At 55.5% G+C, this 57,671-nt stretch carries 47 protein-coding genes and 9 pseudogenes (2 of these 56 running past the window's edge); 22 read left to right on the plus strand and 34 right to left on the minus strand.

What is annotated here, in order from left to right; genetic code table 11:
• Together ROLI_RS21720 and ROLI_RS21725 are read left to right on the plus strand one after the other, a co-directional pair.
• On the plus strand, nt 1-989 hold the 3' portion of the coding sequence (locus ROLI_RS21720) for a LuxR C-terminal-related transcriptional regulator (protein ID WP_262386374.1). Its footprint begins 4 nt before the window's first position; 989 of the gene's 993 nt are visible here — the last part of the coding sequence; its start codon lies beyond the left edge, outside the window; the stop codon is at nt 987-989.
• Between the two features lie 117 nt (nt 990-1,106).
• On the plus strand, nt 1,107-2,090 hold the full coding sequence (locus ROLI_RS21725) for an MBL fold metallo-hydrolase (RefSeq protein ID WP_187428516.1): 984 nt from the start codon (nt 1,107-1,109) through the stop codon (nt 2,088-2,090).
• 51 nt (nt 2,091-2,141) lie between these two features.
• Here the strand turns inward: ROLI_RS21725 and ROLI_RS21730 are convergent, their stop codons facing one another.
• Both ROLI_RS21730 and ROLI_RS21735 read right to left on the minus strand, forming a co-directional pair.
• On the minus strand, nt 2,142-3,416 hold the full coding sequence (locus ROLI_RS21730) for a CAP domain-containing protein (RefSeq protein WP_187428517.1): 1,275 nt from the start codon (nt 3,414-3,416) through the stop codon (nt 2,142-2,144).
• A 223-nt stretch (nt 3,417-3,639) separates the two neighbouring features.
• Complete coding sequence (locus ROLI_RS21735; protein ID WP_187428518.1) at nt 3,640-5,712, minus strand: polysaccharide biosynthesis tyrosine autokinase; 2,073 nt, start codon at nt 5,710-5,712, stop codon at nt 3,640-3,642.
• A 311-nt stretch (nt 5,713-6,023) separates the two neighbouring features.
• Between ROLI_RS21735 and ROLI_RS21740 the strand changes: the two genes are divergently transcribed.
• Genes ROLI_RS21740 through ROLI_RS21750 form a run of 3 tightly spaced genes read left to right on the plus strand, consistent with a single transcriptional unit; the run spans nt 6,024 to nt 9,467 of the window.
• Entirely contained in the window at nt 6,024-6,863 is an 840-nt protein-coding gene (locus tag ROLI_RS21740; protein ID WP_187428519.1) for a sulfotransferase, read from the plus strand.
• Nucleotides 6,860-8,131 carry an O-antigen ligase family protein gene (locus ROLI_RS21745; protein WP_316247394.1) on the plus strand — a complete coding sequence of 424 codons (1,272 nt, stop codon included), beginning with the start codon at nt 6,860-6,862 and terminating at the stop codon, nt 8,129-8,131. The genes ROLI_RS21740 and ROLI_RS21745 overlap by 4 nt, the downstream gene beginning before the upstream one ends.
• Nucleotides 8,132-8,171: 40 nt before the next feature.
• Nucleotides 8,172-9,467, plus strand: coding sequence for a lipopolysaccharide biosynthesis protein (locus tag ROLI_RS21750; protein WP_262386375.1), 1,296 nt, complete (start codon nt 8,172-8,174; stop codon nt 9,465-9,467).
• Here the strand turns inward: ROLI_RS21750 and ROLI_RS21755 are convergent.
• Nucleotides 9,464-10,438 carry a sulfotransferase gene (locus ROLI_RS21755; RefSeq protein WP_187428520.1) on the minus strand — a complete coding sequence of 325 codons (975 nt, stop codon included), beginning with the start codon at nt 10,436-10,438 and terminating at the stop codon, nt 9,464-9,466. The genes ROLI_RS21750 and ROLI_RS21755 overlap by 4 nt on opposite strands.
• 289 nt (nt 10,439-10,727) lie before the next feature.
• Here ROLI_RS21755 and ROLI_RS21760 point away from each other — a divergent pair, with 289 nt between their 5' ends.
• From ROLI_RS21760 to ROLI_RS21770, 3 genes are all read left to right on the plus strand, one after another.
• A complete protein-coding gene (locus tag ROLI_RS21760; RefSeq protein WP_187428521.1) occupies nt 10,728-11,981 on the plus strand; it encodes a polysaccharide biosynthesis/export family protein in 1,254 nt (417 codons plus the stop codon).
• A gap of 272 nt (nt 11,982-12,253) precedes the next feature.
• Entirely contained in the window at nt 12,254-13,453 is a 1,200-nt protein-coding gene (locus ROLI_RS21765; RefSeq protein WP_187428522.1) for a nucleotidyltransferase family protein, read from the plus strand.
• A 69-nt stretch (nt 13,454-13,522) separates the two neighbouring features.
• Nucleotides 13,523-14,665: a glycosyltransferase family 4 protein gene (locus tag ROLI_RS21770; protein WP_262386376.1), complete on the plus strand. Its 1,143-nt coding sequence runs from the start codon at nt 13,523-13,525 to the stop codon at nt 14,663-14,665.
• 53 nt (nt 14,666-14,718) lie between these two features.
• Here the strand turns inward: ROLI_RS21770 and ROLI_RS21775 are convergent, their stop codons facing one another.
• From ROLI_RS21775 to ROLI_RS21820, 10 genes are all read right to left on the minus strand, one after another.
• Nucleotides 14,719-17,040 (minus strand): right-handed parallel beta-helix repeat-containing protein, encoded by a 2,322-nt coding sequence (locus tag ROLI_RS21775; RefSeq protein ID WP_338469213.1) that lies wholly within the window; start codon nt 17,038-17,040, stop codon nt 14,719-14,721.
• Nucleotides 17,041-17,105: 65 nt separating this feature from the next.
• The gene (locus ROLI_RS21780; RefSeq protein ID WP_187428524.1) at nt 17,106-17,369 is read right to left on the minus strand and encodes a hypothetical protein; all 264 of its coding nucleotides are present in this window, start codon (nt 17,367-17,369) and stop codon (nt 17,106-17,108) included.
• 192 nt (nt 17,370-17,561) lie between these two features.
• Nucleotides 17,562-18,494 carry a hypothetical protein gene (locus ROLI_RS21785; RefSeq protein WP_187428525.1) on the minus strand — a complete coding sequence of 311 codons (933 nt, stop codon included), beginning with the start codon at nt 18,492-18,494 and terminating at the stop codon, nt 17,562-17,564.
• Complete coding sequence (locus ROLI_RS21790) at nt 18,494-20,377, minus strand: asparagine synthase-related protein (RefSeq protein ID WP_187428526.1); 1,884 nt, start codon at nt 20,375-20,377, stop codon at nt 18,494-18,496. Before ROLI_RS21790 ends, ROLI_RS21785 begins: the two co-directional genes overlap by 1 nt.
• Nucleotides 20,374-20,805: a lasso peptide biosynthesis B2 protein gene (locus tag ROLI_RS21795; RefSeq protein WP_187428527.1), complete on the minus strand. Its 432-nt coding sequence runs from the start codon at nt 20,803-20,805 to the stop codon at nt 20,374-20,376. The genes ROLI_RS21790 and ROLI_RS21795 overlap by 4 nt, the downstream gene beginning before the upstream one ends.
• A gap of 3 nt (nt 20,806-20,808) precedes the next feature.
• Entirely contained in the window at nt 20,809-21,096 is a 288-nt protein-coding gene (locus ROLI_RS21800) for a PqqD family protein (RefSeq protein ID WP_187428528.1), read from the minus strand.
• Between the two features lie 317 nt (nt 21,097-21,413).
• Nucleotides 21,414-21,554: a lasso RiPP family leader peptide-containing protein gene (locus ROLI_RS21805; RefSeq protein ID WP_187428529.1), complete on the minus strand. Its 141-nt coding sequence runs from the start codon at nt 21,552-21,554 to the stop codon at nt 21,414-21,416.
• A 145-nt stretch (nt 21,555-21,699) separates the two neighbouring features.
• On the minus strand, nt 21,700-23,523 hold the full coding sequence (locus ROLI_RS21810) for an ABC transporter ATP-binding protein (RefSeq protein WP_187428530.1): 1,824 nt from the start codon (nt 23,521-23,523) through the stop codon (nt 21,700-21,702).
• 159 nt (nt 23,524-23,682) lie between these two features.
• Nucleotides 23,683-24,360 carry a sugar transferase gene (locus ROLI_RS21815; RefSeq protein WP_187428531.1) on the minus strand — a complete coding sequence of 226 codons (678 nt, stop codon included), beginning with the start codon at nt 24,358-24,360 and terminating at the stop codon, nt 23,683-23,685.
• 26 nt (nt 24,361-24,386) lie between these two features.
• The gene (locus ROLI_RS21820) at nt 24,387-25,268 is read right to left on the minus strand and encodes a hypothetical protein (protein WP_187428532.1); all 882 of its coding nucleotides are present in this window, start codon (nt 25,266-25,268) and stop codon (nt 24,387-24,389) included.
• A 364-nt stretch (nt 25,269-25,632) separates the two neighbouring features.
• On the opposite strand from ROLI_RS21820, the pseudogene ROLI_RS24020 reads away from it, so the two are divergent.
• Nucleotides 25,633-26,062 (plus strand): annotated as a pseudogene (locus tag ROLI_RS24020) (transposase); the annotation flags it as partial.
• Here ROLI_RS24020 and ROLI_RS21830 read toward each other — a convergent pair.
• The 8 genes and pseudogenes from ROLI_RS21830 to ROLI_RS21865 form a co-directional block, all read right to left on the minus strand.
• Nucleotides 26,056-26,856 (minus strand): annotated as a pseudogene (locus tag ROLI_RS21830) (hypothetical protein); the annotation flags it as partial. The pseudogenes ROLI_RS24020 and ROLI_RS21830 overlap by 7 nt on opposite strands.
• A 239-nt stretch (nt 26,857-27,095) precedes the next feature.
• Entirely contained in the window at nt 27,096-27,974 is an 879-nt protein-coding gene (locus tag ROLI_RS21835) for a mechanosensitive ion channel family protein (protein WP_262386377.1), read from the minus strand.
• Nucleotides 27,975-28,013: 39 nt separating this feature from the next.
• Nucleotides 28,014-28,484: a BON domain-containing protein gene (locus ROLI_RS21840; protein ID WP_262386378.1), complete on the minus strand. Its 471-nt coding sequence runs from the start codon at nt 28,482-28,484 to the stop codon at nt 28,014-28,016.
• Nucleotides 28,472-28,975, minus strand: a complete 504-nt coding sequence (locus tag ROLI_RS21845; RefSeq protein ID WP_187428533.1) for a pyridoxamine 5'-phosphate oxidase family protein — start codon at nt 28,973-28,975, stop codon at nt 28,472-28,474. The genes ROLI_RS21840 and ROLI_RS21845 overlap by 13 nt, the downstream gene beginning before the upstream one ends.
• 156 nt (nt 28,976-29,131) lie before the next feature.
• Complete coding sequence (locus tag ROLI_RS21850) at nt 29,132-29,422, minus strand: S-adenosyl-L-homocysteine hydrolase (protein ID WP_187428534.1); 291 nt, start codon at nt 29,420-29,422, stop codon at nt 29,132-29,134.
• A gap of 237 nt (nt 29,423-29,659) precedes the next feature.
• Nucleotides 29,660-30,085 carry a CreA family protein gene (locus ROLI_RS21855; RefSeq protein WP_187428565.1) on the minus strand — a complete coding sequence of 142 codons (426 nt, stop codon included), beginning with the start codon at nt 30,083-30,085 and terminating at the stop codon, nt 29,660-29,662.
• 305 nt (nt 30,086-30,390) lie between these two features.
• The gene (locus tag ROLI_RS21860) at nt 30,391-31,572 is read right to left on the minus strand and encodes a DUF2254 domain-containing protein (RefSeq protein WP_187428535.1); all 1,182 of its coding nucleotides are present in this window, start codon (nt 31,570-31,572) and stop codon (nt 30,391-30,393) included.
• 18 nt (nt 31,573-31,590) lie between these two features.
• Nucleotides 31,591-32,319, minus strand: coding sequence for a Crp/Fnr family transcriptional regulator (locus ROLI_RS21865; protein WP_405048985.1), 729 nt, complete (start codon nt 32,317-32,319; stop codon nt 31,591-31,593).
• An 87-nt stretch (nt 32,320-32,406) separates the two neighbouring features.
• On the opposite strand from ROLI_RS21865, the gene ROLI_RS21870 reads away from it, so the two are divergent.
• Entirely contained in the window at nt 32,407-32,778 is a 372-nt protein-coding gene (locus ROLI_RS21870; RefSeq protein ID WP_187428537.1) for a hypothetical protein, read from the plus strand.
• Nucleotides 32,779-33,071: 293 nt separating this feature from the next.
• On the opposite strand, the gene ROLI_RS21875 is transcribed toward ROLI_RS21870, so the two are convergent.
• Nucleotides 33,072-33,527, minus strand: a complete 456-nt coding sequence (locus ROLI_RS21875) for a YqjD family protein (protein ID WP_222869367.1) — start codon at nt 33,525-33,527, stop codon at nt 33,072-33,074.
• Between the two features lie 33 nt (nt 33,528-33,560).
• Between ROLI_RS21875 and ROLI_RS21880 the strand changes: the two genes are divergently transcribed.
• Nucleotides 33,561-33,722, plus strand: coding sequence for a DUF1328 domain-containing protein (locus tag ROLI_RS21880; RefSeq protein ID WP_187428539.1), 162 nt, complete (start codon nt 33,561-33,563; stop codon nt 33,720-33,722).
• 51 nt (nt 33,723-33,773) lie between these two features.
• On the plus strand, nt 33,774-34,271 hold the full coding sequence (locus ROLI_RS21885) for a Dps family protein (protein ID WP_187428540.1): 498 nt from the start codon (nt 33,774-33,776) through the stop codon (nt 34,269-34,271).
• Nucleotides 34,272-34,310: 39 nt separating this feature from the next.
• Here ROLI_RS21885 and ROLI_RS21890 read toward each other — a convergent pair whose 3' ends face one another.
• Nucleotides 34,311-35,117, minus strand: coding sequence for a response regulator (locus tag ROLI_RS21890; protein WP_187428541.1), 807 nt, complete (start codon nt 35,115-35,117; stop codon nt 34,311-34,313).
• A gap of 101 nt (nt 35,118-35,218) precedes the next feature.
• On the opposite strand from ROLI_RS21890, the gene ROLI_RS21895 reads away from it, so the two are divergent.
• The 3 genes from ROLI_RS21895 to ROLI_RS21905 are packed head-to-tail and all read left to right on the plus strand — an operon-like array spanning nt 35,219 to nt 37,637.
• Nucleotides 35,219-35,383, plus strand: a complete 165-nt coding sequence (locus tag ROLI_RS21895) for a NepR family anti-sigma factor (protein WP_187428542.1) — start codon at nt 35,219-35,221, stop codon at nt 35,381-35,383.
• Complete coding sequence (locus ROLI_RS21900) at nt 35,380-35,934, plus strand: RNA polymerase sigma factor (RefSeq protein WP_187428543.1); 555 nt, start codon at nt 35,380-35,382, stop codon at nt 35,932-35,934. Before ROLI_RS21895 ends, ROLI_RS21900 begins: the two co-directional genes overlap by 4 nt.
• A 47-nt stretch (nt 35,935-35,981) precedes the next feature.
• Complete coding sequence (locus ROLI_RS21905) at nt 35,982-37,637, plus strand: sensor histidine kinase (protein ID WP_338469214.1); 1,656 nt, start codon at nt 35,982-35,984, stop codon at nt 37,635-37,637.
• A gap of 242 nt (nt 37,638-37,879) precedes the next feature.
• On the opposite strand, the pseudogene ROLI_RS21910 reads toward ROLI_RS21905, so the two are convergent.
• A pseudogene (locus tag ROLI_RS21910) lies at nt 37,880-38,063 on the minus strand (IS66 family transposase); the annotation flags it as partial.
• Nucleotides 38,064-38,142: 79 nt separating this feature from the next.
• The gene (tnpB, locus tag ROLI_RS24025; RefSeq protein ID WP_187428566.1) at nt 38,143-38,541 is read right to left on the minus strand and encodes an IS66 family insertion sequence element accessory protein TnpB; all 399 of its coding nucleotides are present in this window, start codon (nt 38,539-38,541) and stop codon (nt 38,143-38,145) included.
• A gap of 423 nt (nt 38,542-38,964) precedes the next feature.
• Between tnpB and ROLI_RS21920 the strand changes: the two are divergent.
• Nucleotides 38,965-39,167, plus strand: a pseudogene (locus ROLI_RS21920) (transposase); the annotation flags it as partial.
• Between the two features lie 94 nt (nt 39,168-39,261).
• On the opposite strand, the pseudogene ROLI_RS21925 reads toward ROLI_RS21920, so the two are convergent.
• From ROLI_RS21925 to ROLI_RS21950, 6 genes and pseudogenes are all read right to left on the minus strand, one after another.
• A pseudogene (locus ROLI_RS21925) lies at nt 39,262-39,420 on the minus strand (IS3 family transposase); the annotation flags it as partial.
• A 132-nt stretch (nt 39,421-39,552) separates the two neighbouring features.
• A complete protein-coding gene (locus ROLI_RS21930; protein WP_187432326.1) occupies nt 39,553-40,905 on the minus strand; it encodes an HlyD family efflux transporter periplasmic adaptor subunit in 1,353 nt (450 codons plus the stop codon).
• Nucleotides 40,902-43,106, minus strand: coding sequence for an ATP-binding cassette domain-containing protein (locus ROLI_RS21935; protein WP_187432327.1), 2,205 nt, complete (start codon nt 43,104-43,106; stop codon nt 40,902-40,904). The genes ROLI_RS21930 and ROLI_RS21935 overlap by 4 nt, the downstream gene beginning before the upstream one ends.
• Before the next feature lie 4 nt (nt 43,107-43,110).
• Nucleotides 43,111-44,745, minus strand: a complete 1,635-nt coding sequence (locus tag ROLI_RS21940) for an ABC transporter transmembrane domain-containing protein (protein WP_187432328.1) — start codon at nt 44,743-44,745, stop codon at nt 43,111-43,113.
• A gap of 543 nt (nt 44,746-45,288) precedes the next feature.
• A pseudogene (locus ROLI_RS21945) lies at nt 45,289-45,739 on the minus strand (transposase); the annotation flags it as partial.
• Nucleotides 45,740-45,860: 121 nt separating this feature from the next.
• Nucleotides 45,861-46,184 (minus strand): hypothetical protein, encoded by a 324-nt coding sequence (locus ROLI_RS21950; protein ID WP_338469215.1) that lies wholly within the window; start codon nt 46,182-46,184, stop codon nt 45,861-45,863.
• A gap of 1,386 nt (nt 46,185-47,570) precedes the next feature.
• On the opposite strand from ROLI_RS21950, the gene ROLI_RS21955 reads away from it, so the two are divergent.
• The 4 genes from ROLI_RS21955 to ROLI_RS21970 all read left to right on the plus strand — a co-directional run bounded on the left by ROLI_RS21955 (nt 47,571) and on the right by ROLI_RS21970 (nt 53,086).
• Nucleotides 47,571-47,915 carry a hypothetical protein gene (locus ROLI_RS21955; RefSeq protein ID WP_338469216.1) on the plus strand — a complete coding sequence of 115 codons (345 nt, stop codon included), beginning with the start codon at nt 47,571-47,573 and terminating at the stop codon, nt 47,913-47,915.
• Nucleotides 47,916-47,955: 40 nt separating this feature from the next.
• Nucleotides 47,956-48,810 carry a MipA/OmpV family protein gene (locus ROLI_RS21960; protein ID WP_262386384.1) on the plus strand — a complete coding sequence of 285 codons (855 nt, stop codon included), beginning with the start codon at nt 47,956-47,958 and terminating at the stop codon, nt 48,808-48,810.
• 83 nt (nt 48,811-48,893) lie between these two features.
• Nucleotides 48,894-49,997, plus strand: coding sequence for an efflux RND transporter periplasmic adaptor subunit (locus ROLI_RS21965; protein ID WP_187428591.1), 1,104 nt, complete (start codon nt 48,894-48,896; stop codon nt 49,995-49,997).
• The gene (locus tag ROLI_RS21970; RefSeq protein ID WP_187428590.1) at nt 49,994-53,086 is read left to right on the plus strand and encodes an efflux RND transporter permease subunit; all 3,093 of its coding nucleotides are present in this window, start codon (nt 49,994-49,996) and stop codon (nt 53,084-53,086) included. Before ROLI_RS21965 ends, ROLI_RS21970 begins: the two co-directional genes overlap by 4 nt.
• A gap of 14 nt (nt 53,087-53,100) precedes the next feature.
• On the opposite strand, the gene ROLI_RS21975 is transcribed toward ROLI_RS21970, so the two are convergent.
• A complete protein-coding gene (locus ROLI_RS21975; RefSeq protein WP_187428589.1) occupies nt 53,101-54,285 on the minus strand; it encodes an AraC family transcriptional regulator in 1,185 nt (394 codons plus the stop codon).
• 165 nt (nt 54,286-54,450) lie between these two features.
• Nucleotides 54,451-54,576, minus strand: a pseudogene (locus ROLI_RS21980) (IS6 family transposase); the annotation flags it as partial.
• A 92-nt stretch (nt 54,577-54,668) separates the two neighbouring features.
• Between ROLI_RS21980 and ROLI_RS21985 the strand changes: the two are divergent.
• Nucleotides 54,669-56,131 (plus strand): annotated as a pseudogene (locus tag ROLI_RS21985) (IS1182 family transposase).
• Between the two features lie 76 nt (nt 56,132-56,207).
• Here the strand turns inward: ROLI_RS21985 and ROLI_RS21990 are convergent.
• Nucleotides 56,208-56,750, minus strand: a pseudogene (locus ROLI_RS21990) (IS6 family transposase); the annotation flags it as partial.
• Nucleotides 56,751-57,058: 308 nt separating this feature from the next.
• Here ROLI_RS21990 and ROLI_RS21995 point away from each other — a divergent pair.
• On the plus strand, nt 57,059-57,671 hold the beginning of the coding sequence (locus tag ROLI_RS21995) for a type VI secretion protein ImpB (RefSeq protein WP_187431703.1). 743 nt of this gene lie beyond the right edge of the window; only the first 613 of its 1,356 coding nucleotides appear in the window; its start codon is at nt 57,059-57,061; its stop codon lies beyond the right edge, outside the window.

The raw sequence follows: 57,671 nt of genomic DNA on the forward strand, positions 1-57,671 counted from the left end.
GCGCCACGACCCCCATGAAGCCTGATGTCCAAACAGACAGACCGCCGGTGTCGGCGCAAACGCTGGCCAAATGGCAAAACGTGGTCGATCATATTTCGCAGATCGCGCAGGTGCCGGCCACGCTGATCATGCATACGCAGGCACAGCGCCACGACGTCTGTGTGACCAGCGGAGGGGCGGAAAACCCCTACAGCGAAGGGCAATCTTTCCAGCTTCACGACAAGCTCTATTGTTTTGGCGTCTTTGAGAATGACGGTGAGCTTTGTGTGCCGGACGCCGCGCATGATCCGCGCTGGCGTGACAATACCGATATGGAATATGGGATGAGTTTCTATGTGGGACTGCCGCTGAAATGGCCCGATGGCGGTATTTTCGGCACGATTTGCATGTTGGACCGGCGTCGCAACATTCAGGCGTTGTCATTTCGCAAGGGCCTGCGCCAATTTTGCCGTATTGTTGAAGATGATCTGGCCCTGCTGGAGGAGATCGAACGGCGCAAGAGCATCGAGGCGCGGCTGCAACAGGAGTTGGAGTCCCGTGAGGCGCTGATTGCCACACGGACGCAGGATCTGGAGGACGCCAATACCGCGCTGCGGGTGCTGCTGCAAAGCGTCGAGGCGTCCAGAAATGAGGTTGAAGACAGGATCGCCCAGCAAATCAGGGGGTTGGTCTTGCCCCACATCGGGCGTCTGCGGCAATTGAACGGGGAGGACGCGCGCGCCCTGTCCCACCTCGATGTCATTGAGGCCAACCTCAAGAACATCACCACCGCCATGACGGGTAAACTGGCGGAGGCGCTTGCGGATTTGACCCCCACGGAGGCGGAAATTGTGCAGCTGATCGTGCAGGGGCGCAGCACCAAGGAAATCGCCAATACGCTGTCTCGCGGAACCAGCACGGTCGATTTTCATCGCAACAATATCCGCCAGAAACTCGGCCTCACGCATCGCGGCAAAAACCTGCGCCAGCATCTCGCATCGCTCGCGTAATAGGGGTGATACCCCCATATTAACCCCATGATTTTCTATCAGGACAGGAAAATCGTTTCTCTCTAGGTTTTTCGGTGTCCGCCCACTTGGGCGTCACCAAAAACAGGGAAAACCAAAATGGACAAGAATGACCTGAAACCGATCAAATTGAACGGGCAAAAAGACGATCTGGCACCGGGCCTGTCGCGCCGCTCGTTTTTCATGGCGGCGGGTGCCGTTGGCGTGGGCAGTGCGGCGAGCTTGCTCGCCACCACCTCGGCACAGGCGCAATCGACCGATTGGACGCAGCCGGGCAACAACAACCACGTTATCGAATTGCAGAACGCCACCAGCCACGCGGAAGGGGCCATGACGATCGATTATTATGGTCACTGTGCGTTCAAGATCACCTCTCCGGGTGGCGCGTCCGTGGTGGTCGATCCTTGGCGAGATGATCCCTCCGGCGCCTGGGGTCTGTGGTACAAGAACAAGTTTCCCGAAACCGTGACCGACATCACCCTGTCAACGCATACGCATTTTGATCACGATGCGATTGATCGGCCTGTGTCGACCATGGTGCTGGACCGGATGGTCGGGACCTTTGAATTTGCCGATCTCAAGATCACCGGCTTCGCGGATAAACACGTTTGCAAGGCACCGGGGTATTATGACTGGACCAATGCCTTAGCCGAGTTTGGGGTTGAGGCCTGCGCGCCCAATAACGTCGGTCACATGGATATGGTTGTTTACCTGATTGAGACGGGCGGGCTTCGGACGCTGATCTGGGGGGATAATCGCGCCGATCCTGGACCGGGATTTTGGGAAACGATTGGCGCAGTGGATGTCCTGACCCTGCCGGTGGATGGCTCAGAGCACATCCTGTCTTATGAGCAGGGCAACGCGATTATCGAGCGGCTGAAACCCAAGGTGGTGATCCCGACGCATTACCTTAATGAAACCACGACTTATACGCTCTCGACGCTCCGGACGGCGGATGAGTGGGTGCAGAGCCAGAAGAGCTTCCAGATGCTGGATGGCGCGCGTTTGTCGCTGACTGCGGCGGAGGCGGGCGGCATGGACAGGGAATTCATGTATTTTGGCCATAATGTCATGACGACATAAGTCTTCGATGCGGGGACGGGGTGGCTGCACGCCACCCGGTCCCCTTTTCCGTCAGGCCATGAGCTCATAAGTTCCCAACCCGGCCGTCATCACACCGAGGGTTTCGGCGATATGCGCCACCTCGCTATCACGCGAGGTTTCCTCGTCCACCCAAACGCGCGTCTGCGCGTCTGATGCGTCATAGCGGATGTTCGCGGTATCGCTGCCGTTGAAGGTCTGCATCTGCGCAAACAGGGCATCAGGGGTGTCGTGATCAATGGATGTGGGGCGATTCGTGACCCCGCTCACTTGACCGGACATGATGTCATTCGCCGTGCCCGCCTCAATGGCGATCCAATCGATCTCTTCAAGGACGTGAAAGCCCCTTTTCTCCTCTTCCTGCACACGAAATTCGAAGCTGTCCGCGTCGACTTTGTCCAGGCGCGTGACCACCGTATCGCCGCCCTTGTTTGAGGTCACTTGCGCAAATACCAGCGGCGCGCTGTCAAAGGCATCGCCCAGATCGACCTCGGTAGCCGTGTGGTTGGCCGAGCCGGACCCGGCTGTGATGGTGCGCCCATCCGCCAGCCTATGTGTGCCTTCGCTCACCGCCATCCAGCTGATGGTTTCTGCCATATGGATCCCGTCGAGATATTCCCACTCCTCCATGCGGAACTCAAAGCCGGTGTCGGTGACGTTCTGCACCCGGATGGTGACGGGATCACTGCCCGCATGGCTCGCAGGACCCATGACGACCACCGCGTCCTTGATCTCCTGATCAAAGGAGACACTGTGCCAGATGTCGCGTGAGGGTTGCGCAACGGTTTCCGAGCCGATCTGAAGCACGCCATCCGCAGGCACCGGTGGGTCAACCGGGGTTGGCGTGCGCGAATCCAGTTCGAGCGGCGCATCGGTGCGCGCGAAATTCTGGGTTACGAACAGACCGTCCCACCCCTCATATTCACCGCGTTCGATCCCGATCCCTATGACTTCAGCGTCGGGGTCGAGGATATTGGCGCGGTGGCCGGGGCTGTTCATCAGCCCATCGTGCAGGTTTTGCACGTCATCCGCCAGGCCGGGTTGTCCACGTACGCTTTGCCAGGCGATGTTTTCCGCCGCACTCCAATTGCCCGTAAAGTTAAAGGTGGCATCCTCCATCCTAATGCGGGGAGACGAATTGCCGACCCCTGTGTGGCTGAATTGATCCGTGTCAATCATCCACTGGCTGTGATCTTCGGCGGCATCGTTAAGTCGTAATTCAAGTCGTAACGGGTCAAGCCCGGCTGAAAGCCGTTCGGCGTTGATCAGATCCAACATCTGCCACTCAAGGGGGTTTGCTTTTGACATGCTATCGTCATCCTTATTGCTGCTAGAGTGCTGCAACCGGTAGTTGGACAATGCAATATCGGAAAGGCGGCGCTTGTGATCTGGTCACAAGGGGCAAAAAGCAGCGCAATCACGGGGAAAACCGCCGAATTTTTCAGAGCTTTCTTGCGCGTCACGCGAGTGATGGCTGTGATCGGCAGAGATGTGCTGATGCGCCCATGGCGGGCAGGTTTTGCGCTCTGCGTCAGTTCCAGTATTCGGCGTAGGCCTGATCCGAGAAGCCGTATTTCTGACCGAAGGCTTTTGGCGCATTGCAGAACGCGACCACAAGATGCTCGACGTCAACCTCCTGTAGGGCCGCGACCGTGTCACGTACCGCCGCCCTCGGACTGCGGTCGTAATCGGCCACAAGAACATGTGCATTCAGATGCACCGCAATCTTTACCGCATCGGGCAAGACCAGAACCGGTGGCGTGTCAAAAAGGACCACATCGTAGCGTTCCCGCAGGGTCATGATCAGCTCTCCAAACCGGTCAGATTCCAGCAGATCGGCCGGGTTCATGTCTGATTGACCGCTGGGCAGCAGGTCAAAGCCCTGTTCGGACAGCGACACGATGGCCTTTGATAGATCGAATTTCTCGACAATGACATTCTGCAAACCGGGCTGATCCGGCGCGACACCAAGCGTTTTGGACAGGGTCCCCGCGCGCATATCGCCGTCCACAACAATAACGCGCCGGTCGATCATGGTGAAACTACTGGCGAGCCCCTGCGTAACGGTTGATTTCCCTTCTGTCGGAAGCGAAGAGAAAATGCCGGCGATCAACGGTCCGGACGTCCGCCCCGCGCGCGCAATCAGCTTATGGCGCAAAGACCGCATACCCTCCTTAAAAGGGGCAGCTTTGCGCTTGGATTGCCCAAAACCTGCCAGCATGCCCCGGCCAAGGACACCGGGATGGGCCGGGGGCAATTGCACCACACAGTCAGACCCGGTGATGTCGACCAGTTCGGATACTTTTCTGACCCGGTCATTGGCAGCTTCGCGCAAAAGCACATAGGCGATGCCAAAGAAGAGCCCGAGGAAACCGGCAATCGCAACCATGCGGCGGCGGCCCTGTGCATCGGTGCGCAGGGGGGCTTCGGCACGTGCCAGCACCTGGGCACCCGCATCACGCAATCCGGTTTGAATAGAGAGTTCCTTGAGCCGTGCGAGCGAGGATTCATAGACCTGCGACGTGGTTTCCACTTCGACTTCGAGCTGGCGCAAACCCACCGTAAAGGCGTTGACCTCGGCGATCCGAGCCTCGATTGCGGTGCGCCCATCGGTGAGTGCGTCGCGCAAACGAACAAGGCGGGCGCGCTCGTCTTGCAGGGCGCTCTCGATGGCTTGGATGTCCTGATCGAAGCTATCGGTGTTGATGCTGCGCCCTAACGTGGAGCGTTGCAGGCGCGAGAGTATTTCGTTTTGCGCGATAAGTTCGCTCAGGGTCTCGCTGCCTGCGTCATCCACGGCGGTCAGGGCGGCAATGGCCGCATCGGTCACGATCAGCGCGTTTTCAGTGCTGGCAAGGCGCGCGCGAATGTCCACCGCTTCGCCCATCAGGGCATCTGAGGAGTCCAGCACGGAACTCACCGCACCGCCGCGGAAGCTCTGCAAGCGTTGCTGGTCTTCTTCCAGTTGCAGGCGCAATTCGTTGACGCGTGTTTCCAGCGCGACCGCCGCCCGTTTCGTTTCATTCTGACCGCTGCGGACCTGATATTCGAGGTATTCATCGACATAGGCGTTGGCGATGGCGGCAGATTTGCCCGGTCCGGTTGTCGTGACCCGGATCAGGATCGCGTTACTGCCGGGCAGAATATTCGCCTGTGCGTAGGCTGCCAGCCAATCCAACGCAAGCTGGCGCACCACGTTTTCGGGGTAAAATTCCTCTGGATCGGCGTCGTCGGGCAATAACAGGTTTGGATTGATTTCGGGATCATTGGTCAGATCAACACGGTCGATCACGCCCAGCGCAATGCTGCGCGACCCCAGAATCGTCAGCGCATTGGTAATGGCTCCGGGGCTGACTTCGATGTCACCGGCACTGTCAAACTCGACGATTTCCAGATTGCCGCGCGTCAGCAGGATCTGCGCCTCGGCCGTGTAGGTGTCATCCGAGCGCAGTACCAAAAGACCTGTCAGGAACGCCAGACCAAAGGCCGGGATCAGGATGCGCTGTTTGTTGCGCCACAACAATTGCCAAAGCGCGATGATTCCAACGGGAGAATCATCATCGTCAGGACCGGCGGCAAAATTATCTCTGGAAGTTTGGTTCATCTGGCCTGCTCATTCGACAATATGTTTTTGTTCAATCACCCGGTACTGGCGCGCCGTTTACCCCGAGATCACAGCCAAGTTTTGGCGTGACCGTTTAATAGGGATGTTGGCGGGCGCATGAAAGGGTTAATCTTAACGACAGGCCGTTTGCTGGCTGATGACGCTCCGAAATGTCTCTTGGTGCTCATGTAACCAGCATCAGGGGTTTGCAAATCCTCAAAGGCTCCCGCCTTCTCTTGCGTGCCGCAGGGGTAACGATGTAGAGCAGTGCCCAGATTAACCTTTAATCCCGACGAACAGGTGATGTGCCGATGACGCTCCCGAACTATTTCTATGGTGGTCCTCCCAAGGCGGGTTCTTCCTGGATTTACACCCTGCTCAGCACGCATCCGGATGTCTTTGTCCCTGATGGTAAATACGTGCAATTCTTCACGGATTTCTACGATCGCGGGATCGATTGGTACGCCCAATGCTACGCGGGCGCGCGCGTGGATCAGGTGGCGCGGTGTGATCTGACAACGGATTATCTCTTTGTCCCCGAGGCTGCGGAACGGCTGGCACGCCATGTCCCGGATGCGCGGGTTTTCTTTTCTCTGCGCAATCCGGCGGAGCGCGATTGGTCGGCTTATCAGCATCTTTTGCGTACCGGCCAAGCGCATGGGCCGCTCGAACAGGAAGCGGATACCGCGCATCGGCTTTTGTCCACATGCAGCGCTTATTCCGATGCGATTGAGCGCTCATGGCGGCTCTTTGGAAAGGAAAATACCCACATCCTGTGGTTTGAAGACATCCGCTCGCAACCTCAGGCAGCCGCAGATTCGCTCTTTGATTTTCTGGGTGTCGTACGGCGCGAAATCCCGCAAGCCGACACGGGTGCGAAAAACGTCGCACGGGCGGCGCGAAACACCCGGCTGAACGGGGTGCTGAAACAGGGTGCCGTGGCCCTGCGCGCGGCTGGTTTGAGCACCGTTCTGGGGAAATTGAAATCCAACCCGTTGTTGGATAAGGTTCTGTTCAGCGCGGATCGTGTGCCCAAACTGCGCGACCAACCCGAGGCATGGAATTTTTTAGCGGATCGCCATACTGGCGAAATCGACCGGCTTGAAACGCTGCTGGGGCGCGACCTGACGGCTTGGCGGGCGCGCCCGTGATCGCAACCGCACAGGCGGGCAGGGCGGTGGACACCGTTGGACAGATGAGCTGGCGCATCTATATCTTCGCCATGGCGCTGAGCTTTTTTGTGGTGGTCGAACCCGCGCCAACCGATCTGGTTTTTATGGTTGCTCTGGGCGTTTTCTGTTTCTCGCGCCCGATCAAAACCGCGTTCCTGAACAGTGCCGCGATCATCGGGGTCTTCCTCTATCTGGCGTTCTCGGTGCTGTCGCTTGCTTTCGTGCAGTATTTTCCCACACTTGCATATCGTGCCGTCGCAATCGAATTCTACATGATCGCGCTCTTCGTCTTGACCGCCTATTTCATGAAAACACGCGGCGATGCGGGTTTTGCGACGGTTTTGCTTGCGCTGACCATCGGCGGTGTGATGGCCTCCTTCGTGGCCATCGTTGCGCTGCTCGATCTGATCCCGAACAGTGATATTCTGTTTCGCGGGGAAGGCGTGCGCTACCGTGTCAAGGCGACGTTCAAGGATCCGAACGTCTTTGGCCCCTTTATCGTCCCCAGCTTGTTGTTTGTGACATGGGTTGTGGTTGAATCCGCCCGTTTTCGACTTCTGGCGCTCGCGGTCATGGGGCTTTTGCTGTTGTCGCTGTTGTCTACATATTCGCGCGGGGCTTGGATCCATTCGTTCATTTCGCTCTCGTTTTTTAGCCTCGCCTTGTTGATCTATCGCCCAACCGCCCGCCCGACGATGACCGCGATTGTCTGGGTGTTCATCGTGATTTGTGGCACGATTCTGTTGTTTCTGGATCAGATCACCGCGCGGCTGGCGGATTCTTTTTTTGCAGAACGTCTCTCGCTGCAAAGCTATGATACCTCGCGCTTTGGCTATGTCGCCGAAGCCGCCACACTTATTTGGGAACACCCGCTGGGGATCGGCCCGGTTCAGGCGCGTTTTGTCTATGGGTATCTGCCGCATAACACCTTTGTTGCCTTTGCGATGCATAACGGGATTTTCGCCTCCCTGGGCCTCATGCTGATTTACGGCGCGGCGATGATGCGGTGCGGGGTGAAAATCCTCCATCAAAACCCCGGTTGGACGAAATACGCTCTGATCGTTTCGGTGCTACTGGGGCTTTTGGTGTTGATGCAGGTGGTGGGCGCGATCCACTGGCGTCATCTCTACCTGCTCTGTGGCATGGCTTTCGGCACCTATACCACGGACCGCTTGTTGCCGGATGATTTTGGTTGGAAAAAGCGGCGGCACCATCGACGCCATTCATTGGCGCAAGCCAGCAAATGACGTCATCACAGATCGGGACAGTCCTAAAATGAAACGCCTCATGCTTGGAAGTCTGCTTTCCGCCGGTCTGAAAATCATCAGTGCGGGTCTCAGCTTTTTGATGTTCATGTTCCTCGCGCGGGCATTGGGTCCGGTGGAATACGGGCTTTTTGCCTCGATGTTTGCGCTTGGCACGGTAGGGGCCATCGTGGCCCTCTTTGGACAACATACGCTCAGCATCAAAACCCTTTCGGCGCTGGGCGAAGGGCCTGGACAGGCCGCCGACCGCCGTCAGATGATGCGCCAGGGCTACCGCATTGTGCTGGCGGGGATTTCGCTCGTCATTGCCGTGCTGCTGGGCGGCGGCGCGATCGCGGGTGCCCTGGGCTTTGATTTGGACATGCGATACCTGATCGGGGCCTGCGCGCTGTTGTTACCGCTCGCGCTCGCGGATCTGGTGTCTCATCAATACCGCGCTTTCGGCTCGATCTTCTGGGCGCTGGCACCGCGGGACGTGGTGTGGCGCGGCGCGGTAGTTCTGGCCTGTCTCGCGGCGGCGTCACTTCCGTTTTTCTTTGCGAATGCGCTTGTCGCCATGATGGCCATTTCGGTCACGCTTATGATCATCGTGGCCTTACAGATCATCTCGTCGATCAAAACGCACCGACACCGATTTGCCGCTCCCCCGGACGTCCAAAACAGCCCAAAGATGCCATGGCGCATCTCGGCCTGGATGTGGCTGGCCTCTCTCGGCACGATGGGGGGGAGCCTCAACCTGTCCGCGACCTCGTTGTTTTTGCCCCCCGAACAGATTGGCGCTTATTTCGCAGCGCAGAAAACATCACAGCTGCTGCAATTGCCGATCATTGCTATCGATATCGCCGTGACCCCGGTTTTCGCACGGCTGTATAGCCAGAATGACATAGCCGGCCTGCGCAATGTCGGCCGCAATCTGGCGATGCTGGTCGCGATCCCGCTGGCCATCGGGGCGGCGGTGATCGTGGGCTTTGCACCGCAGCTTCTGGCTTTGTTCGATCCGGCATTTATTTCGGCAACACTCGCCCTGACACTGCTGGCGGGCAGCTATCTGGTGATTGGGCTGGGGGGGCCGACGCGGCAACTCATGCTCATGGCTGACGGCGAACGGCAGGTTGTGCGCATGACCCTGATTTCGGAAGCCGTTGGTCTCGCGCTCATCCCCATCCTGGTGCCGCTCTTTGGCATTTTGGGCGCGGCCATGGCGGCCTGCGTGGCGCGGGTTCTATTTACGATGATGACTGTCCTGTGGTGCCGCAAGCATCTGAGCGTGGATACATCGGTGCTGTCGCTTGTGCCGGGATTGTCTATCGCGCGCTAGCGCATGCAATACCCGTAACGCCGGGCGACCGGGCCACAGATGATTGCCGCCAGAGCGCGGTCCATGCGCGTGATCGCATCGCTCCAGGATGTATCAGGCTTCAGCGTGACCTCGCCCAGATTGAACCGGGAAGGGTTGCCGCTGATGGAATGTTGCGCGTGCACGATCGCCGCACGCGCGTCTCCGGGTGTCGCGCCATGTGATACGGGCTCGAAAAGATCACCGGCACCGGACAAAAGCGCCGTTTGCCAATTATCCACAAAATCCTCAAAACGGATCTGACAATAAAGATCGGGGGCCAGTTGGGCAAACCGCTCACAGCGTGAATTGAGCAGCGCCCATTGCAATAGGGACCGCACCGACGAGTAGCGCGGGAAAAGCTGATCCTCAGAGCTATCTGTGCGCGGTTTCGTCTTTTTCCAGGAATGCAGCACGGCGCGCGGGTCCCGCACCAGATGCAGGAATGCCACGTCGAAAGGCCGATCAGGGTGCATAAGGTTGAGGGCAAAGAACGGGCTTTTGGACGCATCCACCAAAACACGACCACCGCTTTTTTCGAAAGCGGCGGTATATAATTCCATCAGCAGATCAAGATCGGCGCGGTTACGTTCGAAATAAGCCGCGCGCGCGGCGTCGATATGCAGGCCCGGGATCTGGCTGTGGCGCGCGCCACTGCCGATGGATTTCACAAGGGCGCGGGCGCGCTCCGTATCCACTATGCCCAAATGGCTATCCCCCAAGGGGAGGGTGGGCCAGAACTCACATTCAGAAAACGCCGCACCGCACCCGCAAATGCCGTTTTCGACGACGCCACGATCCCACAGATATCGCACTTCACCCAGTGACGCGCAGCCCGGCATGGATCCCAGAATATTGGCAAGAACGGAGCTACCGCTCCGGCCCCATCCCAAAATATACACCAATAATGGCCGGGCCGTTTGTTTGAAGCCAATTGATGCGGATGTGACCATGGGCTCTCCGTGTGATGACCGGTTCATCTGCAATGCTCTTGGTCCGATGTCCTGACAAATATGCAGCCAGAGTGCCATATCCGGCAAATACCCAGCAAGCAGTGCTGGAGAGCACCGGCTGGGTCAAGCCCTTCACCGGAAATTAGCGCAGTATTCGGCGGCTTGCCCCGAAATCGAGCGTAATATGGCAAAAACTGGGGTCGTCTGGACTTTGGAGCGCGGCTGTCTCTGGACAAAACGCGCGAAACCGGGTCAGTGTCTGCGCACGAAACGAGAGGATAGTTTACGTATGAAGACGCGGTCAGTTTCAGGTATCGAGAGCATCTTTTCGCAAGGCGGACGGCTTGTTTTATGGGTTTTGGCGGTGGGCCTGCTCATCGCAACCACGCTTCCTGCCATGGCACAAACCTATCGGCTGGCACCGGGGGACAGGATCCTGGTGCAAATTATTGTGCTGAATAATCAATCTTATGTGGGAACGGTCGACACAGCTGGTGACTTACGTTTACCCTACCTTGGGACGCATCAGGCGGCGAATAAAACACTGGACGAACTGGCGCAGGAGATCGCGCTTTCGGTTGCGGGCCGCCAGATCCAATCGGTCCGCGATGGGGTCACTTCCGTGATCGTTCTGGATGAAAAAGATATCTTTCTGGATATCGAAACATATCGCCCTGTGACCGTCGTTGGGGCCGTGGCATCGCCGGGTCGTGTGGATTTTGTTCCCGGTCTGAGCGCGCGTGCGGCGATTGGATCAGCAGGCGGCACGGCTTTGGCCGGGCAAACCGAGCGGGTCGACCAACTGGCGAATTTCCGAACCCGTCAGGCTGAATTGCGTGAAACCGAAGCCTGGCTGGCGGCGGAGCTTTGGCGCATGGATGTCTTATTGTCCGGCGCATCAAGCTCTTCGCCCATCGAGGGAGATTTCCAAATCGCAGCGGACCGTCTGGATGAAAAAGACATCGAAGGCCTGCGAGAATTGATCGACGGCGCGCGGGGTGCCCTGGAGCGCGAGCAGCAGGACAATGAGGCGAAATTGGCGTTGACCCAAAAGCGGGTTACATTTCTTGAGACTGCGTTGGAGCAGTTCACCACTGCATCAGAGATCGAAGAGGAGCGGTTGCAGGATATCCTGCAATTGTCGGATCGCGGGCTGGTGACGGCCAATGCCCTCGATAATGCCCGCGAAGGGGCGTTGAATGCCTCATCGCGGTTGCTGACAACGCAGGCGGATCTGGCTGCGGCAGAGCGCGAGTTGCAATCGCTGGTTATTGAAAAGCAGGGTCTGCAAGAAGATTTCGATCAAACGCTGCGGGATGAGCGGGCCCGATTTGAGCGCGATTTTGATGAGGCCAAAGCACGCCTCAACAGCCTCAACCGCGAACTTGCCCTTGGAACGCTGACCGATGACGATGAGGTGTTGGCGGAGCTTACTTTCTTGCTGCACCGTCAGACCAGGGGTGGTGAGGTCACAATAGAGATATTGCCAAGCGAGCTTCTGAAACCGGGTGATGTTATCGAGGTGCTGGTGAGCTATAATTGAGATCGACGGAGATTGTCCCGATTTACGTCGGGGGCTTTTCAGTGGAGCGCCTGTCCAATGCCGGGCAAGATATCGGGGTGAACGGTTGACCTGAGCGGGGCCAGCGTGGTCTGCGAGAGCAAAATGGCTGCGTATTTGTCAGCGCAGGGCGGGCGGAATCGGTCTAAAACTGCACCTTGCCACTGGAAGCTTTCGTATCAGGGTCGTATCAAAGGAGAACAGATGCCGTTCTGTCTGGCATGCGTACTCGAACCGCAGGATGAAAGCAGACGATGGAGCCCAGTCTCAATACCGCGGAAATGCGACTGCATGTCGCCTTTGCCAAAACCCGTCTGACTGACGCGGAAAAGCGGGCCGCAGACGGGTTTGCACGCCAGATCACCCAGTGGGACCGGTTCATCGAAACCGCTTCGCGTAATTTCAGCCTGCCCAATATCCGGATGCATCTGGCGCAGATGGACCCTGACTGTGTGCCGGGCGATGTATTGAGCCAGGTGAATGATTTCGCCAACGCCTCTGCCATGCGCAACATGTTGCTGATTTCCGCGCAGCGCCGTTTCAAGGAGAACTGCATTGATCCGCTGGGAGAGATCGCAGTGTTCTTCAAGGGAATCAGCCTGGTCAGCCAGTATTACCCGGATCTTGGGCTGCGGCCCTGCAGGGATATTGACGTGCTGGTCCGCCCCGCCTCGCTGCGCCCCATCGTGCTGCGCGCGATCGAGCAGGGGTATAAATTTGTCGTGCCGGGTCAGGCGGATCACCCGCTCGTGGACCCGTCCGAGATTGATGCCGCCCTGCATTATCGCAATGATGCCAGCCTGCTGACGCCCGAAGGTATGGCGATTGATCTGCAGGTGAAACTCGACAAATACTCCGGTATTTTCGCCAAGGAAGACGTGTTTGCGCAGGCGGTGCCGGTCATGCTGGGTGGCAAGGAATTCCTGACCATGCCGCCGGTTTTCCTGTTCAACTACATCTGCCATCACCATGCGCGCCACGTCTGGTCGCGGCTGCATTGGCTGAGCGATCTGGATGCGATGATCACCTCGCCGGGGTTCGACGTGGACGCGGCGGTCGCCATGGCGGAGCGTCTCAATCAGCGCGGAACGGTTGAGGCAAGCCTCGAGATGCAGCGGCTCATGTCGCCAACCGCAAGCTGGGAGGAGGCCCCTGATACCTGGCGCGGTCTTAAGTTTCTGGAACTCAGCCTGCGGAATCTCTCGGGCGATCTTGACCTTGAAAAGAAGATTGGTTTTAGCATGAAGGGCGGCGAATTCATGTTCGATTGGCAAGCCAGCCCCCGCCTGATCCGCCGCGCGCGCTGGCAGCATTGGCGCAAGGTCATGCAGCCTACGATCCGTCAATACACCCGCTATCCTCTGCCGGGTGGGCTGCGGTGGCTTTATGTTTTCCCGCGTTTCGCGCATCTGATCGCCCGCACCCGAGACCGTGCGAGCAAAGAAACGGATTGAGCCGGAACCGCCTCGCCGGTGCGGGGCCGTAACGTCAATCCGCAAAACCACCTTTGATATGAACCAAGATTGACGAAAGACCTCCCGATGCCGGACCCTTTGAATATCGCGCTTGTGCTTGAAACCTCCGGCGGGGGATCGGGGCGTCATGTCCTGGATTTGGCGGAGGGCCTTGCGGAGCTGGGCCATCGCGTGACGGTGATCTGGTCGCCGGTCCGCGCCCAGGATGATTTTCGCACGCAATTGATGGCGCTGGACAAGGTTGCGAACCTGCCGCTGGAAATGCACCGCGCGGTGGGTCTGGCCGATTACTCCAGCCTGCGCGCCCTGGCGGGGTTGCTGCGAACGCAAGGGCCGTTTGATGTTCTGCATGGCCATAGTTCCAAGGCGGGTGCGCTTGTTCGGCTGTTACCACGTGCGATTCCCGGCGCGCGTATCTACACGCCCCATGCCTTTCGCACGATGGACCCGACAATGGGCGCGCGCGGGGTCAGGGTCTATGGCACCATCGAACGCCTGCTGGCCGGGCGCGCCGACCGGATCATCGCTGTCAGCGCGGCGGAAAAAACCCATGCCATCGGCCTCGGGATCAACCCGGCGAAGCTGACGACCGTGGTGAATGGTGCCAGCTTACCGCCCGGTGCAGATCGAGAAAAAGCGCGTGATGTTATGGGCTTGACCCAAGAAGATGTCGCGGTGGGTTTCATTGGTCGGCTTGATGACCAGAAAGCCCCGCTTCGGTTTGTACAAGCGGTCCATTTGGCCGCACAGACATTCCCGAACCTGCGCGGCGTCGTTATTGGGGACGGGCATCTGCGCGCCGCCTGCGAAGCGCAAAACGGTGGAGATACCGTTCGGTTTCTGGGTTGGCAGGATGGACCGGCGCTGTTCCCCGGTCTCGACGTTTTTTGCATGACAAGCCATTATGAGGCCATGCCCTATACGTTGATCGAGGCCTTGCATGCCGGTGTGCCGATTGTGACGACCAGGGTGGGCGGCGTTGAGGAAACCGTGTGTGAGGGTAAAAACGGCTTCGTGTTAAGCGCCGATTGCACAGCCGAAGACCTGGCGGAGCGTTTGGCGGGCCTGGCCGAAAACGCCAAGCTGCGCGCGGAGTTTGGCGCGGTGTCGCGGGCATTAGCGCGCGATCGGACGGTGGAAACAATGGTCAGGGAAACGATCGCGGTCTACGATGCCGCCCGCCACCCCTAAAGAAGATCGCGCAGGGTGCTGCGCGACCTTTTGATGTCAAAACTCTCCAATTGTTAGGTCGCGGTGACGGAATACGCGCCTGCTTTGGGGGCTGCGCCCCGCGCCAGCCCGCTGATGTCCGTCGCAAACGGCCCGCTCGTATGGGCGGCGTTCACCACCGCGCTCACCGGGGATCCGGGCGATAGTGACAGATCTGGTGGCGTTGCCTTTGGACCTACAAAGAGGGGATCTACGCCGATCGCGTTGCTGTGCACGCTAAAGCCCGGTTTTCCGTCAAAGGTATTAATAGTGCGCACTGCCGCCGTATCGTTCCAGACGATATTACCGGTGAAATCGAAATCGCTCACAACGCCCGCCGCTTCGAATTCGGGATCAGACCAGCCAGACAGGTTCAGGTCCCGACCGCTCTCCATCCGGTTTGCGTTATAGACGGTGTTGAAGCGGATCCGGATATTGGAGATTATCCCGTTCGGCCCGTCCTTTTGAGGGTGACGCTGGCAATAAATGCCGGCGGCTTGCGTGTCCCAGACCAGATTGTTGTAGACATCGATATTGGCCAAGGTTTGAACGAATTCGCCGATGCCTTGCTGCGCGGTGAATGTATCGTATGGCACCGAAGTAGATCCGGCTTCACGCGCGAGCACGATGCCAAGATGACAGGCCCAGACCTGGTTATTATAAATCGCCACGTCTTCGACATAACGCCGCCCGGAATCCAGATAGATGCCATATCTTTTGACGTTCCAGACCCGGTTGCCGTAAATCGCGCCGCCCTTGACGCCTGCCTTGTAGTCAATCCCGTATTGGCGCGTGTCATGCACATCGTTGAACCGGGTGATGATGTTGCTGCACCCGCTGGTGACGCTGATACATTCGTCCACGCCGCCGGGAACGCCCTGGTTATTCGTGATGTTGTTGTTGTAGCGCGTGATCACGTTGCTGGCGGAGCAGTCGTTGTTCTCAATCAGTATATCATCCGTGCGCATCTTGGTGTCGGATGTCTCCGCAAGGGGCAGAAGGGTGTCTGAATTCTGGCCGTTAATTGCGATGCTGGAAGAGCCGGTGTTGTAGATTTGGTTGTCCGCAACCACGTGGTGACCGTGTTGCTTGCCCGGTGTCCCGATCACGAAGATGCCAGCCCGCCAAACGTTACGAATTGTCAGATTGCGAATGTGGACGTGATCCTGCGCGCGCATATAGATGCCGTCGCGCGTTTCTTCGGATTGCACCTCTGGTGCGCCAAAAACAGAATTGCCATCGATTGTCCCGCTCGGCGGGGTCAGATCACCCTCGATAATAGCAAGATGCTCTTCGCCAGGTAGAGTGTTGATTGTGATGGGGTTGCTGACTGTGCCGCTGGCCGTGATTGCAAAAGGGGAATACACACCGGGACGCAGGTAGATCGTATCACCCGGCAAAGCCGCCGCAAGGGCCCCTTTCGGCGTGGCAAAAGGCGAGCCAAATGCGCCCGAACCGCTGTTGTCATCGCCCCAGGGAGCGACATAGAGAACGAGGGGATCGGCGGTATAAACGGTACGGCGGGACCGCGCGCTGCCAGAGGCCACATCCATTTGGATTTGACGTCCAGAGACACCACCCGCTTTGCGGCAGGAAAAATACCCAAAAACCGCATCCCCCACAAGACGCGCAACGGCTTTCGTGGCATCGTTCTGTGCGGTCAATGTCACCGCGTGATGCCCGACATCTGTGGGCAATCGCGTGAAGGGAAATGGCGCACCGGCGTCGGGCGGCGTGAACAGCCTCAGATCGCTGCCAGCACCCTTGATTTCATAGCGCAGCGTATAGGCGGTGCCAGTCTCCAGTGGTGAGGTAAGCGCGGAAATCGCGATCCCGTCACCGCGAATATGGCCGGGTTCACGGTTTTGAACCAATTCCGGATGTGCGGTACCGGCGGGAAGGTTCATGCCCCATTCCGCTTTGCGACATGAAATAGAGCCAAAGGTCAAATCACCGTTCACGCGCAGAATTGCGTTGGTATCAGTGTCTTCTGCTACGACGAGAATTTTGTGACGCCCCAGCGTATGCCCTGTGACGGTCGAGTATGGAAAAGGCGATCCACCGCCTTCGGGAAAGAATAAGCCCGCCGTGCCGCCATCCGCGATGATATCATAGGACACCAGATAAAGCGCGCCAACCTCGAGCGGCTCGATCAGGGCCGAGACGACTTTCCCATTGCCAGTGACGCGCCCGGGCGTTGGATTAGCCGCAAGCTGGGGGCTGCTGGCGTCCACGACATCCTCCAGGAAGGACTGCCCATCAATGCTGAGAACATTGAGGGCCAGTTCATCCATAGAGCCTGATGGAATCCGCTGCATTTTCAACTTGAACTTGGTGTCAGAAAGATATGTGCTCACCCCCAGCGACCGGGCCCGGCTCGGAGCACCGCCGGCAACTGCGCCGATTGTGAAAGCGCCCATCATCAGTAAAGCCCCACGATCCCGGAGGCCGTTGTGCCGGTTGTATGCACCTGCTTACAGCGCAGCGGATACATCATGCCCGGTTGCACGGCGGTCAATGTGACGGTCTGGCCATGGGCCATGGTGACGGTCAGGTTGCCCTCACCACCGACGTATAAAGCGCGCGTGACATGGGTCAGCGGTGCAGTGTCATCTGGGGAGATTTGAAAGGCACCGAAGGCAGGTGCGTTGAGACCGGGGCTGTGGCGTTCAAATGGATCAGACATGTTCACTCTTTTTTTCAGGAAGGTTGACGTATTCGGCGCTCAGTTATGAACAAATGAACCTTGTCAAACCGCCAAGATGTCGGGCGGCCCCTTAAGAGTTTTTTGAGATTTGAAAGGACAAAAATACCGATACCGCGCGCGTTCAGACGCTGTATTGGATCGGTTCGCCGTCAAAAGGTGGCGGTGGGTCGGTTATCCGGCGGGATCAAAGATCCGTTCAATGACCTCACAAAGCGCGTTGAGCTGCGATAAATCCGCCGGTACCATCAGATCATAGACCGGCGCATTGGCGACCACCGCGCCACAGCGTTTCAGGTGCAATCCCAGGTGTTCGCGGCCCAGACGGGTTTCGCCGTATCGCGCCATGAAAGTATAGCGCATGACCATCTGGAGCGCCTCATGGGCGGGGCGGGGGATCACGCTTGGGCTTATGACATCCGCGCTGCGCCGCAGGACAAAAAGCCCGCCCATCGGTACGGGATGCGTGGCGAGCGGTGTGGGCATGCGCTTTTGTACCTTTTGCACGCTGGGGTGGATCAGCCGATCCCCTTCATCCGCTTTGAGCGCGAGGGCTTCAACGGTGTCGGGCCAGAGTTTCATGCTGGAAAATCCCGGCCAGACCACTGGGGCGGGCACCTCGGTCAGCGTGCGATCCACCGCCACCAGATCATCCGTGATTGGCACATGCCCGCGCGCCAGGAGGGCCGCATTGGTGGTGGATTTTCCGGCACCCTTATCGCCCAAAAACAGGGCAGCGCGGTTATTCACTGAAACGGCGCTGGCGTGCAGGCAGAGGATGCCACGCCTCTCGAGTACCAGCGAGATCACCAGCCCCAGAAAAGCCTGCGACAGCAGATGATCCGACACGCCCTCCTGGGGTTCGACCAGAACCGTGTTTGGGTCCTCAATGATGAATGTGCCAACGGCTTTCCAGTGCAGGAATTGGCGTTCCGGCTGGATATCGAAATAGGGGTCAAAGGCCGGTGGCGCGTCGGGATGAATGCCTGCCCGGCGCTTGACCTTTAGGGTGTTCGCATGCGCCACAGGCGGAATCGGATCGAGCACATCGAACATAAACTCAGAGGCAAGCGTCAGCCCGAATACTGAATAATAATGCTGTGTCATCAGATCAGCACTCCTTTGGTTTGTGCATCGCGCCAGTGCTCAAAAGCGGCGACCCAGTGGAGCAGCACGGCCAGCCGCCAGAGCGCGCGGATCGCGGCCACGTCGGTTATGTCGCCTGCGATGACCTGCGCCCGTAGCTGTTCGGCCTGCGCAATATCCACGAAATCAGCGAGAGATGCGAAAACACTTGCATCTTTATCACGATAAAACGCCAGGACGGTATCCCCCAACTCCTTGCCGAACTCTGCCTTATCCGCGCGCAGGCGGATTTTATCGGGCAAAAGGCCCTGCATGGCCTCTCGCAGCGCCCACCGGCTGCGCCCGTCGCGCAGTTTCATATCCGCCGGGAAAGACAGGCAGAGCGCCAGAACACGCCGGTTCAAAAACGGGTAGCGCGGCAGAACCCCCGCGGCGGTGGCAGAGCGGTGCAGAACTTCAAAAGAGTGAATGATCAGCGGATCGGTCAGGGATTTCAAATGTGTGATGGTCGCGGCATTCTGGAAATCCGCCTTGGTCTTGAGAACCGGATCGGGCCTGTAGCGCGTTTCCGCATTTACCTGTTTGCGCAGATCGGGTGCAATGAGAGCCGTGACACTGCCGGACCAATTCGACACCAGCCTGTGCTGTGACAAGAGGCGGGCGATCTTCATCAGGACCCGGCGCAGCGGATGTCTTGGCCGCAACCCGCCATATCGCGCGATATTGCTTGCCACCAGTGCCAATAGCGGGACGCCGTGCACTTGCGCAGCACCGCGGGCTTCGCGGAACAGTGATGCGAAACGCCGCGCGGCTGCAAGTTCCACAAGACGGCCATAGCCATGCGAAATCGCTTCGTCACCGCCATGCCCATCGATCAGCACATCGATGTTCAAGCCGCGTGCTTCGGTATATATCTGCCTGCTTTTCGGCAAACCGGGGGCGAGAAAAAGATCCATCTGTTCGGTAACAACCGATCCCAAGGTCTCAAGCGGGGTTCCAGCGGTGATCGGAATTTTGTGAGGCAGCGTTTTGAACGCCGCATTTGCCACATCGATATAGGGCGTTTCATCATAGGTTTTGTCGGACCCATAGACGAAGGACAGGGTTTGAAAATCGGGCATCCGCTCTGCGGCCAACCCCGCCAGCGCGGAAGAATCAAGCCCACCGCTGAGCATCGCGCCTGATTTTACATCGGGGCGCAGACAGGCCGCCGTAGCCTCAGAGAGAGCAGCGCGCAGATCGCCCGGTGCATTTGTGCCACCATAAGCGTGTGGTATGTCCATCTGCCAGTAACGATCGACCGCTACCCCGGTGGATGTCGGTCGCAGCGCATGGGCAGGAGGCAGACGCAGGAGCGCATCAAAGGCCGTCTGCGCCAGATCAATTTCCTCACCCTGGATGAAATCCGCAATACGCAGCGGACAAGGATCAAGGTCCATGCCGGCAAGATGCATGCAAGCGCGCAGATCAGAAGCACAGCTCAAAGCCCCATTCTGCACGGAGTAATAGAGCGGATAGAGGCCGATCTGATCGCGATAGGCCTCAAAGGCACCTGTTTTCAGGTCTATAAAAACAACCGAAAAGGACCCGGCGACCGCTACGGCAAACTCTGGGCCATCGGCCAGGCGCAACTCTAGCAGAAGCTGCAAGTCCGACTGCGTGCTACCATGGGTCAACCCAAGGCGGGTTTCTACGGCACCGCGATCTTCCAGAAACACCAAACCAACGGCGCTCCAATCCGCGCTCTGGCAGGTCTCTGCGGCACCGCAGATCGCAACATCCACTCCGGGCCTTGGTGTTCGAACGTCCCAACGGTGATCGGCCATCCGTATCAGGCGCGCCGGTACGATCGGGGGCGGTGTGGCACCGGCCAGAGGTATCCGGACAGCAAAGGCGTGTGTCATGAGGGCGTTTCGGTTTTAAGCGGTGTCGGCAGGTCGAGGATTTTGTTGAAATCGGTCACCGTTCCCTCATCCCCTTCAAGAACCACGTGATCGTTCCAGCTCAACCAGGCATGGGCTTTGAGGGCGCCGTGTTGGTCTTTCTTCAAGCCCATCGTGATCGTGGATGGGATCCCTTTCCAGGACAGGATCGCCTGACAGGAAATGGTTTGCGTCAGGCAACTGGCGTCGGGAATCAAGCGTGCAATATGGGCCACGGCATGGGTAATGCGAGCCACTGTCGCGCGCCGTTCATATTGTGGATCAGCCGGGCAGGCCTGGACAAGAGCCGCGCGGATACGTTGGTATTTCGTGATCCAGAGCCCAATACGAACCACAAGGATAACGAGAAAACTGATACCATAGATTCCCGCCCATCGGATGGCCCGCATGCGCTAGTCGGTCCCGGCAGGTGCGATATCGATCACTTGCGCTTCGAGCATCTGCGCCAAAAGCCCCTCGATATCCGGGCGACACTGAGATTCCGAGACCGCGAATTTTTTGGTTACAACGGTCACAAGATCATGGAGGGTTCGGGGTTCTGAAAGAGACAGCCAAAGCGTCGAGGCGGTCGCATTCATGGTGAAATACGTGTTTGTCTGGAGGTGCATCAACGCGCGGTCACCCCCGATATCACAATCAACCACATCTGCTTGGGCGATATAACGAGGGTCAGATGACATAAACAAAAATCCACTTTCGGCTTATCCGGATCAAAGCCCTATCACTAGAGCACTTCTCGGAAAACATGAGACACAGCATATCCCCTAAATCATTGAAATCCCTGATTTCAGGCAGGCTTAAGTGATTCAGGTTTTTCCGAAAGTGCTATAATAATTAACACGATGCCACACTGGAAATACACCACTGCGACAACAAAAGTTTCAAGAGGGTTTAGGGTTTATTCCCATGGCACCATCCTGAAAATGAACCGGGGCCCGAAAAACGGACCCCGGAATAATTTATACGATTCGAACGCTCAAAGACCGTCCGTAACGTATTATGACAGAGTTATATCTGCGAATGGTGTGCCGACTGGAAATGCGGCGTCCAGGGATGTACCTGTCGAGCCACCTTTGGTTACGGCTTCTACTTTGCCGTGGGACCGCAGGACTGGCGCTTCGTAAATAGCTTTAGTCATGACTTCTCCTTTTGCGTTAACCGATAATAGTTAAAACTCGTTAACTATATCAGTTTTAGGTATGTTATCTCAAGAGTTTTCAAGAGTTTTATGCTGACTATTTTGACAAATCACGCGTTTTGCCCGGTTTTTAACATGTTTTGATCTAAGATCGGTAACCTCTTCCCTGGCGCTCAAACATTTCGGCATAACGACCATTCTGACGGATCAGCTCTTCATGCGTGCCTTCTTCGGCGATTCTACCGTTGTTCAGCACGTAAGTGTAATCCGCCTGCCGGATCGTGGAAAGCCGATGACTGATGACTAACGCCCCGCGGCCTTCCAGTTTTTCGCGGAACCCGTCGAATAATTCAGCCTCTGCGTTTGGATCAATTGCGCTCGTGGGTTCATCCAGAATGATGAATTTCGAGTCAGGAAAAATTGCACGGGACAGGGCGATTTTTTGCCATTGGCCGCCGCTGAGTTCCACACCGCCATCAAACATGCGTGACAGAACGGTATCGTATTTATGGGGCAATTCTTCCAAAACCTCATGGGCACCGGTGAGGCGCGCGGCTTTTTCCAGCCGCGCCGCGTCGCTGTCCCGACCCAGATCGGACAGGCGCATGTTGTCGCGTCCCGTATAGGCAAATTGCGCAAAGTCCTGAAAAATCACGCTGAACTGGCGACGGTAAGCGATGGGATCGAAGGATCGCACATCTTCTCCATCATAGGTGACCGCGCCCTCCTGCGGATCATAAAGACGGCAGAGAAGTTTGATCAATGTGGTCTTCCCAGATCCGTTGCCGCCGACCAGAGCGGTAAATTGACCGGGTTTGATCTTGAGGGATACATTGCGCAGCGCGGGGCGCTCTGATGCCGGATAGGAAAATGTTACATCCTCCAGAACCACACCTGCCTTTGCGACAGCCGGGAGCGGCTTTGGGGTGGTGTCCGGTTTCATCACCGGCTCCAGATCCAGAAAGGTGAACAATTGGGTCAAAAACAGCTGGTCATCATAGAGCTTGGACAGGCTGGTGACGAAATCGCGCCCCGCCGTTTCCGCCCGTACCAGCAACAGGACCACCATGATCAGATCTGAAAGCTCTGCCTGACCTGTGCTGAAACGATATAGAATGAAGGCCGCGGAAGCCAGAACAACCAAGGTGCCAACCACGGACACAAGGCTTTCGGCGATGGATTTGCGGCGTTCGATATCCAGGTAATCTTTGCGGACGACCTTGCGGATGTTCATATATTGCGCGCGCAGATAGGCACCGATGTCCCATAAGCGGATTTCCTTGGCGAAGGGTTGGGCTGTCATGACCCAATCCGCATAGGAGGCATGACGTTCTTTCTGCACCAGCCTGCGTTGCAAGTGGAACCGCTGGCGGGTGAAGCGGACCTGAACCACCAGCATCAATCCGACCGCGATCAGGCTGATCGGTAACAGGCGCCATTCGACGAAAAACAAAACGACCGCGATCCCGAGGAGCATCATCCCGCCCCTGAAAACATTCAGAGCGTTGGAAATGACCTGTGCCGGGCGTTGCGCTCCGGCCTGTCGTGCTCGCTCCAGTGTGTCATAATAGAGCGAGCTGTCATAAAAGCTCAGGTCTGCCGCTACGGCGCGTTCCTGTATCGCACGATTGACATAGTCGCTGACGATGAAGCCCTGCGCGGCGCGGAAGTAATTTGCCAGGGAGTGCATGATCCGCCCGCCCAGAAAGAGGGCCAGAACGACAACGACCGATCCCATGACGCGTGCGAGGTCGATGTCGGTCTCAACCTTGGCGGTCTGCGCAATGTCTTCGACGGCGAGTTTCACCGCGAACAGAGCGCCGAGTGTGAGCGCGATTTCGAAGAGGGAGGCCACAAAAACAAAGATGCCCAAGCGTTTATCGCTGAATTTCAACAACGCGATCACCTTGCCCCACAGGACAAAGGAGCGTGATAACTTGTCGCTTAGAGAGACCGTCTTGGATGACATGAAACTGGCCCTTTCAACGGTCTGTTTAAGGCCGCGGATCGGGCAATGCTACGAAGAAAATCAAGTCAATCTCTGCGAAAGGCTGTCGGCCCGGAAGCGCGCCATATGTCAGAGGATCATTCAGCGGGTCCAACCAAGAGAGAGCGGCCTCGTGCGGTCTCAGCGACCGGTCGCACCCAAGATCGAGAACCCCGTCATGGCGATCAGTCGGATATCGGTAAAAAGGGATAGATCGTTGGAGTAATCGACATCGAACTGTACGCGCTCGGAATATGACACGTCATTGCGCCCTGAGACCTGCCACAGACCTGTAATACCGGGCGTCATGGACAGATAAACCGGGCGGTGGATACCATATTTGTGCAACTCGACGCGCACAATCGGTCGCGGACCGACAAAGCTCATATTCCCGCAAATGACATTCCAGATCTGCGGAAGTTCATCAAGGCTGGTCTTGCGCAGGAAGTTGCCCAGGCGCGTAATCCGAGGATCATCATTCAGTTTGTGGTCTTGTGCCCATTCTGCGGCGGCTTCTGGATTATTCTCAAGATGTACGCGCAGTTTCTCTTCTGCATCCACAACCATGGTCCTCAGTTTCCAGCACCTGAAAACCTTTCCATCACGCCCGACCCGTCTGTGACCGAAGAACCCCGTGCCACCATCGCGTTTTGTCAAAACCCACAGCAGGGCTATGATCGGTACGACAAGTGGCAAAATGATGAGTGCCAAAATCAGGTCAAACACGCGCTTTCCTGCGCGTCTGTAGATTGCGACACCGCCGCCTAGTTCAGAGAACACTTTTGATTTTTCAGACTCTTCCAAATGGAATGCGGTCATAACGAGAAACTCCTAAAATCTGATTCTCAATAATCTTTACACTTTGTTAATAATAGCTCTTCAGAGTTGTGGGTCAATGAAAGGAAATTATTCACAGTTGCGGAAATAAACCGCCGACGGCGGGAAGCGTGGCTAATTTTTAGGCGTATCGGCTGAAAACCGCCGTTTTTCAGGACAAGACGCGCTGTGTCCGCAAGGCTCCAACCTGCGCATTGTCGAGGCAGCCGGGTTTTCGGAGCTAGCATTCTTATTTTGTTGTCAAAGCTTAGACGACCAAGTCCGATGAGCATAAGCGTCCCCATGAGTACGAAAGTTGGCGGAATCGGAACCGGTGTTACCGGCCCTGTAACTGGCGTGATGGATAGGATTGATGCCTCGACCGATTGGATAACGTCAAGTTCGTCCAGAAAATAGGCAGAAATATACCCTGTATCGAAAGTCGTGGGGAACCTGCTGGGCAATTCGGTGGCGCCACCGAGCCAGCCTATTGTCAGGATTTCGAATATCATATTCCATCCGTTCGGGTCCTCGGAGATGAAGCTTTGGGCGATGAAATTATCTTGATTGTTGACGCTCGAGACGACCGTAAAGCGATTGTCCAGCGTAAGAGAAAAGCCCTCCTGCGTGGAAATGCTAAGGGTTTCGAGGCCGGAGTTGTATTCGTATGAGTTGCCGGATTGTCTTGAAGGCGGGAAACTGTAGGTCATGCGACCGAATAGGGTGCCACCGATGGGCACCTTGGCATCCTGCGATGCAGGGCGCAAAAAGGCGCTATCAATTCTTGCCACCACGTCGAAATCAAATGTCGCCGCCCAAGCGGTATTAACAAAGGATAAGAGTGCTATGAGGGGCAGAAGGCAAAAACGCATCAAAATCCAATCGTAAAAACTCAGCGGAAAGATTAACATAACCTTAACATCCGATCCAATGTTTTTGCGGATTGTCGGTTTTGGTCGAAAAGTCAAGCGGTTGGAGCAAAGTAAGCAAGCTACGCCACTTGCGATACTTGGAATCAGTTTGCTCGAAACTTTCCCATTTTTTGCTGAGCTTGGCACATGGCACCAAGGCGCGCTTCACTAAATACCGACAAATTTTGTACTGCTGCTGGAAAAATCTAACGAAACGCCGCTCAATCTTCGCAATGCGGGCCAGACGCGATTAAATGACATGACGCTAGGTTTTTGCCATCCAGAGGTCTGTGGTGCTTATTCAATTCCTGGAAAACGCCAACTAGGACCTGTTGACGTTCGGGATTCCCAAATCATCTGACTTCTGCTTCAAGATTGCAAACATTGGGGAGCAGCCTTGACGCGAAGGGTCCTGAGCGATGCCCAGTGGGCGATCATCGACCCTTACGGCCTCGGAAAATCCAGCGATCCGGGGCAGACCGGGCGTGCTCCCCGGCTGTTTTTAGAGGCCGTCCTTTGGATCGTCCGTACCGGGGCGCAATGGCGCGAACTGCCCGAATTCGGCAAGTGGAATAGCGTGTTCAGGCGATTTCGCAGAGGGGTCAAGGTGGATACTTTATATCATATTTTCAAGGTATTATCCTCAGACGCCGACCTCGGATACGTCATGATCCCCTCTCATCGAAACTGCGTTTCGACTGCCTGGCGAGGGACGGCACCATCGTTAAGGTTCATCGTTCGGGTCAGGGCGCAAAAGGGGGATTCTTTGCCAGGCCATTGGGCGCTCTCGCGGGGCATAAACACGAAGACTGACAGGTCGGTTCGCAAAGCTGGCAGGCACGCTGTAACGGTTGCGCTCGAAAGTGATCAAGCACCCCTCTCGTGCATTGCTGCGCAATACCCTGCCGGGCAATGGTTGGTGACACACGCTTGCTGTGTTCAACAAACCCGTCAAAAGCTGGGGGTAAAACCATCAACATGGGCTTCTCGGCTTCCCAAGCATCCACTGCCCGGCAGTGCATTGCGTAGCAATGTCACGAGCGGGGGCGATTGAACCCGCCAATTCCCGGTGCGCTATCTCTGACCAAAGGGCGATGCAACGATCCTCAAGCCACTGGTTCAGCTCTTCTAAATCCTTGAAGACAGGCATGACCTGCCACAATCGGTTCCGCGCATCGCTGACGTTCTTCTCAACCTGACCGCCGCCATTGTCGCTCGGACCAATGGCGCATCAATGGCTTGCCCCAGCCTGCGGCTGGATTGCAGAACTCAGGCTCAAAAACATAGTGGCTAGCCATGGATTGGAAGCGTGCATTGACATCGCGCTGTTTGCCCCGTCCAACACGGTCCACCGCTGTCTTCGCGTCCATTGTCCTCGGACCAATGGCGGACAATTCCCGCTGTCGTAAATCCCACGCCCTGGAACACCGCCGAACACGCGGAACGCATGTCAGTGGGCATCAAACAGCATCCATTGACCGGCAGTGCATTTCCGCAGGAAATGTCACGAGAGGGACGTGCGTCTGCAAAGGATAAGCCCGGACAATAAAGACACGGCTGTGCGACGCTTAGTGTGCGCAACCTGTAGTTACGCTTTGAGCATTGGAAACACGCACCGCTGATCACAAGTTTTTGGCGGTGTGGTACCAACCAAAACAGCTAGGCTGATTTCAAATGCCGCCTTTTATGCAAGACAAGCGCCCTTACACAAAGAACTACAGGTGATCAGTCCTCATTCTACCCAGCTCAATCTTTGGGCACTGCGCCGAAAGGCGATCAAGGCTGCGCAGAGCAAGGCCCATTAAGACAGGCCTACAACATTCGACCCTAAGTCGGGCCAAGCAGGTCGCCTTCGCTCTCCTCCGGGGATGGCGTCGCCTCAACCGGTTCTTCAGTCAATAAGTCGCCTTCTGCTTCACTCAGGCTTGGTTCAGCTTGCGGCGGATCCACCGAGAGGGGCTTTTTTGGCGTGCTGCGACCATCAGGCATCCCAGAGAGCACATTCACGCCTTCGGGAAAGATGACCTCGCGCGCTTCGTCGGGCATTGAGATACCTTCGATTGTAAGCGTCGACTTCACGGCCCGCAAAAGAGATGATTTCAGTTTGAGCGGAGAAATCTCGCGCCCGTTAAACCAGTAATAGGTCTTTATGTTGACCGTTGAGGCACCTAACTCACCGACCAGCACCATTGGCTCTGGCTCTCCCAACACAGCCGGATGTTCGCGCAGACACCCCAGAATAATGCTTTGCGCTTCAGCTATGCCAGCGTCATAGCCAATGCCCACAACAAAATCGCCGCGTCGTTTGGGCGATGACGTGAAATTTTCGATCACGTTCTTGAAGATGGTGGAATTCGGAATGTGAATCTGGTTGCCATCGGCAGATGTCAGTAATGTGCTGCGCGTTGTCATGGCTTTGACCGTTCCGCTCATGCCTGCGACCGTGACGAAGTCGCCGCGCTGGAAGGGGCGACTTACACTCAGGATCAGGCTTGACAGAAAGTTCTCGGCTATGTCGCGAAAGGCAAAGCCAATTACGATACCAATCACACCCGCGCCGCCAACAATGGAAAGCGCAAGCTGGGTCAGGCCCGCGACTTGGAGAACGATGTAGATGCCCAGCAAAAACACCGGGAAAGCAACAGCACGCGCGACTACCTTGCGCAAAAACGGCGAACGTACCCGATCGGTGAGAAGCCAGCGCATCAGGCGCGACACAAGCCGTGAAGCGTACCACGTCAAAGGTCAAACCAAGACCGCAAGTACGATCAGAGGCAATGCTGCGACGGTCTTTTGAGCGACGTTTTCAAGCTCTTCCAAGGCCGGGGCTAAAGACCAGATGACAACCTCGCGAACGGTGATGCGGTTGACAATAGCGACAACACCGTCTGTTTTTGATGCTAAATCGCGCGCCCATGTTCGATACGCTTCAGTGGCTGTCACACCGTCCAGAAATACCACACCTTCGTCTACGCGCGCTCCGACTTCGCTATACCAGCCCGTCGCGTTCAGGATGCTTTCTATGCGCTGCTCAATCGCAGTGTCCGACGGCGCCGGATCAATTTGTACCGCTTGTTCTGGTGCTTTAGGTGTGTTGGTTGCAACCGGATTTGAGACCTGCGCTGCGGTACTAACCGGACAGAGAACGAGCATTGTTGATATGATCAGATGCAGACATAGACATACCCTGCGGGACACTTCCGTTACGATCTGCATCTGAACGTTATCCTTCCATTGCGCTGCTGCCCGACGAGCGTTGTTGCCGCGCGTACGCTGCAATATATCCCGACGAGCCGAAGCTGATCTTCGGCATTTTCGCCAAGATCAGGGCCACCGTCGGAAAAGTACGCTTTGGTCATTGCAACGGCCATAGCCACTTTACCCTTGTCGTTATCCCAGTATTCCGCTTGCGTTGGAAGGACCTGTATCACTGCAACATCAGCATTTCCCGGACCACCGCCAAAAAATACATCACAGTACGGCCTCCACAGCTTGTGGATCAACTGGCGGCCCCAGCTGACGATGCTTTTGCCAGACACAGATGCAAACAGCATCTTGTCGGTATCGGGAAAACTGAGAGCCAGATCGTTGTCTGCGTTTAGCACGTAGATTTTGGCGCTGTCACTGTCTGTCACAAAGTGGATTGTGCGGTTATCGGCATCGATTGAATGGGGCCATCGGGGGGTGCCTGCGTCTTCCGTCTTCACCCATGCATACTTGCATGTTGCTCAACATCTCCCAAAAGTGGTTGTGTGTGTCCGTCATCGGTATTTTCCTCTTTGTGTTTTTAGATTGAGCATCAGACGGTCTTCGTTTTCGGAGTCGGTAGCTCGGCGTGTGGTCGGGCCTCTTGCTTGCCTTCGTCAATCCAGTTTCGCGAAGAGTTCGTCGCCTTGGACGCCAGACCAATTCTGGCCGTGTTCACGCGTACAACTGGTACCATCGTCCGCGTGTCTGACCACCGTCCAAGTCCCGCCGATACCGGCAGCCCACAAGTACGTGCAATCATCAATTTGGAGGACTGGTTTTTCGCCGTACCAACCCACAATGGCGGCCTCAAGCTCTGCCTTATTCATGCAGACAAGATCTGACCCAGACATCGCGGGGCCAGCCAAGGCGATTGTTGAAACTGCGGTTGTGATGAACTGATACATGGCTACTCCTTTGATACATAGCTCCAAACAGCGCCTGAGATTCCCGGCGAAGAGCGCGTCGAACGGGGTGACGCCACGTCTTTCTGGTACGGCTAATTTGACGACATCGGACTCGCTCACTAGCCCAGAAAGCGGGCTCGGCGAACGGATGACAGTTCTTCAGTTCGGTGTATGAAAATGCGTTGGAGGTGCAACGTGCCTGCGCCACAAAGCCAAACACAATGCGCCGTCGCATGCTTAGGGCTGGTACAATGGCACGGTTGAGATCGCCATCTTGGCGCTGCCGTCCTGCACCTCGCGGGCATGCGAGATATAGATCAGGGTCTGGTTTTTTTCGTCAAATATCCGCTTCACGTTCAGCGATTTGAGGATGATGGACCGACGCTCTGAGAACACGCTTTCTCCTTCGTCGTCCCGTTCAATATCGCCAATCGTAATGGGGCCTGTCTGTCGGCAACTGATCGCTGAGTTTGACGGATCTTCGAACCAGTTACCGTTTTGAAACCGGTCGATCAATCCCCGCTCAAAGTAGGATATGTGGCACGTCACCCCATCCACTTTCGGATCTTGAAACGCCTCGACAATGATGTCGTTCCCAAGCCAATCGACATCGACATTTCCAACCTGCTCGGCCCCAAGTTGCGGCGGCATCAGGACCACCATAGCAACGGCAAACCTGAGCGGGTTGCGTGCGGAACGTTTTGGCATGACCTAGCGCAGACCGAAGAACGACAGAACTGCCAGGATCACAACGATCAAACCAATGATATAAATAATACGGCTCATGGATTTTTCCTTTCGAGCTTTTAGTTTGTATATAGCAAATGAAAACGCGCTTGGCGGAAATTGGTTCCCATGATTGCACGACATTGAGGAAAGAAACCATGCCGCGTGCGGTCACTGACGTGCCTTGCGGAGCACAAAAGATGTGCGGCGTTGAAAAAATACAGAAAGCTAGCGCCCGTCGCCTAAGACATAGACGTCTCGTTCAGATCCTGCATGAGTTCGTTGTACCGCGCCATAACCAGGTGGTCCGGTTCGCAATATGGTTTCGAGGCCTTGAAGCTGCGTTCAAGCAGCTTGTCATAAGTCAGGATCGGACCAAGAGCGGATGTGCGAACACCTTTGTTTTGCATGCCGTTTTCGTGTAGTTGCGCCGCCTTTAGAGCATTGTGCATCCAGTTCAGACAGTTTATCGCCGTGAACGGGTCATTGACGCCGGGAGACAACGCGCGCGCCAGCATCTCCACCAGTTGATCAACAAGGAAGTAGATATTTTGATGCTCTGTCCGGTTAGTACCAACAGCAAAGCACTCATGAAGCTCAGACATATCCTCGTCGGTTAGGTTTTCATCCTGCCAGATGTTCAGGACCGGCGTGAAACGGGTCACGAATTCGCCCGGAAAGCACAGGATTTCTACGTCACAGATTTTTTCTTCGCTCAGCTCTTTGATGCGGCTGTAACGGAGCACCTGGATATAGCCTGCAATCGGCAACTTCAGCTGCCTGTCGGGCTGTGTATCCGGCAGAGTGGCGTTGTCGGACGACCCACGCTCGGCGTTTACTTCGATTATTGTTCGGATGTCGCGTTCCAGTTTGTGGCCCAAGTTCGCCGTGATGTTGGACACGTTGATCGTCTCGGGGACATGGTGCACAAAATAGATCATCGCAAAGACTGCGACGATGCTGCCTGCAATCGCCAGCAACAGCGAATAATGCGGGACAAAGGCTGCGATCTCGCCATCTTCAATCGGGCTTTGCACCACCCGCAGGACCAGCAATGAAAATACAAATGTGGAAATCAGAATGCCAAGGCTGATCTGGTTGCCCCGATCCCGCATGAAATTCCCGATGAGCCGGGGGCCGTAGGTGCCAGCCGCAAATGACACGGCGACAACGGTCATGGAGAACATGACGCCGGTCACCCCGATGACAGATGTCGCAATCGTGGACAGAGTGCTGCGCGCGCCCTCAATCTGTGTGTTCGACAGCCTGTCAGGCAATTGAAACGGAAGCATATCCGGCGACCGGTCTATCCAAATCACCAGATTGGCAAGCACGAAGGTAAACAAAACCATGCTTGCAGGTAAGAACCAGTAACTCGCACGCGCCGCTTGTGCCAGTTGCAGCAATTTTGCTCGGTACTTCATGCTGCAATGCTCCGAAGGTTAAAGGATGGGTCGTTTGGCCGGCGTAAGATCATCTACCATGGCGATCTTGGCCAAAGTTTCCAAATCACTCACACGCAATGTGCCATCTGACCAGTGGGCCAACTGCTGTTCTTTGAGTTTGCCCAGCGTTTTGTTCGTGTGTACCAGCGATAGCCCCAGTGCATCAGCGATATCTTGCTGTTTGAACGGAAATGGCATCTTGCCATTGTGTACCATATCCAGGCTTTGACCGCGACTAAATACCCGGACCAACGCCCAGGCGATAGATTGAATCGCGCTGCGCTGGCCAAGCGTGGACAAGGTTTCACCTAAAAAGTGTTCGTCAACTGCGGCAAGCCAGGTCAGGGCAAAGGCGCGTTCTGGTCGTTCCTTGAAGAAGGACCAGATTTCAGAACGGTCAAACACGCAAAGCGTCATTTTTGTGGTGGCCTCTACGGAATGGCCCATTTCGCCCATAATACCGGCCTGAAGGCCCAAAAAGTCGCCGGGAAAGATCAGGCTCACAACTTGGCGACGCCCGTTCGACAGAATTTTGTACCGCAGACCCATGCCATGCAGGACAGTAAAAAGTTGCGGGCTGTTCGACCCCTCCATCAGTATGGGTGTGCCGGAGTCCACAACGAGCTCACCAACTTTGAAACGTTGCATATAGCGGACATCCTCGGGCGACATATCCTCAAAAATGTCGTGCCGCCGAAGGGGGCAATTTTCGCATTTCGTCGCCAATTTAAATCTCCCAGCTATGTCATAGTTTAATGCGCAAGCGCCGGATACCTACTAGAAACCGACTTTGGCCGGTCTGGAGGACCTAGTGTGAATCAAAGTTTTGTCGTTGTCGAACCCAATCCTGTTGTACTCATGGACTTGGTCGGTACGTTGCAGCACAGTTTTCCGGCGGGCTCTGTGGCGTCTCTCGCCTCTGGTAGCGAGATAGGCCATCTGTTGGACCAAGTGGCTCTGACGACCTGTTTTTTCGTAAACGGCGCTCTGATCTCCGAGTTGGCCCCGGACGTCGTCCGTACAATCATCGATGCGGGGGGCAGGATTGTGAGCATTGGCAGGTCTGCCAGTGATGTGGTCCCGGCCACCGTTTTGGAAATACCGTTTACGACGACGATGATCTTGGAGGCATTATCCATCGACGCGCCCGATTTGCCCTTGCCCCAGCTTGAAGTCCGTACATAAACGCCTCAACGATTGGTTGAGTGGTGTTCGCACGGCTTTGCGGTTGTTCCGACACTCCGTGTGACCCGCCCGACGAGAAATGTGCACCGGCGCCGATCATGATCAGCCCGATGCCAAGATAGAGGCCTGAAAACACAAACGCTGTGTTCACTATGCCGATGAGCGGGTAAAGCGCAATCCGTCCAGCGATGGTCAGGAAACCAGTGCCAACTGTGTAGAGCAGCAGTCCCCCTGAAAGAAGACCTGCGCGTTTTGGCGGTGTGCGCCACTTTTTGTTCGATGCCGAACATCATTTATTTCCGCGACCCGAAGAATTCCACCAGAAAGCCACCGCCCGCAGCGATGCCCAAAGCAGTGTCAGGCTGGTTCTTGATAAATGTGTCGGCTTTGTTTTGGAGTTCCATTGCCTGAAGTCGCGCCGTCTCTGTAACGTCAGCGGCTTTATCGCGTGCATCCAACAATTTAAATTGCGCAGCGGCCACGGCGTCGTCACCTTTAGCTTTTCCAAGATCTGCAACCGTTTGAGTGAGCGTCGCGAGGTCGTTACGCAGTGTCTCGACTTGCTCGGACAGGTCCGCAGCGTCGGGATTGTTGTTCAGCTTTTGCAAAGTGCTTGCCATTGTCATTCTCCTCAGACGCGTCTGATTCAATAACACCCGGATGCTCAGGTGGTTCCAAAGCTTCTTGAAAAAAAGGTTGGAACTTTGACGTGGCCCTTCCCGTTGAGACGGCAGAACCATGCGGCTCATTAGTCGCGCTTTGAAAACAAAAGGAGTAAAATAATGTTGCATTATGCACTCGTATTTCTGGTCGTCGCACTGGTCGCGGCAGTCTTTGGTTTTGGCGGCATCGCATCTGCTTCGGCGGGCATCGCTCAGATTTTGTTCTTCGTATTCCTAGTGTTGTTTGTCGGCACGTTGATCCTGCGCGCTTTTCGTAGCTGATGGACCAGCCTTTGACACCATTCACGATCATCGAAAAGAAAGGACACCACTATGACCACTCCACTTAACGTTGTCGGCGCACCCAAAAACATCTCGTCGGGCGTGCAAAAACCTAAAACCATTGCTGATGGGCTGACGGATGTGTTAGCCGACACATATCGGCTGACTTTCAAGAGCCACGCGTTCCATTGGAACGTGGAGGGACCATTGTTCTATTCGATCCACAGCCTGACCGAAGAGCATTACGAGAACATGTTTGCGGCTGCCGACAAGCTGGCCGAGCGGATCAGGGCAATCGGCCAGATGGCCCCGATGTCGATGCATCAGATGATGTCGGCGTCCGTCATCAACGACCCCGAAACCACACCATCGGCGGGTGAGATGTGCACCATGCTGGCCGACGATCATCAGCGAATTGCGCATCGGCTGCACGCGTTGATCGAGATCGCCGGCGAACAGAATGACCCGGTGACCGAAGATCTGGCGACCGAGCGTTCCGCCTTTCACGAGCAGGCAGCCTGGATGTTGAGAGCGCTCGCGACCGAATGAGACCAAGGTCCGGCGCAAATTTGTTGCGCCGGGCCATTTTTACTTCAGCGTCGCGGTCGAGGCAAAGAACATGGCCTGGCTGACCGCGGAGAGTATCTGAGCCTCTTGGAAAGGTTTGGAGATCAGGAAAGCAGGTTCCGGCCGGTCGCCCGTCAACAAGCGCTCCGGGAACGCAGTGATGAAGATCACGGGCACATCCATGAGTTCCAGCAGATCATTGACCGCATCAATACCAGAGGAGTTGTCCGCCAATTGAATATCAGCGAGGATCAGATCGGGACTATGTTCTTTGCCAAGAGCAAGCGCTTCGGTGTGGGTCCGCGCAACACCCGTAACTTCGTGCCCGAGACTGGTGACAATGGCTTGAATATCGGCTGCAATAATGGGTTCATCTTCGATGATCATGACCCGGCCCGTTACACTGCTTGCCAGCTCGGTATTGGCTGTCGCGATCAGGTGGCGGACCTTCTTGACGTCGATTTGCATGATCTTCGCTATGTTGACCGGGGTGAACTCTTCGATCGTGCGCAACAGCAGCGCCTCGCGCGAATTGGCGGTGAGTTTGGCAAGTAATCCGTGCGCGCGGCTACGCACGGTGTCTTCGGGATCTGTCAGTGCCTGGCCACTGGTGGACCAGATTGAGTGAAAACACTTGAATAGGTTCACCTTCATTGGGTCGTCATTCTCAAATGGCGATCTGTCTTTCAGAATGGCTTCGAGCGTGGCAACGGTGTACTGATCGCCGCGCGATTGAGAGCCAGTCAACGCTCTTGCATACCTGCGAAGATACGGAAGCTCGGCGGCCAGTAATTCGGAAAAGCTCGCCTGCGCGGTGGTGTCGCTCATTTTTTTTGACCTTTTTGTAGTTTTCGTGGAACCAACCGCTCGTGAGCTCAGTTGGTTCCGGTCAAGCAGGTATTTTTTTCGAGATGAGGCGCGGGACACAGATGGCAAGCAAGCAAGACACTGGAAAATCAAAAAGAGACGAATTTATTGATCAAAACCTGAAGAAGGTTTTTTCCGAACTCGAAACTGATGACATGCCGGATCAGATCATGGATTTGCTGTCGGTCCTGCGCGCGCAGGACGAAGAGTTGAAGGCCAAGAAATGAGTGATCTGGATCCAAGGGATGAGCTGGTGACCCATTTGCCGGCCTTGCGGGCTTTTGCCCTGAGTCTGACGCGCAATCGCGCAACGGCCGATGACATGATGCAGGACACGGTGCTCAAGGCGTGGTCGAACATGGATAAATTCCAACGCGGCACCAACATGCGCGCATGGCTGTTCACAATCCTGCGAAATAACTTCTATTCGTCCCGCCGCAAACTAAACCGCGAAGTGGCAGACATAGACAACGTCTTTGCCGAGACACTGTCGGTCAAGCCCGACCATGACGGCCGTATGCAGATGGCCGACTTCAAGCACGCACTGAACCAATTGCCGGATGAGCAGCGCGAAGCGTTGGTCCTCGTGGGAGCATCGGGTTTTGCCTATGAAGAGGCCGCAGAGATGTGCGGAGTTGCAACTGGTACGATCAAAAGCCGGGTGAACCGCGCCCGCGCAAAGCTGACGGAGTTGCTGCACCTTGATGACGACGAGGCGCTGGAATTGACCGATAGTGCAACGATGGCCGTGGTCGGAAATCCTGGGCTGCCGGCGTGAAGCAAGGGCACTGGTACAACAGTCTGAGGGTGCTGATTGTCGCCCTCATGACGCTTGCGCTGTTTCCATTGGGGGCGGTCGCGATTTACCAGACCAACCGGGTCGCAGCTGAGGCTGAGCAGAATGCCCGACTTGCGCTGCTTGCGATCACCGGCGACGCCGCCAAAGTCGAAGAACTCTTGATCGAGCGCGCATTTGGCGCTGCCCGTGTCTTGGCCGCCACGGCCGAAAATTACATCAGTGCCCCTTCAAAGTGCACACGGGATTTTGCCCGATTTGTCGAAAACGATCCGCGCTACAGCTTTATCGGCATTTTGCCGGTATCGGGTCTGATGATATGTTCCTCGTCCGGAGCTGAATACGACTTTTCTGAATTTCCGGGGTTCGCGCAGAGGATGAAAGACCAAGTCCCGGCCATCGAAGTGAATACGAGTGCGCCACTAAGCGGGACGTCGGTTTTCATTGTGTCCGAACCCTTCGAAGTTGCTGGCGCGTTTGCCGGCTTCGTTTCGATCTCGATTCCGCATGCTGGTTTGCCTGATACGCCGGACAGCCTGAAGGATCTTGGCTTGGAAGAGTTGATGACCCTCAACAGCGATGGGCAGGTTCTTACGGCCAGATCAGATATGGACACCGCGCTTGCGGAATTGCCCTCCGAAGAGGAGATTACAAGTCTATTGATTTCCGGCAACACGGCATTTCAAAGCCAGAACCAACTGGGCGAGAGCCGTAGATACACCGTCGTACCGATCCAAGGCAGCCCTGTAACCGTACTGGGCGTATGGCGGACAGGCGACGGTTTGGCGCGGCAAGTGGCCGGGGTCGTGCGCCCATGGCTTTTTCCTGTTCTGATGTGGTTTGCCAGCATGTGTGTTGCGATGCTGTCGATGTACATGCTTGTGTTGCGCCACCTGACCAAGCTGCGTGAGCGCATGGGTGACTTTGCCGACAACCGCGATGTCCAAATTGGGAAAGACCTTGGGCCGGTGCCAAATGAATTGGCGGAACTGTACGGTCATTTTGATAGCATGACAGACACAGTGCTGCGTGAGGAAGCCGCGCTAGAAGATAGCTTGCGTGAAAAAAATGTGCTGATCAAAGAAGTGCATCACCGGGTTAAAAACAACCTGCAACTGATCTCTTCGATCATGAATATGCAAATCCGCACGGCTGAGCACGATGAGACGAGAACGGTTTTGTCCCGCCTGCAAGACCGGGTGCTAAGCCTCGCCACCATCCACCGTGACTTATACCAATCACAGCACGGGGGCATGGTAAACGTTGGCTCGCTTGTGTCCCAAGTCATTGAAAACTCGCTTGAGGTTGCCGTTTCCTCTCAAGAGGACATTGATGTTGAGACAGAAATCGATCCGATCTTACTCTACCCAGATCAGGCCGTGCCGCTGTCGCTTTTGGTGGCAGAGGGGGTCACCAACGCGATGAAGTATCTGGGAAGTGCAGAGGGTCAGAAGCCATCGATATCTCTGATGCTCAAGCAATCGGGTGATGACTGCGCACTGAGAATATCAAACACCGTCAGAACATCAAAAACAGTTGAAAGCACGGGCCTCGGAGCGCAGTTGATGAATGCGTTTGCAATTCAGCTTGGCGGCAAAATGGAGACCGAAGATTTGACAGATCAATTCACAATGTCGGTCGCATTCAAGATCGTCGATTTTGTGCCTGATGCTCGGGACTTCTGATGCAACATGGCCCTGCGCGGCCGTGTTGCACAGATCAGAGTCAACTCGGAACGCGCCCTAGCTGAGATAGAATTCAGGCGGTGCGTTCGAAACGTGACCGACCAGGTTCGGTCATTCGATCATTCGGTTTAGAACCTGCACACCAATCACCTCCGACACACGCGGGCAGCGGCGCAAAACGGGCGCGCAGGGCTCATCAGCGGCCGGTGCGTCCTGACCTTCGTCGATCATCGCGTCATCGTCTTCGGCCACGGCGACCAGCAGGTCTTCGAGCGCCGGTTCCAGCTGCTTGATCTTCTCTGAGGATTTGCCAAAAGCCAGTTTCTGGAGTTTGGCGATCCGCAGCCGAAGGGCCTGAACCGGTTGATCGTGGACCCGCAAGGTCGCTGTGATCCTGGCGTTCTCTGCCTGCAATTCCGCGATCATCGCCTTCAAAACAGCGGGATCATCCGTTTGCCCGGCAGGGCATTGCGCGAAGCCAATATCCCGAGAGGGGGAGAGGTTTTCAGCAGGTTTCGACAGGCGTCTGATTACCAGAAAGCAGGCCAAAGCACCATATAAATAACGCAAATACAGACGCAAAATCACCCCACACGCGCAGGCGGAGCCCCCCCAATCCAGACGCCGCCAGTCGATCGAGCATCGCGAGCTGCGCTGACGTCATCCGCACAGCCCCGTCTTGGGCGCTTGGCCACGGGAAACGGCAACGTTCCAGCACCTTGTAACAGAGACAAAAGCCCTGGCCATCCCAATACAGCAGCTTGATCCGATCCCCACGCCGCCCCCGGAACGCAAACACGGCACCACTGGCAGGCTTCTGCCGCCACGCGTAAATTTGTTGTCGCCTTATCTCATGGCGCTGCGCCACCTGTGTAACGCTCGCCCCACCAACCCCAACCGACATGACAATCTCGAGCTTGTGATCACCATGCCAGAAGCGTCGTCGCTCAGCCCCAATAAGTTCACCACAAATCACAAATCCCGCATAAAAGACGTCGCTAATGACGTCTTTAAACACATCTCTCAGATCATCGCGTCGTTATCAGGCAGGCCGTGCCAATCAAGCGGTTGCGACAAAGAGGCTGGTCTGGCCATCTTCTTCGACCGTGACCACCACGTCATTGAGGTCGCCAGCTCTGAATGCATTGCGTAGGTGGCATAAGACTGCGACTTCCCACAAGGGATATCCGATCGCCAGCGATCTGAACGGCTTCGCTCAGAGGCGCTCATCTTTATGCGCTTGCAACAACGCTGATCCCAATGGCAACCTACGTGATTCCGGAAAAAGAATCCTCGTAGCTTAGCGTAGGACCCTGCACTCCCCTGCATCAAACCCCTGATTGCACGGTTGAAGCCTTACTCGCCAAAGTCTTGGTAAACTCGCGTGAATATAGACGCGTCCCGAGCAAGATTATCTTCGTGAACCCCAATGGTTTACGGTGGCGGAAGACGCCGTCGCAATACGGCCCGCCAAAGATGCTATACAACAGATCGGTACGCTTGAGCCGCAAGGGTGTATTAGCCGCTATGAATGATGAATTCGCCCCGGTTACGTCCCGGGCTCTGAATTTATTGATGCGGCCTTTCGTTTGAATGCCAAGGGGCTTTTGCCCCCTAGTGCTGACTACCGACGTCGTGGATTATAAAATCCATTAATGTGTTGGAATATCGCAGTTTCCGCTTGTCGCCTCGTTTCCCATCGATTGCGCCAGATCATCTCTGCCTTGAGTGATTTGAAGAAGCTCTCACCGATGGAACAATCGCAGCAATTACATTTTCCGCTCGCCCACTGACTGGCAAGGACGTAGGATGCGTATGTCCACATGCACGAGGGGATAAGCAGCGGTTACTTTGCATCGATTTTAAGTGCCTGTAAAATTGCACCATGCCAACCCTCGAAACGAATTCCAGAGCATTACCTTTCAGATAAGGATTGGTCTTGAATCCGGCGGACTGGGTGCAGCAGATAGCTCAATATCGTTCGCTCACCTGTGAGGATATCTGCAGAAACAGTCATGCCAGGCCTAACGGCGACCGGCTGATTACTCATGGGTACCGTGGTGGGCAAATTCACCGTCACTCGATATACAATGTCTCCGGCATCGCTGATGAAGCTTGTCGGTGAAACTTCGGAAATCTGGGCAGAAATAGCTCCAAACCGTGTGAAGTCATAACTGATAACCTTTAGTTTTACGTCCATCCCTTGCCGGATTGATCCAATCCGGTCAGCAGAAACATTAATCACAGCGCGATATTCTGTACCAGGAGGCACGATTTCCGCGATCACATCGCCCGGGGCAATCACCTCATTTGGATTTGAAACTTCCAGTCGTTGAAGCTTGCCTCCATTCACTGTGCGCACGTTTGCTCTTTCAATGCGGGCTTCGGCATCGGCTGCGGATTGTCGTAAAGCGACAAGCTCGGCTTCGATCTTTGTCCAGCGTGCGGCCGCGTCTCGACGACGTTGCGCCAGCAGTTCTTCACGACGCTGTGCATTTTCTCCGCGTGCAAGTTTAAGCTCTGCCCGACGCCCATCATCTTCCTCCATGGATCCAGTCAATTGCAAAGCTTCGCGTTCCAAACGCTCTCTATCGATCAGCCGGACCGATCCACTTGTCGAGTAGTTTTGGTACCTTTCAAGTTGTTGTTCGACAATTTGGTACTCTGCAGCTAAAATTTCATCTCGAATTTCTGCAGTTTCTATCTGCGCGACCAGTCGCAAATCCTCCAAGATCATTCGATCAAGCTGCGCGATCAGGAACATTTGCTCGGTCCAGAATGCTTCTGAAGCGGCATCGCCAGTGCCCCGTTCCACCGGCATTGTGCGGCCGTCTGCGTGTAAAAGGAAACGTACCCTCTCGCTTTCGTCTTCAAGCGTTGTGATCCGGCTTGAGATTGACTGTAGCTCCCGATCTATATGGTCGGTGTCCAGTCGTAAGAGCAGACCGCCCGCCAGAAGAACTTCACTGCCCTGCACCATAAGCTCGCGCACGACCCCACCGTCAGGATGCTCGATACGTTCTATTCGTCCCTTTGGTTCGATAGTTCCGGTGCCAGTGACTTTCTCCTGAACTTGGACCTGCCCAGCCCAAACGATAGCGAATGTAAGCAAAGCGGTACAGATTGCGATGGTCCAACGTGCAGCGCCGCTATCGCGGATATCTTCCAGCGCCGCATGCGCAAAAAGTGAAGAGTCCGTGTCACGCGTGTGGTTTTTTTTTGGTGTGCTTTTTGCGACCGATGAGGCGGAAGGAAGACGATTGGTCATACGGCTTGATCCTTCTTTTCCTGTTTGAATTTTGTGCTCGTGCGCCCTCCCGCTATCTGCAGAACCGCGTCAGAACTGCGCACCATGCTTGGACGATGGGTAACAATTAGACTCGTCATTTCATGCTGTCGGCGCTTCAGCGCGCCAATTATGGCAATGTCTATTTCTGGCTCGACGTCTTCGGAAGCTTCGTCCAGCAGGAGCACGGATGGCATGCTCATCAGCGCCTGAGCAACGGCAACCGCCGTTCGCACACCTCCCGAGAGCCATGTAACGTCAAGACTGGGGTCGATGCGGGTGTGGATGCCCCTGGGCAGTTTCTTGAGAAGTCGCGAAAGGCCAACTTCGGCCAATATCGTCTCGATCTGGTCATCGGAGAACAGCGGATCAATAAACCTCAAGTTTTGGGCAAACGTCCCGTAGATCAGTAAAGGACGTTGTGGCACAAGAACGATATGCCGCCCAAGTTCTTGGCTGGACATTTCGGAGAGGTTTACGCTGTCAAGTCGAACACTGCCGGCCTGTGGTTGGATTTGGCCCGAAAGCACGCCTAGTAGCGCTGATTTTCCAGACCCGGAAACGCCTACCACCGAAACAATCAGTCCTTTGGGGATTTCCAGGGAAACTCCCGCAAGTATGGGAGCGTGCGTATTCGGTCCGCGCAAGACCAAGTTCGCGGCTGTCACTCTTGCAGCTTTGTTCTCCATTTTTTCCATTTCAGGAAGGTTGTCTTCTTCTGCAAAACGCATCATCATGTCGACCTGCCGGAAAAGTCGTTTGAGGTCTCCAATTTTTGGAATGATCAACAAACCCTGCTGCAAAGGAGCAACTGCGCGCCACGTCAGCATCGTAACAGCAACCAACTCGCCGCCGCTCAAGACACCTGCAATAGCCCTCTCCGCCCCAATGAAGATAACACTTGTCGCAGCGGTTGGCAGGAAAAGATAGGATATCGCTTCCAGGCCAGAAGCTGCGCTGGCGAGGCGAAACCGCGCGGCGACAACTCTGCTAATGGCGCGTTCTGCTTTTTCGGTCCAGGTCCAAGCCAACCCATTTTGGGCAAGAACATCACGTTTTTCGATCAGTTCAGTCTGGAGCCGTGTCAAGTGATTACGTGCGGCAGAAAGTTGCGCGGCACGTCGTATTAGAGCCGGAACGATACACAGCCCTGCGATAAAAAACATGACAACTACGCCCAGCAAGACAAGCGCCAACATGGGCGAAAAAATGGTGATCGCACCAATCATGATTAAAGTACCCGGAATTTCGAGTGCTATAAGAGCAAAAGGGCCAGCAAAAATGTCGCGCATGCCCTCCAGTTCGCGCAATCTTGCTGTCTGTTCGCCAAGCGGTGCCTGATCAATCATTTGTCGTGGCAGTTTCAGCAATTTCGCGAATAAGGCACCGCCAAGTAGAAATTCAAAACGTCCAGACACCCTGCCAAGTAGGCGCGCTTTCAACATTCGAAAGCTCAAGTCGAACAAGAACAGCGCCCCCGCCGCGGCAAGTACTGCGCCAATGACTTTGGATTGTTGCCCGGTCACTGCGAGATCAAACAAGAAAATAACCATGATTGAGAACAGGACTGTCAAGCCGCCGCTCAACAGTGTGAGGAGCATTGCAAGTCGCAGGTCCGGTGCGAGCCTGGAAAATGCCCCAGATGTAAACTGTTCCTGCGTGTTAGGACGATCGCGCATATCCAGTTTTGGATCTGGCATGAAATGCACGAACTCATATTTCTTTGTCGGGTTGAATAAGCGGACGTTGGTTGGTTTTTCACCCACGCCGGGTCGCGCCATTGCCAGTACGTTACACTCAATCGTCTTGATCGCCCAAAGCTGTTTGCCTGGCCCCACCATCAGGCCGGCGACGCTATCATTTGGAATATTGCTCGAATGCAACTTTTGTGAGCGGCATTCGAAACCGAGATTGCGCATAAGCCCACGCAGTGCGTAGGGATCCAATCGGTCGATAAGATATGGCATGGCACCCGCCAAGCGGTTGGCGTCTGGAATCCAGCCAAGACGCTCCAGCAGCGTCAGAAGCAACCTCGCATCCTGTGAATCCATGGGTTTGCCAGAGATATTTCCTGACAGCAGCCCATCCAGAATGCGATCATACTCCCAGTCCAAGGTCGCACGTTGACTGGCATCGTCGCGCGTGGTGACCCGATATTGCGGTTTCAGGATGAAAGGCATCATCTATTCATGCCTCTTCCAAAAATGTGCCGCTGCCTGAGTTTAGATCAAGCGTCTGGGTCGCAAGCGCCATGTAAGAGGGGCGATTGGTTATGAGAATCAGAATTTGCTGAGCAGCGCGCTGTTTCAGCAATTTCAGCAAACGTTGATCGGTTTCCATATCCAGTCCCGAATTGGCCGTTTGAAAAATGACGATATCGGGTAGCGTGACAAGCCCACAAATGTTGGAGGCAATCCGCTGGGCAGAATGAGGTAGCCCCCCATAATCCGCCCGAACTAATGTGTGCAAACCGCGTGGACTGTGTCTTATGACCTGTTGCAAGCCAAGCTCTTTGGCGAGCTTTAGGGCATTTTCGCGGTAAAGGTCCGGTTGAAATGCGCAAATGTTCTCGTACAGGGTTCCCTCGAGGAGCTTTGCATCTTTTGACAGAAGACGAATCCGGTTTTGGCGATCTTTCAGATCATATGCCGAGAGTGGATGACCGTTGATTTCGATTTCGCCCTGCTCAAGAGGTAGGTCACCTGTGAACAGCCTTTCAGCAAGGGCATCCTTGGCTGTATTGTCACCCTTAAGAAGCAAGCAATCCCCGGCCGTAAGCGTGATGTTGACGTTCTTTATTGCAATCCCGGTTTCAGGATCGGGTGAGGTCGTTACGTTTCGAAGTTTTAGGGTTTCAACTTGGCGCAGTGGCAAGTCACCAGATAGGCGCAACGGCATTTCTGTAAGCGCGCGCAGGTCCGCTTCGGCACATCTTGAGCTTTCGATGGTGGATAAATAACCTTCAACCCTCAACACGGGTTGCACGATACGGCCACTGAGGACCACAACCGCCGCGAGCACGCCAATACTCGCGTCACCTGCCACAACCAAGAAACCAGCAGTGGCCGCGGTTACGACGGGAATGAGATTCCCGACGGCAGCCGTAAGGCCCTGAGCCTGATGCATGGATCGTGTCATATTTTTGGTGTGATGCGCGGATTGGCTGATCAGGCGTTCCTGCCTTCGCGCCATGAGCTCACCGATCTGCAGGGCGCGAACCGATCGAATGCCCCCCAGCACCTCGCTGAAAAAACTGTAGCGACGCGCGTCGATATCATATCGATTTAGGCGCGCCGCATTGATTTTTTTGCGCAGGAAACTCAACATGACGAAAGAAATGGCCAATGTGAATGCCACGGATAGGGCGACGATAGGCGATAAGAGCGCAATAACGACAAGGAACAGAGCCGCAAACGGCAGATCAAGGAGCGCCGCGGCGGCTCCGTCTGAACGCTGGCCTCTCAGGCGATCAATGGCGGACAGTCGTTTTAAAAGTGTTCCGGCGTCGGCACGAGCATGGTGCGTTGGATCGGCCATGACCAACGACCAGAATGCGCGCTTATAGGCCAGCTGTTCAAACCGTGCGGAAAAGAAAGCCAGCAGGCGTGACCGCGCCAAACGCAATGCGCAATCAACTGCCAGCGCAATGGCGACCATGAGTGCGAGTACAATTAGCGTCTCATGCGCTTGATTTGGAATAACCTTATCGTAGATCTGCAACATAGCTAATGGCACTGCCAGCGAAAGTAAATTCGCTACCAAAGATGCCGTGAGGATCGCAGGATCCCACGTTACAGATTTAAGAAAGGATATTTCGTTCATTGATCCACTCCAAGCTCAGCCTTTTAGGCGATTGAACTTAAGATTTTTCTAAGACAGGGCTTTCGCCCCACGGTGCTTTTGAGCATCCGTGCTGTTACTTTGCGCAAAACATGACTGAGGGTCCGGCATATTGCAGGCCGCCCCCTGTCGGGCGGACTCACGAAATACATGCGCTTACCCGACGGTTGGGAGCAAGCACAGATCATCCCAAGGGAGTATCCGACGCTCTGTGTATGAGGCTCATTCATAAACTTCCCGGCTTTGCCATCGGGGACCTTGGCATGACCAGACAAGCGTCAGGATAGCCTCAAGGGACTCCCAGATTACGCAGCCGTCACGAAGGTGACATCCGTAAGCCGCTTTCGATGAAATCGAACAGGCCGCCAATACTGCGTTTTGGACCTGTTGCGGTTTGCTGCTGCTCCTTTGATAGCATTTACTGCACCAAATGAGACTGACTATGGGACTGAAACGGACAGACGAATTCCGCCAAGATGTGGTGCGGATTGTTCTGACCAGTTGGCTGACGCATACCCGTTTGATCGCATCTCGTAGATCAGTGTCATCGCCACGACGCGACAGATACCGCACCGAGGATCGATCAACTTGTAAAACATCACACGCCCGCCGTTGACTGACTTGATGGGCCGCCATCAAATGCACCACAGCTTGCCGCTTCAGGGCGGGCGTCACCGTTTTTTTGAATTGATGTCTCGCAACATGGCGTTGTCCAACATTTGTTCAGCCAACAGCTTCTTCAGCTTGCTGTTCTCATCCTCAAGCGCACCCAGTCGCTTCGCGTCGGACGGCTCCATGCCGCCATACTTCGATTTGTATTTGTAGAACGTTGCTGAGCTGATCCCCCTCCCGGCAGATTGCTTTGCAATCGCCTGCCGGGCAATGCATGCCGCCGACATACGTCCGCAGTCTTCTCACCAGCTTCCTGTTCTTTGATCATTGCTATGATTTGTTCGTCCGTGAAACGTGCCTTCATTTGTCCGTCCTGCTGGTGGGCAGACTCTACACAAATTTGGAGGAGTTTAAGGGGCGCAGGTCAATTTCTACGATTTCTTCGACGGTGGGCAACACAAGATCATCGGGAAGCTCAAAATACTTCATGCCAATCGCTTGAATGATCCGTCGAGCTGTTTGAGCATCCTCTGGCGCGACTCCTTCATAGTGATACCCTTGCCAGGTTTTCCTAATACGAACGTGCCGGTTTTGATGTTTTTGTTAGAACGCTGCGTTAGCGCTGAAGCCGCCGCTGTCTTCGCCACCGGGCTGGACTTTGGGTCTCGGAGCACTTTTGATGCTGTCTTCGCGCTTGTTACTTCGCTGTTCGATTTTAACATTTTGGAAGACGACGAGCGGCTGACTGAGGTTGAATTTGACTTCTTTCCAGCAGTGACAAATCCCATTGTCATCTTTTTCTTCGCCATCTGAGATCTCCACTTCCCTGCCTAATTACGGCTCTAATATACCATATAGCACTTAATAACCGCTTTCTCAAATGATGGGGCCGGTCAAATTCGTACATTGTCCTTTAATCGTGGTGGATGCTGGATGCACTTGCACTGCCGTACCAATAACGCTCGTTTTTCGGAGATCTGCGTTGACTAAACCCTGATCCGTTCGAACTCCTGACCTCAGTCATTTAGATTAAAGCGTTTTGCATTTAATCTAAGGCATATCCGGCAGCTTTGAGGAGGTTTCAGCATTTGCTTGGATCAAACGGATCACAAATGTCGCCGAGGGCCTGGAAGAGTGTATCAAACGTTTTTGGCCCGATCCGTCTCAGATGGGCTTTGAGAAAGCCATCTCATCCGCTGACTGGCAGGGTATTGCGCAGCAATGTCCCGAGAAGCAATAAAGTGTGGCTCCTGGCTCCTGGCTCCTGGCGCATGCGCGGCTGGCGGTGGTTGATCCACCCCCGCCTTGACTTGCGCAGGGCAGGCCGATTACGTTCCTGTGCGATAAGTCCTTTTTCCATATGAGAACCCGGCGCGTACCAAGGCGCGGTGAATTTATGAGAGGTGAACGGATACGCCGTATGCGTCTTCCAGCGCGCCCGATAGTGCATGCAATGTTATGTCTGGTTCGGCACGGATAATCCCGATTAAGAAATCCTTATACGGTGCCAGCTGGCCAAATCCGGCCCACCGGCCTGCCCTGTGGTCTGGGCGTGACGTCGCGCCGCTCTCGTTTGTCCGCAGCATAACGCACCCCCGTTGCCGCACTGACACCAAAAATACGCCCTGCTGCACGACAAAAGATCCCAGCAGCAACATACCCGCAAATCCGGTGCCGAAAATCTAAAGAAAGAGGTTTGCCCATCATCCACCTCCACACTGAAAATGAAGCAGACAAAGACTCCTTTGGGAAACACAAATCAATTCAGATCAAACGCAAACCGCTTTAACCGGGAATCAAACTCCCAGAAACCGGCACAGAGCATTAGGATAAAAAATTGATATCAGTTAAATCTGAGCCTGTCGGATAGGACACCGAAATCCGTCCATTCCGTCCCGCGCAGACGTCAGATCACCTCAGGTTCCTCACTGTAGCAGCAGTTAAACACGATCAACTGCAACAACCTACAGAAAGAAAACCTTATGCAATCTCGTAATCACGATGGCGCCCGATGGCTCGGCCGCCCGTTATTGCCACGGTCACAAACGCCAAGATCCTTCATCATCATCGCACTTGCCTGTGTTGGCATTGGCGTGGCTTGCGGGTCGGTGGCTACTGCCAGTGACATTCAACCGCAGGATGGCCATTGGCTTGCCGTCATGAAATTTGGCTCTGTCAGCGGGTGCTCGCCCGAAATGCGGCGCGAAATTGAAGCGGATGCCGAAGATGAAGTGCTCTACTCCAAAGCGCTGACCTTTCCTGAACCTCTCGATCTGAACAAGCTCAATGAAGCCTGGGACGTCGACATCGCTTGGACCCGCGAAAGAGCGAACCAGTGGGCGGGCCAAATGACCGAAACTGAACGCACGTTATATGGAAAAATAACCACGGTGACTGATCTGGAAACCCGTGTCATCTCGGACGGATTGATTGATCAACTGGCCGTAATCACCGTCAACTTCCCACGCCGAATGGCGGAACGAATGGGATCGAAGGAGCCCTGCGTCATTCATGCAGCCATCACGCATCGTCTTCGCTGATTTTTAGCCAGACGGAGAGATCGGCGCGTTGCTCTATGGAATGGATGATCCGGCTGACCGGATCCTTGACCTGAGCCAAGCTGCCTGCGCCAGCACTTCTCCTCCATCACAGACAAATTCCATCATGAATAGGGATACCTACATGAAACTTCGATATATTGGCCTTTTCGCAACAACCGCCGCGCTGTTTTGTCCAACGTGGGCCGTCGCCGATGGCTTGTTTTCAAACGGAAATTTTAGCATCGGTGCCGGTGTCCTTTCGTCCTCCGGCATTTACAAAGGGGAAAAATCTGAAGCCGGGTTCTTTCCCTTTTTATCCTATGACAGCGATAGGCTGCACGTGGGATTTGACGGAATTGGCTTGCATGTCCTCAATCAGGATAATGTTGAGCTGACTTTGCTTCTGGGACCTGGAGACTCACCTGATTTCCCCAATAAGAACCCCTTGTTTGCAGGGCTCAAACGCGGCACCCCGGTTGATGCGGGATTTGAAGCGGCTTATGATTTCGACGCGTTTTATGTGGCTGGCGGTGCCATGGTTGACGTGTCGTCAGAGCATAAAGGATACCAGGCTGAGGCAAAAATCGGTAGCGAATTCATGCTGGGCGAAGTCGGCATTGATATCGGCGCAGGCGCGCGTTTTCGCGATCAGAAGCTGAACAACTTTCTCTACGGCGTCTCTGCCGCGGAGGCCAATGGCCTGCGCTCAGCCTATGATGTGGGCGGCACAAGTGAGCCCTTCGTTGATATGACGGTGTCTTATCTGGTCAGTGACGACGTCATTCTGATGGGTTTTATGGAATATCATCCCCTGGATAAAAAAGTGCATGGCAGCCCGCTGACGAACGGCAAGGACAGCTATAGCGTCGGGCTTGGCCTGATCTATAGTTTTTGAACGTGAGGTTGACGCTGCAAGCCAAGGGGCGCCCATCTGGTGCCCCTTCATCAAAGAATGTCGTTTCACGAAGACCCGAACCCTTGATCTTTGACAATGATTCCGGGGCGTCCTGGCCCCATCGGCTGGCGGGGATTGTGTGCCTGATCCTGACCTTGTGGATGGCCAGCGGTATTTTCTTTCCTGCCGCCGTGCCTACACCGCACTCCGCCGTGCTTCAGGTTCCGTCACGTATGACGGTTGCGGTTCAGGTGTCAGTTGCAGAGACCGTGACCCGGTTTTTCAAAGGTGACGGGCATACAACGCCTGACCGTGAAACCGTCATACTTGCCGAGATGGCCGGGCATGTGGCGCGGGTAAATGTGAAAAAAGGCCAGATGGTCACCCAAGGCGACCCCATTACGGTGCTTGATCAAACGCAACGCATCGCAGATCTAAATCGCGCACAGGAGGATCTTGCCCGCACGGTGCGGGACTTTGAAACGGCCAAAGCTCTACTTGAACGCGGAGCCGCGACATCCACACGGCTGGCTCAGGCGCGTGCAGCGCTGGCTGCGTCACGCGCTGCTATTGCAACGGCACAGCAGGGATTGGCGCAGACTGAACTCGTTGCGCCCTTCGGCGGGCGTGTCGAAGCATTAAGCGTGAATCCTGGCATATATATTCAGGAAGGAGACGAGATTGCACGGATCGTCGACAATACGCCCCTGACAGTGTCGATGCGCGTTCCCCAACAAACGCGCGCCGGCCTGCGGAGTGGCGCACAAGTCTCGGTGCAATTCAACACGGGCGAGAGTCGTGTTGGGCAAATCACCTTTCTGGGCAACAGCGCTGATCTGGCCACCCGCACGTTTCTTGTTGAAATTTCTTTCCCTAATGCGGATGGGCAGATCCCCGCTGGCATCAGCGCCCGGATGGAGGTGCCCATCGGCGATGTGATTGCGCATTTTGTCTCGCCCGCGATCCTGTCATTGGGCGATGCGGGTGTGCTTGGGATAAAAACCGTGGATGCCGAAAACCGCGTGGTCTTTACGCCGGTTGAAATCGCCCTGACGCAATCGGACGGAATCTGGGTGACAGGTCTGCCTGAACGCGTTCGTTTGATCACCGTCGGGCAGGGTTTCGTCAGGGCTGGAGAAACGGTCATTCCCGCGAACCAGCACGTTCTGACGGAGGTCGCACAATGACGGGTATAATTGATGCGGCGTTTTCGCGGAGCCGCGTAGTCATTTTACTGTTCACGGCCATCCTGGCTGTGGGATCCTACGCCTATCTTGCCATTGCCAAGGAAAGCAATCCGGATATCCCGATCCCCTTCATCTACGTCAGCACCACGCTGGATGGCATATCCCCGCAGGACAGCGAACGATTGTTGGTCAAACCTCTGGAGGCGGAGCTCAGCGGGCTGGCGGACCTCAGGGAGATCCGGGGCAATGCAGCCGAAGGCTACGCCAGTGTAACGCTCGAATTCGACCCGGGCGCTGATGTCGCGATGTCGCTTGATCAGGTGCGCGTGGGTGTGGATCGTGCCCGCCCCGATCTGCCGCAGGCCGCGACTGATCCGGTGGTCACTGAAATAAACACCGCGCTGTTCCCGATCCTGACGACTGTTTTGTCCGGCCCGCTGCCGGAGCGCAAACTGAACCAGCTGGCGCGTGATCTCAGGGAAAAACTCGACGCGGTGTCGGGTATTCTGGAGGTTGAAATCAGCGGCGGGCGCTCGGATTTGCTTGAAGTTCTGATCGACCCGATGCTGTTTGAGACATACGGTTTGTCTTTTGAAGATCTGATCGGTCAGATCAGCCGCAACAACACGATGGTTGCTGCGGGCGCGATTGAGGGGAACGCGGGGCGCATGGTGCTCAAAGTGCCGGGCCTGATCGAGGGTGCGCAGGATCTGATGCAATTGCCCATCAAGGTCAAAGGCGATACGGTCGTGACTTTTGCCGATGTAGCCTCTGTGCGCCGGACTTTCGAGGACCCGGACAGCTTTGCGCGCATCAACGGGCACCCCGCTTTGGCGCTTGATATCAAAAAACGCAGCGGTGCCAATATTATCGCAACCGTCGCAGCGGCCAAGGCGGTTGTCGAAAAGGCGCGTGCCGACTGGCCAGAGACCGTCCGCGTTGACTATCTGCTGGATGAGAGCGTGCAAGTCGAAACCATGCTGGGGGATCTGGAGGCCAATGTGATCGCGGCGATCATTCTTGTCATGATCGTCATTATCTACGCGCTTGGGATGCGATCCGCGCTGCTTGTCGGCCTGTCGATCCCCGGAGCGTTCCTGGCAGGTGTCGGGATGCTTTGGGCGATGGGCTTTACCATGAACATCGTCGTGCTGTTCTCGCTGATCCTCGTGGTCGGGATGCTGGTGGACGGCGCCATCGTCACCACGGAACTGGCGGATCGGCATTTACAGGGCGGCATGCGCCCGACCGAGGCGTATGCGGCGGCGGCCAAACGGATGACCTGGCCGCTGATCTCTTCCACCGCCACGACGCTCAGCGTGTTTTTTCCGCTGCTTTTCTGGAAAGGCATGACCGGGGAATTCATGAAGTTCCTCCCGATCACGGTCATTCTAACGCTCTGTGCATCGCTGCTGATGGCTCTCATTTTCATACCGGTTCTGGGGGGGATGATCGCGCGGCGCGCCCCACAGACGGCGGCGGCCAAGGCGGTGCTCTACGGGGCAGAGCAGGGCGATCCGCGCAAAAGCCCCGGCATGTCCGGGCTTTACGCACGCGCACTTCATCGTGTGATCCTGCATCCCGCTGCAACCGTTCTGACGGCGGTGGCTTTGTTGCTGGGCACTTTTAGTCTTTACGGCCAATTGGGTTCGGGTGTCAGTTTTTTTCCCAAGGTCGAGCCGGAGTTCATGCAGGTTCAGATCCGGTTGCGGGACAATTCTTCAGTCTTTGAGAGGGACGCGCTTGTGCGCCATGTCGAAGCGGGTCTGTTGCACCAGGATGAGATCGCCAGCGTCTATGCAACTACTACGCAAAGCAGTAACGACGAGGCGGATCTCATCGGGACACTTCAGCTGGAGCTGACGGCATGGAACGCGCGCAGGCCTGCTGCCGTGATCGCGGAGAGCATTCGCAGCGACCTATCGGATATTCCCGGCATCCTGATCCAGATCGAAACCGAAAACGACGGGCCCGCCGGGGGCAAACCGGTTGATGTGACGATCATGGCGCGCGATCTGGCCGCAGCAGATCAGGCGGTGACGCAGATGCGCGGGATCATGGACCGGATCGGCGGGTTCAGCGATGTAAGCGACAGCCGCGCTTTGCCCGGAGTGGAATGGCGCATTCGCGTGGACCGCAGCAAGGCCGCCCGGTTCGGGGCGGACATTGCTCTGGTCGGGCAGGCGATCCAATTGTTGACTCAGGGCATCAACGTGGCCCGCTTTCGACCCGATGATGCGCAGGGGACGGTTGATATCCGGGTCCGGTTTCCTGCCCAGGACCGTACGCTGGATGCCTTGCGTGCGCTGCGCGTTCCGACGCAGGTCGGGGTGGTGTCGATTGCGAACTTTGTCGCCTTTGAGCCGGTGCCGCGATCCGGCTCGATCCAGCGCATTGATCAAAAGAGGGTGCTGACGCTTGAAGCCAATGTCACACCGGGCCTTCTGGTTGATGCCCAGATTTCAAAGCTGCGCGCGGCATTTGAGGCGGCACCGTTGCCCGAAGGTGTTGTCTGGGCGTTTGAGGGTGAAGCCGAGGAACAAGAAGACGCGATGATGTTCCTGCTCGCAGCCTTCGGTGCAGCAATCACGCTCATGTTCGGTATTCTGATTGCGCAGTTCAACAGTTTCTATCAGGCGCTTGTCGTGATGTCGGCCATTGTCTTCTCGGTTGCTGGTGTGCTTCTGGGCCTCTTGGTCACGGGTCGTCCTTTTGGGGTGGTGATGGGGGGCATCGGGGTCATTGCCCTGGCAGGGATCGTTGTGAACAATAATATCGTGCTCATCGATACGTATAATCAGCTGCGACATGCTGGCCAAACCCCATTGGAGGCTGCACTGCGCACCGGTGCGTTGCGGTTGCGGCCCGTGATGCTGACATCGCTGACCACGGTGCTGGGGCTAATGCCCATGGTGATCGGAATGAACATAAATTTCTTCTCACGCTCAATCATGTTTGGCGCCCCTTCGACGCAGTGGTGGACCGAATTATCGGCGGCAATTGCCGGGGGTCTTGTCGTGGCCACGGCCCTCACCCTGCTTGTGACACCCGCGATGCTCGTGCTGGGAGAACGGCGATCCCGCCGATAAACCGCGATCGGGCCTCAGGACGGGCGTGCCCTGATCGCAGAAGGGGTTGTCCCCATCTCTCGCTTGAATGCATTGTAAAATGACGACCTTGAATTGAACCCTACATCGTAGGTTATGAGCAGTATTGTCTCTTCCGTATCGCGCAACTGTTTCACCGCATCTTTGATCCGCCATTTGTTGACGTAGTCGAAAAAGTTGCACATGAGCGTCATATTCAGCGTTTGCGAAACATAATTCGAAGTGACCCCGATGTGCTTTGCCAGATCCCACAGCGACAGGTTTGGATCGCGGTAGAGCAAGTCCTTTGACATCGCCTTCTCGATTTTGTTCGCAATGCGTGCTGCGTGTTCATCCGTTAAGGCGGAGCGCTCATATTTCGATGAAACGGCTTCCGACAGTGCGGGCTCAGAGGCACCCACGACTGGCTCGCGCACCAGCCCGGGCTGCTGACGCACACCCCAAATGGCAATAACCCATGTCATCGCTATATCGAAAAAGCCGTCCATCAGATCATACGTATCCAGCATGAAATCAGGGACCGCAATTCCCGACAGATCTGCGGCCATCTGGACAAAACTCAGCAACAGATAAGCACTGACCGTTGTCGTGATCCACCAAACCCAAGACAGCTCCCTGTTTTCCGTCGTCGCAAACAGATCTTTGAGCCGGGTGCTATAGGCCGAAAGCATCCGCATGGTCAGAAACAGGTAAATGCCAATCTGCATATAAAAGATTGCTGACACCACCTGAAAGTAGACGGCGGTGAAGCGGGTCAGCTGGTCGATGGTATCCCAGTCCAGCTCGTCCGTCTCGAATACGGATTGCGGCAGCATGAACATCAGAATGATCATGCTGATCGACATCAACAGCGGCAGAGCGTGCCAGCCCTTGTGGGTAATCCGGTCCACCTCCTCCTCGGAGGTCAACGCGCGGACATAAAGCCAGAACAGGAACGGTTGCATCAACGTAAACGGAACGGACAGGCTGCCCCACCGGGCGAACATCGCCTCATAACCATCTACACCCCACAGAAGATCTCCAATGCTGACAATGCCGACGAGCGATTGCGCGGCAAAAAAGAGCGCTAAAGGCACATATACACGCTGATGACGTTGATGCAGAAAAAGCTGGTTTGTACAAAACAGCGTCACACCGAGCTGAAACATCAGCATTGCAAAATAGAATGTATCCTCATGCATTTTTAATATTTCTTTGAATTCATAATGGCGGTGCTCTAACAAAACCTGAGTTGCAGAAAAAGAGGTTGAGAGTGTAACTGTGTCCTGACCGTCATGCTAAGACACCAAATCTGGTTGTGTCGCAAACTTTGTCGTGAGGCGAGATGGGGCCTCGCTAGGATACAATTATCCAGCGAGCTCAGCAAACTGTTCAAAGCCGGACAACCCTGGTCGGTCGAATTGTCCTTTGCGGATCATGTGGGCGACTTCGATGCCCGCCAGAGTGGACGCGGCTGAATTGAACGATTTGAAGGTCTGCACTGAGCCGATTCTGTTGAAAAACTCTTGCTTGATCGGGTGGCTATTCGCTGATTCAATTTTCCTTAGCAACGGGGGTGATTTCGATGCTGGGACCAAAGCAAGAAGCACAAGGCGCGCTGTTTTACGAGTTCTCGATTGACGATCATGTGCCCCAAGATCACCTGCTGCGGTCAATTGATAGGTTCGTTGATCTAAGCGACATCCGCCAATACCTAGCGGACTTTTATAGCCACACTGGCCGCCCGTCCATCGACCCAGAACTGCTGATCTATTACCCGGCAGTGCATGTTTACATGCATGAGAGGGCGCATGCTGCTCGTGGGCTATTGTTCTGGCATCCGCTCGGAGCGCCGTCTTTGTGAAGAGGTGCATTTGAAACTGGCGTATCGTTGGTTTTGCCGCCTCGATCTATCTGATCCGGTGCCGAACCACTCGACGTTCTCCAAGAACCGGCATGGGCGTTTCCGGGAGAGTGCATTGTTGCGACACCTGTTCGAGAAGACCGTAGCTCGGTGCATCGCGGATGGCTTGGTGAGTGGCCAGCGCCTTGCGGCAGACGCCAGTTTGATCGAGGCAGATGCGAACAAACAAAACGCGACGCCGAAGGAAGATTGGGACCATAATGCCATCGATCCAAACGATGCGCCGCGTGCCGTGAAGGAGTATCTTGATGTCTTGGATAACGCAGCTTTTGGCGCAGCATCTGAGGTTGAACCCAAGTTCACGTCCCATTCTGATCCTGCAAGCCAATGGACGGCAGCCCGTAAAGGCCCTGCGTTCTTCAGTTATTCCACCAATTACCTGATCGACACGGATCATGCCGTGATCGTCGATGTGGAGGCCAGACGATCAATCCGGCAAGCAGAAGTCGGGTCTGTGCGCTCAATGTTGGATCGGGTCAAAGACACGTTCGATCTGCATCCCGAATGGATTATCGCCCCCTCTCATTGATTGCTTTGCAATCAACTGCCGGGCAATGGACACAGCTTACGGTTCCGGCCCGATGCTCGGGTGGTTGGTTGATCGCAAGATCGAACCGCACATTCCGGTTATGGATAAAGCGAGCCGCACGGATGGCACATGGTCTTGCGCGGACTTTGAATGGGATGCGGAGAATAACCAATACATCTGCCCGGAAGGCGAGCCGCTCAAGCAATTCCGGCGCAACTATTCTGACCCAAATCGTGGGCCAACCGGCAAAGGCGTCGCCAAGTATAAGGCCCTTAAACAGACGTGTCAGGCCTGTCTGTCAGAAATGCAATGCTGCCCGAATGCTGATGCGCGAAAAATTACCCGCGAAGAACATGAAGACGCCCGTCAGGTCGCCCGCGACATTGCCAAGACCAAGCAATACGCAATCTCAATGCGGCTGCGCAAGAAAGTTGAGATGCTCTTCGCGCATCTCAAACGCATCCTCGGGCTGGGACGTCCCCGATTACGTGGCCCATGCGGCGCAAATGACGAATTCCTGCTCGCCGCCACCGCCCAAAACCTCCGCAAACTCGCCAAGATCTTTCCTGCACCGCAGCAAATGCAAAAAGCCTGATAAGAAAGGCGCTCGCGCTCCATTTAGATCACCACTTCCTGCGCTCGCAACACGTTGTTTTTCCACAGAATTAGCGGGTGATCTTTTTTATGAAACGGTGGTCCTGTTCGATAATATTATTGAGATATTTCACCTGCAGAATCTCGATCAGCCAACACCAGTTATGCATCACCAGCAGGCAATTCATGTTGAACAGACCGACCGCGTTTGATCCGCTCTTGTCGATAAAAACCTTGTCCGGCCAGCCGTTACTGGCGATCACCTTGGCGAAGAATGCGGTTGCTGCCGCCTCATCACGTCGCTCGGACAGCATGAAATCAAGGGTATTGCCGTATTTGTCTATCGCTCGATAGAGATATGTCCACTGGCCTTTGACCTTGATATAGGTTTCGTCCATCCGCCAAGATCGACCGGTCGACGCCTTCTGACAACGCGCCTCACCGGCAACGGCGACAGAATATTTCTCGACCCATCGATTAAGCGTTGCATGATCAACATCGACGCCGCACTCGTTCATGATTTCTTCGAGATCCCGATACGATACCGCAAACCGAACGTAGAAATAGACCGCGTATAGGATCACCGATTTCGGAAAATGCGCGCCTTTGAAACTGATCAATCGTTTTAAACCTTGAATGAGATGTCGAAAGGCTGCCCGATGAACGTCACTGCCGAGAAGTGCAACAGGGCTCCAAAAGTTTGCGACACTACCTGAACAGTGCGCGCAGGGTCTCAAATATCGGAGCCAGTTGTTCGTTCATGTGGCAAATCTATTGAGAGGCGCGAATCTGTCAATCGGATCAAAAATGAGAAGGATGCATTGGTCATACCCGTCACTCGCCCGAGTGGCCTCATATTCGCAGCGCGGGCGCTTGCGTTGAACGTTATGTGTTCCTATTATGTTCTACTGAGAGCGCGGAGTTGGACATGAACGGTCATAGCAGGGGACAGGCGAGCGGCATCGAGCGCCTGTATCTCGATTTTGACAGTTTTTTTGCGACGGCAGAACAGCATTTCAACCCGGCTCTCCGTGGAAAGCCGGTCGGTGTTGTGCCGCTCGATTCACCACATACCAGATGTATCGCCGTCAGTCGCGAGGCAAAGGCATTGGGTGTTAAGTCCGGTGCGACCATCGTCAAAGCCCGCGAACTTGTTCCGGATATGATCTTCGTCGTAGCACGGCACGATGTCTATGTCAGGCTTCACAATCGGATCATCGACGTCATTGAGACGTGCCTGCCAGTCGCGAATGTGCGCTCCATCGATGAGGTGGTTTGTCATCTGCTGCCGTGCGAAGCACAAGAAGGCATCGTTCTGGCCGACCGGATAAAGCGCGCTCTGGCGTCAAGCTTCAGTCCCGTACTGACATGTTCTATCGGCATGGCCCCAACCGAGCTGTTGGCCAAAATCGGTGCCGAGATGAACAAGCCGGACGGGTTCGCACTCATCAATGCCTCCGAATTGCCCTCAAAACTTGCCCATCTGCCTTTGGATGACCTGCCGGGTATATCAACCGGTATCGAAACACGTCTGAAAGCTG

This window comes from Roseobacter fucihabitans, from assembly GCF_014337925.2.
GTDB classification, from domain to species: Bacteria; Pseudomonadota; Alphaproteobacteria; order Rhodobacterales; family Rhodobacteraceae; genus Roseobacter; species Roseobacter fucihabitans.

What these genes read in the sequence shown, in the direction of transcription:
- ROLI_RS21780 (WP_187428524.1), bottom strand. Translation starts at nt 17,369, where the DNA reads ATGTCTGATCCATTTGAACGCCACAGCCCCGGTCTCAACGCACCTGCC.
- ROLI_RS21855 (WP_187428565.1), bottom strand. Translation starts at nt 30,085, where the DNA reads ATGGTGGTCCTGATGCCGCCGCAACTTGGGGCCGAGCAGGTTGGAAAT.
- ROLI_RS21755 (WP_187428520.1), bottom strand. Translation starts at nt 10,438, where the DNA reads ATGGTCACATCCGCATCAATTGGCTTCAAACAAACGGCCCGGCCATTA.
- ROLI_RS21850 (WP_187428534.1), bottom strand. Translation starts at nt 29,422, where the DNA reads ATGTATCAGTTCATCACAACCGCAGTTTCAACAATCGCCTTGGCTGGC.
- ROLI_RS21810 (WP_187428530.1), bottom strand. Translation starts at nt 23,523, where the DNA reads ATGTCATCCAAGACGGTCTCTCTAAGCGACAAGTTATCACGCTCCTTT.
- ROLI_RS21750 (WP_262386375.1), top strand. Translation starts at nt 8,172, where the DNA reads ATGCTTGGAAGTCTGCTTTCCGCCGGTCTGAAAATCATCAGTGCGGGT.
- ROLI_RS21880 (WP_187428539.1), top strand. Translation starts at nt 33,561, where the DNA reads ATGTTGCATTATGCACTCGTATTTCTGGTCGTCGCACTGGTCGCGGCA.
- ROLI_RS21895 (WP_187428542.1), top strand. Translation starts at nt 35,219, where the DNA reads ATGGCAAGCAAGCAAGACACTGGAAAATCAAAAAGAGACGAATTTATT.
- ROLI_RS21805 (WP_187428529.1), bottom strand. Translation starts at nt 21,554, where the DNA reads ATGACTAAAGCTATTTACGAAGCGCCAGTCCTGCGGTCCCACGGCAAA.
- ROLI_RS21940 (WP_187432328.1), bottom strand. Translation starts at nt 44,745, where the DNA reads ATGAACGAAATATCCTTTCTTAAATCTGTAACGTGGGATCCTGCGATC.
- ROLI_RS21935 (WP_187432327.1), bottom strand. Translation starts at nt 43,106, where the DNA reads ATGATGCCTTTCATCCTGAAACCGCAATATCGGGTCACCACGCGCGAC.
- ROLI_RS21725 (WP_187428516.1), top strand. Translation starts at nt 1,107, where the DNA reads ATGGACAAGAATGACCTGAAACCGATCAAATTGAACGGGCAAAAAGAC.
- ROLI_RS21735 (WP_187428518.1), bottom strand. Translation starts at nt 5,712, where the DNA reads ATGAACCAAACTTCCAGAGATAATTTTGCCGCCGGTCCTGACGATGAT.
- ROLI_RS21730 (WP_187428517.1), bottom strand. Translation starts at nt 3,416, where the DNA reads ATGTCAAAAGCAAACCCCCTTGAGTGGCAGATGTTGGATCTGATCAAC.
- ROLI_RS21765 (WP_187428522.1), top strand. Translation starts at nt 12,254, where the DNA reads ATGGAGCCCAGTCTCAATACCGCGGAAATGCGACTGCATGTCGCCTTT.
- ROLI_RS21970 (WP_187428590.1), top strand. Translation starts at nt 49,994, where the DNA reads ATGACGGGTATAATTGATGCGGCGTTTTCGCGGAGCCGCGTAGTCATT.
- ROLI_RS21840 (WP_262386378.1), bottom strand. Translation starts at nt 28,484, where the DNA reads ATGCAGATCGTAACGGAAGTGTCCCGCAGGGTATGTCTATGTCTGCAT.
- ROLI_RS21800 (WP_187428528.1), bottom strand. Translation starts at nt 21,096, where the DNA reads ATGTCATCTGACCCTCGTTATATCGCCCAAGCAGATGTGGTTGATTGT.
- ROLI_RS21975 (WP_187428589.1), bottom strand. Translation starts at nt 54,285, where the DNA reads ATGCATGAGGATACATTCTATTTTGCAATGCTGATGTTTCAGCTCGGT.
- tnpB (WP_187428566.1), bottom strand. Translation starts at nt 38,541, where the DNA reads ATGTCGGTTGGGGTTGGTGGGGCGAGCGTTACACAGGTGGCGCAGCGC.
- ROLI_RS21890 (WP_187428541.1), bottom strand. Translation starts at nt 35,117, where the DNA reads ATGAGCGACACCACCGCGCAGGCGAGCTTTTCCGAATTACTGGCCGCC.
- ROLI_RS21795 (WP_187428527.1), bottom strand. Translation starts at nt 20,805, where the DNA reads ATGCGGGCCATCCGATGGGCGGGAATCTATGGTATCAGTTTTCTCGTT.
- ROLI_RS21885 (WP_187428540.1), top strand. Translation starts at nt 33,774, where the DNA reads ATGACCACTCCACTTAACGTTGTCGGCGCACCCAAAAACATCTCGTCG.
- ROLI_RS21950 (WP_338469215.1), bottom strand. Translation starts at nt 46,184, where the DNA reads ATGGCGAAGAAAAAGATGACAATGGGATTTGTCACTGCTGGAAAGAAG.
- ROLI_RS21905 (WP_338469214.1), top strand. Translation starts at nt 35,982, where the DNA reads ATGACGCTTGCGCTGTTTCCATTGGGGGCGGTCGCGATTTACCAGACC.
- ROLI_RS21900 (WP_187428543.1), top strand. Translation starts at nt 35,380, where the DNA reads ATGAGTGATCTGGATCCAAGGGATGAGCTGGTGACCCATTTGCCGGCC.
- ROLI_RS21860 (WP_187428535.1), bottom strand. Translation starts at nt 31,572, where the DNA reads ATGAAGTACCGAGCAAAATTGCTGCAACTGGCACAAGCGGCGCGTGCG.
- ROLI_RS21955 (WP_338469216.1), top strand. Translation starts at nt 47,571, where the DNA reads ATGCGGCGCGAAATTGAAGCGGATGCCGAAGATGAAGTGCTCTACTCC.
- ROLI_RS21835 (WP_262386377.1), bottom strand. Translation starts at nt 27,974, where the DNA reads ATGCGCTGGCTTCTCACCGATCGGGTACGTTCGCCGTTTTTGCGCAAG.
- ROLI_RS21785 (WP_187428525.1), bottom strand. Translation starts at nt 18,494, where the DNA reads ATGACACAGCATTATTATTCAGTATTCGGGCTGACGCTTGCCTCTGAG.
- ROLI_RS21930 (WP_187432326.1), bottom strand. Translation starts at nt 40,905, where the DNA reads ATGACCAATCGTCTTCCTTCCGCCTCATCGGTCGCAAAAAGCACACCA.
- ROLI_RS21760 (WP_187428521.1), top strand. Translation starts at nt 10,728, where the DNA reads ATGAAGACGCGGTCAGTTTCAGGTATCGAGAGCATCTTTTCGCAAGGC.
- ROLI_RS21740 (WP_187428519.1), top strand. Translation starts at nt 6,024, where the DNA reads ATGACGCTCCCGAACTATTTCTATGGTGGTCCTCCCAAGGCGGGTTCT.
- ROLI_RS21820 (WP_187428532.1), bottom strand. Translation starts at nt 25,268, where the DNA reads ATGTTAATCTTTCCGCTGAGTTTTTACGATTGGATTTTGATGCGTTTT.
- ROLI_RS21960 (WP_262386384.1), top strand. Translation starts at nt 47,956, where the DNA reads ATGGATGATCCGGCTGACCGGATCCTTGACCTGAGCCAAGCTGCCTGC.
- ROLI_RS21815 (WP_187428531.1), bottom strand. Translation starts at nt 24,360, where the DNA reads ATGACCGCATTCCATTTGGAAGAGTCTGAAAAATCAAAAGTGTTCTCT.
- ROLI_RS21790 (WP_187428526.1), bottom strand. Translation starts at nt 20,377, where the DNA reads ATGACACACGCCTTTGCTGTCCGGATACCTCTGGCCGGTGCCACACCG.
- ROLI_RS21875 (WP_222869367.1), bottom strand. Translation starts at nt 33,527, where the DNA reads ATGAGCCGCATGGTTCTGCCGTCTCAACGGGAAGGGCCACGTCAAAGT.